At 73.6% G+C, this 56893-nt stretch carries 48 protein-coding genes (2 of these 48 running past the window's edge); 23 read left to right on the forward strand and 25 right to left on the reverse strand.

What is annotated here, in order from left to right; translation table 11 throughout:
- The 3 genes from ACZ37P_RS33020 to ACZ37P_RS33030 form a co-directional block, all read right to left on the reverse strand.
- Positions 1-1008, reverse strand: the 5' portion of a protein-coding gene (locus ACZ37P_RS33020; protein WP_467350061.1) for a thiolase domain-containing protein. 36 nt of this gene lie to the left of the window's left edge; only the first 1008 of its 1044 coding nucleotides appear in the window; it begins with the start codon at positions 1006-1008; its stop codon lies beyond the left edge, outside the window.
- A complete protein-coding gene (locus tag ACZ37P_RS33025) occupies positions 1009-1980 on the reverse strand; it encodes an OB-fold nucleic acid binding domain-containing protein (protein ID WP_391050122.1) in 972 nt (323 codons plus the stop codon).
- A gap of 171 nt (positions 1981-2151) precedes the next feature.
- Positions 2152-2955: a crotonase/enoyl-CoA hydratase family protein gene (locus ACZ37P_RS33030; protein WP_355343985.1), complete on the reverse strand. Its 804-nt coding sequence runs from the start codon at positions 2953-2955 to the stop codon at positions 2152-2154.
- A 198-nt stretch (positions 2956-3153) separates the two neighbouring features.
- Between ACZ37P_RS33030 and ACZ37P_RS33035 the strand changes: the two genes are divergently transcribed.
- The 6 genes from ACZ37P_RS33035 to ACZ37P_RS33060 all read left to right on the forward strand — a co-directional run bounded on the left by ACZ37P_RS33035 (position 3154) and on the right by ACZ37P_RS33060 (position 8347).
- Positions 3154-4791 (forward strand): acyl-CoA synthetase, encoded by a 1638-nt coding sequence (locus ACZ37P_RS33035; RefSeq protein ID WP_401313937.1) that lies wholly within the window; start codon positions 3154-3156, stop codon positions 4789-4791.
- Positions 4792-4800: 9 nt separating this feature from the next.
- A complete protein-coding gene (locus ACZ37P_RS33040; RefSeq protein ID WP_401313939.1) occupies positions 4801-5409 on the forward strand; it encodes an isochorismatase family protein in 609 nt (202 codons plus the stop codon).
- A gap of 99 nt (positions 5410-5508) precedes the next feature.
- Positions 5509-6078, forward strand: coding sequence for a TetR/AcrR family transcriptional regulator (locus ACZ37P_RS33045; RefSeq protein ID WP_355343976.1), 570 nt, complete (start codon positions 5509-5511; stop codon positions 6076-6078).
- 117 nt (positions 6079-6195) lie between these two features.
- Positions 6196-6783, forward strand: a complete 588-nt coding sequence (locus ACZ37P_RS33050; RefSeq protein WP_467350064.1) for a DUF4865 family protein — start codon at positions 6196-6198, stop codon at positions 6781-6783.
- A 77-nt stretch (positions 6784-6860) separates the two neighbouring features.
- Positions 6861-7361, forward strand: a complete 501-nt coding sequence (locus tag ACZ37P_RS33055) for a carboxymuconolactone decarboxylase family protein (protein ID WP_467350066.1) — start codon at positions 6861-6863, stop codon at positions 7359-7361.
- Positions 7358-8347, forward strand: coding sequence for a phosphotriesterase family protein (locus ACZ37P_RS33060; RefSeq protein ID WP_467350068.1), 990 nt, complete (start codon positions 7358-7360; stop codon positions 8345-8347). The genes ACZ37P_RS33055 and ACZ37P_RS33060 overlap by 4 nt, the downstream gene beginning before the upstream one ends.
- Here ACZ37P_RS33060 and ACZ37P_RS33065 read toward each other — a convergent pair.
- Positions 8344-9186 (reverse strand): endonuclease/exonuclease/phosphatase family protein, encoded by an 843-nt coding sequence (locus ACZ37P_RS33065; protein WP_467350144.1) that lies wholly within the window; start codon positions 9184-9186, stop codon positions 8344-8346. The genes ACZ37P_RS33060 and ACZ37P_RS33065 overlap by 4 nt on opposite strands.
- Positions 9187-9314: 128 nt before the next feature.
- On the opposite strand from ACZ37P_RS33065, the gene cpt reads away from it, so the two are divergent.
- A complete protein-coding gene (gene cpt / locus ACZ37P_RS33070) occupies positions 9315-9860 on the forward strand; it encodes a chloramphenicol phosphotransferase CPT (protein ID WP_391164157.1) in 546 nt (181 codons plus the stop codon).
- Between the two features lie 112 nt (positions 9861-9972).
- Here cpt and ACZ37P_RS33075 read toward each other — a convergent pair whose 3' ends face one another.
- The 4 genes from ACZ37P_RS33075 to ACZ37P_RS33090 form a co-directional block, all read right to left on the reverse strand.
- Entirely contained in the window at positions 9973-10704 is a 732-nt protein-coding gene (locus ACZ37P_RS33075) for an alpha/beta fold hydrolase (protein WP_467350070.1), read from the reverse strand.
- A 28-nt stretch (positions 10705-10732) separates the two neighbouring features.
- Positions 10733-12286: an acyl-CoA synthetase gene (locus ACZ37P_RS33080; protein ID WP_467350072.1), complete on the reverse strand. Its 1554-nt coding sequence runs from the start codon at positions 12284-12286 to the stop codon at positions 10733-10735.
- 58 nt (positions 12287-12344) lie between these two features.
- A complete protein-coding gene (locus ACZ37P_RS33085) occupies positions 12345-13490 on the reverse strand; it encodes an NAD(P)H-dependent flavin oxidoreductase (protein WP_467350073.1) in 1146 nt (381 codons plus the stop codon).
- Between the two features lie 213 nt (positions 13491-13703).
- A complete protein-coding gene (locus ACZ37P_RS33090; protein WP_355343953.1) occupies positions 13704-15209 on the reverse strand; it encodes an MFS transporter in 1506 nt (501 codons plus the stop codon).
- Between the two features lie 163 nt (positions 15210-15372).
- On the opposite strand from ACZ37P_RS33090, the gene ACZ37P_RS33095 reads away from it, so the two are divergent.
- Positions 15373-16356, forward strand: coding sequence for an Lrp/AsnC family transcriptional regulator (locus tag ACZ37P_RS33095; RefSeq protein ID WP_467350076.1), 984 nt, complete (start codon positions 15373-15375; stop codon positions 16354-16356).
- A 40-nt stretch (positions 16357-16396) separates the two neighbouring features.
- Here ACZ37P_RS33095 and ACZ37P_RS33100 read toward each other — a convergent pair whose 3' ends face one another.
- Positions 16397-18688, reverse strand: coding sequence for a serine/threonine-protein kinase (locus tag ACZ37P_RS33100; RefSeq protein ID WP_391164146.1), 2292 nt, complete (start codon positions 18686-18688; stop codon positions 16397-16399).
- Positions 18689-18944: 256 nt separating this feature from the next.
- Positions 18945-20123, reverse strand: a complete 1179-nt coding sequence (locus tag ACZ37P_RS33105; RefSeq protein ID WP_401724719.1) for an acyl-CoA dehydrogenase family protein — start codon at positions 20121-20123, stop codon at positions 18945-18947.
- A gap of 424 nt (positions 20124-20547) precedes the next feature.
- Here ACZ37P_RS33105 and ACZ37P_RS33110 point away from each other — a divergent pair, with 424 nt between their 5' ends.
- The 4 genes from ACZ37P_RS33110 (at position 20548) to ACZ37P_RS33125 (ending at position 24242) form a co-directional block, all read left to right on the forward strand.
- Complete coding sequence (locus tag ACZ37P_RS33110; RefSeq protein ID WP_467350078.1) at positions 20548-21903, forward strand: LCP family protein; 1356 nt, start codon at positions 20548-20550, stop codon at positions 21901-21903.
- A gap of 197 nt (positions 21904-22100) precedes the next feature.
- Complete coding sequence (dhaK, locus tag ACZ37P_RS33115) at positions 22101-23093, forward strand: dihydroxyacetone kinase subunit DhaK (protein ID WP_467350080.1); 993 nt, start codon at positions 22101-22103, stop codon at positions 23091-23093.
- Between the two features lie 73 nt (positions 23094-23166).
- Positions 23167-23841: a dihydroxyacetone kinase subunit DhaL gene (dhaL, locus tag ACZ37P_RS33120; RefSeq protein ID WP_355343936.1), complete on the forward strand. Its 675-nt coding sequence runs from the start codon at positions 23167-23169 to the stop codon at positions 23839-23841.
- The gene (locus ACZ37P_RS33125; protein WP_355343933.1) at positions 23838-24242 is read left to right on the forward strand and encodes a PTS-dependent dihydroxyacetone kinase phosphotransferase subunit DhaM; all 405 of its coding nucleotides are present in this window, start codon (positions 23838-23840) and stop codon (positions 24240-24242) included. Before dhaL ends, ACZ37P_RS33125 begins: the two co-directional genes overlap by 4 nt.
- Positions 24243-24318: 76 nt before the next feature.
- Here the strand turns inward: ACZ37P_RS33125 and ACZ37P_RS33130 are convergent, their stop codons facing one another.
- From ACZ37P_RS33130 to ACZ37P_RS33150, 5 genes are all read right to left on the reverse strand, one after another.
- Positions 24319-24576 (reverse strand): hypothetical protein, encoded by a 258-nt coding sequence (locus ACZ37P_RS33130; RefSeq protein WP_355343930.1) that lies wholly within the window; start codon positions 24574-24576, stop codon positions 24319-24321.
- 192 nt (positions 24577-24768) lie between these two features.
- A complete protein-coding gene (locus ACZ37P_RS33135) occupies positions 24769-25842 on the reverse strand; it encodes a hypothetical protein (RefSeq protein WP_467350082.1) in 1074 nt (357 codons plus the stop codon).
- Positions 25843-26022: 180 nt separating this feature from the next.
- The gene (locus ACZ37P_RS33140) at positions 26023-27678 is read right to left on the reverse strand and encodes an MFS transporter (RefSeq protein WP_467350084.1); all 1656 of its coding nucleotides are present in this window, start codon (positions 27676-27678) and stop codon (positions 26023-26025) included.
- Between the two features lie 343 nt (positions 27679-28021).
- Complete coding sequence (locus ACZ37P_RS33145) at positions 28022-30799, reverse strand: AfsR/SARP family transcriptional regulator (protein ID WP_467350086.1); 2778 nt, start codon at positions 30797-30799, stop codon at positions 28022-28024.
- Between the two features lie 385 nt (positions 30800-31184).
- Positions 31185-31694 carry an NUDIX hydrolase gene (locus ACZ37P_RS33150; RefSeq protein ID WP_391050159.1) on the reverse strand — a complete coding sequence of 170 codons (510 nt, stop codon included), beginning with the start codon at positions 31692-31694 and terminating at the stop codon, positions 31185-31187.
- A 188-nt stretch (positions 31695-31882) separates the two neighbouring features.
- Here ACZ37P_RS33150 and ACZ37P_RS33155 point away from each other — a divergent pair, with 188 nt between their 5' ends.
- A complete protein-coding gene (locus ACZ37P_RS33155) occupies positions 31883-33025 on the forward strand; it encodes an O-antigen ligase family protein (RefSeq protein ID WP_467350088.1) in 1143 nt (380 codons plus the stop codon).
- 76 nt (positions 33026-33101) lie between these two features.
- On the opposite strand, the gene ACZ37P_RS33160 is transcribed toward ACZ37P_RS33155, so the two are convergent.
- A complete protein-coding gene (locus ACZ37P_RS33160) occupies positions 33102-33653 on the reverse strand; it encodes a hypothetical protein (protein ID WP_391050163.1) in 552 nt (183 codons plus the stop codon).
- A 46-nt stretch (positions 33654-33699) separates the two neighbouring features.
- Positions 33700-34461, reverse strand: a complete 762-nt coding sequence (locus tag ACZ37P_RS33165; RefSeq protein ID WP_401313971.1) for a glutamate racemase — start codon at positions 34459-34461, stop codon at positions 33700-33702.
- A 351-nt stretch (positions 34462-34812) separates the two neighbouring features.
- On the opposite strand from ACZ37P_RS33165, the gene ACZ37P_RS33170 reads away from it, so the two are divergent.
- On the forward strand, positions 34813-35970 hold the full coding sequence (locus ACZ37P_RS33170; protein ID WP_355344119.1) for a glycosyltransferase: 1158 nt from the start codon (positions 34813-34815) through the stop codon (positions 35968-35970).
- Between the two features lie 69 nt (positions 35971-36039).
- Here ACZ37P_RS33170 and ACZ37P_RS33175 read toward each other — a convergent pair whose 3' ends face one another.
- The gene (locus tag ACZ37P_RS33175; RefSeq protein WP_467350091.1) at positions 36040-37380 is read right to left on the reverse strand and encodes a TerD family protein; all 1341 of its coding nucleotides are present in this window, start codon (positions 37378-37380) and stop codon (positions 36040-36042) included.
- 195 nt (positions 37381-37575) lie between these two features.
- Here ACZ37P_RS33175 and ACZ37P_RS33180 point away from each other — a divergent pair, with 195 nt between their 5' ends.
- From ACZ37P_RS33180 to ACZ37P_RS33195, 4 genes are all read left to right on the forward strand, one after another.
- Positions 37576-38208 carry a DUF6643 family protein gene (locus tag ACZ37P_RS33180; RefSeq protein WP_355343905.1) on the forward strand — a complete coding sequence of 211 codons (633 nt, stop codon included), beginning with the start codon at positions 37576-37578 and terminating at the stop codon, positions 38206-38208.
- 53 nt (positions 38209-38261) lie between these two features.
- Entirely contained in the window at positions 38262-39089 is an 828-nt protein-coding gene (locus ACZ37P_RS33185; RefSeq protein WP_355343902.1) for an MOSC domain-containing protein, read from the forward strand.
- Between the two features lie 93 nt (positions 39090-39182).
- Entirely contained in the window at positions 39183-39812 is a 630-nt protein-coding gene (locus ACZ37P_RS33190) for an Rv1733c family protein (RefSeq protein WP_467350093.1), read from the forward strand.
- Between the two features lie 118 nt (positions 39813-39930).
- Complete coding sequence (locus ACZ37P_RS33195) at positions 39931-42342, forward strand: right-handed parallel beta-helix repeat-containing protein (protein WP_355343896.1); 2412 nt, start codon at positions 39931-39933, stop codon at positions 42340-42342.
- On the opposite strand, the gene ACZ37P_RS33200 is transcribed toward ACZ37P_RS33195, so the two are convergent.
- On the reverse strand, positions 42312-44873 hold the full coding sequence (locus ACZ37P_RS33200) for a hypothetical protein (protein WP_467350095.1): 2562 nt from the start codon (positions 44871-44873) through the stop codon (positions 42312-42314). The two genes, ACZ37P_RS33195 and ACZ37P_RS33200, sit on opposite strands and share 31 nt — an antisense overlap.
- A 219-nt stretch (positions 44874-45092) precedes the next feature.
- Here ACZ37P_RS33200 and ACZ37P_RS33205 point away from each other — a divergent pair, with 219 nt between their 5' ends.
- Positions 45093-45938 (forward strand): DeoR/GlpR family DNA-binding transcription regulator, encoded by an 846-nt coding sequence (locus ACZ37P_RS33205; RefSeq protein ID WP_467350097.1) that lies wholly within the window; start codon positions 45093-45095, stop codon positions 45936-45938.
- A gap of 114 nt (positions 45939-46052) precedes the next feature.
- On the opposite strand, the gene ACZ37P_RS33210 is transcribed toward ACZ37P_RS33205, so the two are convergent.
- The 3 genes from ACZ37P_RS33210 to ACZ37P_RS33220 form a co-directional block, all read right to left on the reverse strand.
- Positions 46053-47456 (reverse strand): hypothetical protein, encoded by a 1404-nt coding sequence (locus tag ACZ37P_RS33210; RefSeq protein WP_467350099.1) that lies wholly within the window; start codon positions 47454-47456, stop codon positions 46053-46055.
- Positions 47457-47582: 126 nt separating this feature from the next.
- Entirely contained in the window at positions 47583-48296 is a 714-nt protein-coding gene (locus ACZ37P_RS33215) for a cytochrome b/b6 domain-containing protein (RefSeq protein ID WP_355343891.1), read from the reverse strand.
- A complete protein-coding gene (locus ACZ37P_RS33220) occupies positions 48280-48969 on the reverse strand; it encodes a molybdopterin-dependent oxidoreductase (RefSeq protein WP_391164131.1) in 690 nt (229 codons plus the stop codon). Before ACZ37P_RS33220 ends, ACZ37P_RS33215 begins: the two co-directional genes overlap by 17 nt.
- A gap of 349 nt (positions 48970-49318) precedes the next feature.
- Here ACZ37P_RS33220 and ACZ37P_RS33225 point away from each other — a divergent pair, with 349 nt between their 5' ends.
- On the forward strand, positions 49319-49726 hold the full coding sequence (locus tag ACZ37P_RS33225; RefSeq protein WP_401724679.1) for a RidA family protein: 408 nt from the start codon (positions 49319-49321) through the stop codon (positions 49724-49726).
- A gap of 54 nt (positions 49727-49780) precedes the next feature.
- On the opposite strand, the gene ACZ37P_RS33230 is transcribed toward ACZ37P_RS33225, so the two are convergent.
- Positions 49781-51010 (reverse strand): PLP-dependent cysteine synthase family protein, encoded by a 1230-nt coding sequence (locus tag ACZ37P_RS33230; protein ID WP_467350102.1) that lies wholly within the window; start codon positions 51008-51010, stop codon positions 49781-49783.
- Between the two features lie 250 nt (positions 51011-51260).
- On the opposite strand from ACZ37P_RS33230, the gene ACZ37P_RS33235 reads away from it, so the two are divergent.
- Complete coding sequence (locus ACZ37P_RS33235; RefSeq protein ID WP_467350147.1) at positions 51261-51770, forward strand: ATP-binding protein; 510 nt, start codon at positions 51261-51263, stop codon at positions 51768-51770.
- Between the two features lie 260 nt (positions 51771-52030).
- On the opposite strand, the gene ACZ37P_RS33240 is transcribed toward ACZ37P_RS33235, so the two are convergent.
- The gene (locus ACZ37P_RS33240; protein WP_467350104.1) at positions 52031-52336 is read right to left on the reverse strand and encodes an SHOCT domain-containing protein; all 306 of its coding nucleotides are present in this window, start codon (positions 52334-52336) and stop codon (positions 52031-52033) included.
- Between the two features lie 217 nt (positions 52337-52553).
- Here ACZ37P_RS33240 and ACZ37P_RS33245 point away from each other — a divergent pair, with 217 nt between their 5' ends.
- Positions 52554-53465, forward strand: coding sequence for a DUF2797 domain-containing protein (locus tag ACZ37P_RS33245; protein ID WP_467350106.1), 912 nt, complete (start codon positions 52554-52556; stop codon positions 53463-53465).
- Between the two features lie 996 nt (positions 53466-54461).
- Here the strand turns inward: ACZ37P_RS33245 and ACZ37P_RS33250 are convergent.
- Positions 54462-55694 carry an ROK family protein gene (locus tag ACZ37P_RS33250; RefSeq protein ID WP_355343876.1) on the reverse strand — a complete coding sequence of 411 codons (1233 nt, stop codon included), beginning with the start codon at positions 55692-55694 and terminating at the stop codon, positions 54462-54464.
- 17 nt (positions 55695-55711) lie between these two features.
- On the opposite strand from ACZ37P_RS33250, the gene ACZ37P_RS33255 reads away from it, so the two are divergent.
- Positions 55712-56893, forward strand: partial view of an MFS transporter gene (locus ACZ37P_RS33255; protein ID WP_467350108.1) — the 5' portion only. The gene runs 165 nt beyond the window's last position; the window shows 1182 of its 1347 coding nt (coding positions 1-1182); it begins with the start codon at positions 55712-55714; its stop codon lies beyond the right edge, outside the window.

Consider the following 56893-nt stretch of genomic DNA (forward strand, 5'->3'; position numbering starts at 1 on the left):
GAGGCAGGGGCCCGAGGTGGCGTGGGCCAGTGCGCGGTCCGAGTCGCCGCGGTGGATACGGGCCGCCGCCTCGCCGAGCCTGATCAGCCCGGCGGCCATCATCGGATTGGCGGCGAGCGGCCCGCCGGAGGGGTTGACGGCCACGTCGGGGCCGAGCCGCAGCGCCCTGCGCAGGACGACCTCCTGCGAGGTGAAGGGCGCGTGCAGCTCCGCGGTGTCCACGGGTGCGTCGAAGGCCCCGGCCCGCTCGGCCGCGCGCCGCGTCGAGGGCGAGTCGGTGAGGTCGCGGACGCCGAGCGAGGGGGCCTCGATGCGGTGGTCCATGCCCCGGATCCAGGCGGGCCGCGCGCACAGCCGCCGGGCGGTGTCCCCCGCCGCGAGCACCACGGCCGCGGCCCCGTCGCCGACCGGCGGGCAGTCGGCGCGGCGCAACGGGCGTACGACATAGGGGTCGTCGGCTGCGGGCGCGGTGGTGAGCTGCGCGTTCGGGTTGGTGCGGGCGGCGGCGCGGCTGCGGGCGGCGATCCCGGCCAGCTCGCGCTCGTCGGTGGCTCCCGCGTCGATCAGCGCCCGGGCCTGGAGGGCGGCGAGCGCGACGGAGTCGGGCCACAGCGGCGCCATGTAGTACGGGTCGAGCTGCCGGGTGAGGACCGAACGCAGGTCGCCGGGCGAGGACTTGCCGTAGGAGTAGACGAGCGCGGTCTCGGCCTCGCCGGTGAGAATCCGCACCCACGCCTCGTACAGCGCCCAGGCGCCGTCGGTCTCGACGTGGGACTCGGAGATCGGCGGCCAGGCGCCGACGCCGTCCAGCGCCATGGTGAAGGAGAAGGCGCGTCCCGCGAGGTAGTCGGCGGAGCCCGAGCAGGTGAAGTCGATCTCGCTGGTGGCCAGTCCGGTCTGCCCGAGCGCGTCGTGCAGGACGGGCATCAGCAGTTCGACCTCGGAGACCTCGTCGGTGCGCGCGCGGTGGCGGGACTGCGCGAAGGCGACGATGGCGACGTCGGGCATCTAGACCAGCTCCCGGTAGGTGTCGTATTCGGCGTCCGGTTCCCCGGTGGGGCGGTAGTGGTCGGGGTAGCGTCCGCCCTCGGTCCAGACCGCCTCCACCCGCAGGCCCATCCGCACCTGGTCGTACGGCATTCCGGCGATCCGTCCGTGCAGCGGGAGGTCGGCGCCGTCGAGCGCGATGTGCGCGTAGACGTACGGGACTTCTATGTCCATGGCCTTCAGGTGGGCGCTCTTGATGTTGACGATGCAGAAGGTGGTGACCGTGCCGCGCGGACCGACCTCGACCTCTTCCGCGGTGGCGACGCCGCAGGTGGGGCAGGCGCCGCGCGGCGGGACGTAGACCTTGCGGCAGGACGGGCAGCGCTCGCCGACGATCCGCCGGTCCTCGGCGGCGCGCAGGTAGCCGGTCTGGGCGCGGCCGGGCGAGTAGGTGTAGTCGAGGCGGGCGGGGGCGACGATGCCGGTGACGGGGTCGGTGAAGACGCCGTCGTGGGCGGTGGCCGCGCCGCGCGTACGGCCGTCGTCGTACGGCTCGAAGCAGGCGATGTCGGTGATGGCGCCCTGGCGTTGCCCGGCCCAGCGGATCGCGACGCGCATGCCGGTGCTGACGTCCTCGGGCGCGGCGGCGTCGAGCGCGTGCAGCAGGGCGGTGTCGGCGCCGTCGAGGCGGACCAGGACCCAGGCGAAGGGCGTGGCCAGCGGCTGGTTGGGGCGCGGGTCGGGATTCCAGGCCCAGGTGGTGACGGTGCCGGTGGCGCCGACCTCGACCAGGTCGCGCACCTCGGCCGCGGTGACCGGGTCGTACTCGACGGGGGGTACGAGGACGCGGCCTTCGGCGGTCCGCACGCCGAGCACGGTGCGCTCGCGCAGCCCAGTGAGGAAGGCGCTCTGCACGGGGCCGAGCGAGCGGGTGAAGGGGAATTCCACGACGAGCGGGGCGCTGAGCACGTCCGGTGCGTGGCCTGGTGTCATGGGCTGGCCTCCTGGGGTGGGGCGGCTCGTCGGGGGTGGTGCGCGGTGGCTGTCCGAGCGCGCTGGGCGTCCGGTGCCGGGGGGGGTCAGGTGCCCGGGTTCAGGCGCCGGGGGTTCAGGTGCCCGGCTTCAGGGGCCGGGCTTCAGGGACCGGGCTTCAGGGACCGGGGCTCAGGCGCGGCGGAAGACCGGCTGCCGCTTCTCGGCGAAGGCGCGCGGTCCTTCCTTCGCGTCGGCGGTGGCGAACAGCGGCCAGCCGCGCTCGAGTTCGAGTTTCAGCCCCTCGGTCTCGGGCAACTCCGCGGTGTCGTAGACGCTGGCCTTGACGGCCTCGACGGCGAGCGGGCCGTTGGCGTTGATCAGCTCCGCGGTCTCCATGGCCCGGTCCAACGCGGTCCCGTCGGGCACGACATGGCCGATCAGGCCGATGTCGCGGGCCTCGTCGGCGCTGTACGGGCGGCCGGTGAGCAGCATCTCCAGCGCGTGGGTGCGGGCGATCTGCCGGGTGAGCCGTACGGTCGAGCCGCCGATCGGGAAGAGGCCGCGACGGACCTCGAACAGGCCGAAGACCGCGCTCCGTCCCGCGATCCGGATGTCGGTGCCCTGGAGGATCTCGGTGCCGCCCGCCACGCACGGTCCTTCGACAGCGGCGATCACGGGTTTGCGCGGCCGGTGGTGCCGGAGCATCGCCTTCCAGTGCAGATCGGGGTCGTCCTTCAGCCGGGCCCGCGCCCGCGTGGCGGTCTCGTCGGCGCCCTCCGACAGCGCTTTGAGGTCCATCCCGGCACAGAAGGCGCCGCCCGCTCCGGTCAGCACGATCGAGCGGATCGCGTCGTCCTCGTCGGCCTCGACCCAGCCGTCGTACAGCCCGACGAGCATCGGCAGCGAGAACGCGTTGCGCGCCCGCGGCCGGTTCAGGGTGAGGACGAGGGTGGCGCCCGCACGCTCCACGGTGAGGTGTTCCGTACCGCCCATCACGGTGCTCCTTCCGTCCGGTACTGGAACAGGTTGCAGTAGCCGCAGGCCGGGGACAAGGGTTTTCTGACTACTCGTCAGATTTGTTGGACGGGAGCCCTTCCCACCGCACGCCCGGACCGCTCTAATGACCGCGAGCCCACCGCCACTTCACCTTCACCGACGACCGACGCGGGACCGCGCGGGACGGGAGACGCCGTGGAGTACAACCTTGCCGACCTCTTCGAGTCGGTCGTCGACGCCGTACCGGACCGGGAGGCGCTGGTGTACGTCGACCACCCCGGCACCGGATCCGAGCGGCGGCTGACGTACGCGCAACTCGACGCGGCGGCCAACCGGCTCGCCCACCACCTCCTCGCGGCCGGGCTGCGCCCCGGCGAACACGTCGGACTGCACCTCTACAACGGGGTCGAATACCTCCAGACCGCCTACGCCTGCCTCAAGGCCCGCCTGGTGCCGGTCAACGTCAACTACCGCTATGTGGCCGAGGAGTTGGTCTACCTCTACCGGGACGCCGACCTCGCGGCGCTGGTCTTCGACGCCGAGTTCACCGACCGCGTGGCCGCGGCCCTGCCGCAAGCCGACCGGCTGCGGCATCTGATCCGGGTGGGCGGCCCGCCCGCCGCCGAGGACGCGGAATCCGCCCTGGAGACGGTGGAGTTCGCCGACGCGGTGGCCGCGGAATCGTCCTTACGCGACTTCGGCCCGCGGTCGGCCGACGACCAGTTCGTCATCTACACCGGCGGCACGACCGGCATGCCCAAGGGCGTGATGTGGCGTCAGGAGGACCTGTTCTTCTCGGGGATGGGCGGCGGCGCCCCGACCGGCGAGCCGGTCAAACGGCCGGAGGAACTGGCGGAGCGGGTCGCGGCCGGCGGCGAGGGCCTGGTCTTCTTCCCCACCCCGCCGCTGATGCACGGCACGTCCACGCTCACCGCCTTCATCGGCTTCCACTTCGGCCAGAAGGTGGTGATCCACCGGAAATTCGTGCCGGAGGAGGTGCTGCGCACCATCGCGAAGGAACGGGTCACCAGTGTCTCGCTGGTCGGCGACGCGATGCTCAGGCCGCTCGCCGACGCGCTGGCCGGACCGCTCCAAGGCACCGACTGCTCCTCGCTGTTCACCCTGTCCAGCTCGGGCGCGGTGATGTCGCAAACGGTCAGGGACCAGTTCCAGTCGCTGGTGCCCGGGGTGCTGATCCTCAACAACTTCGGCTCGTCGGAGTCCGGTTTCAACGGCACCGCGACGGCCGACGCGGGCCCCGACCGCGGCTTCCGCATCTCGGTCGACTCGCACATCGCGGTGGTCGACCCGGCCACGCTCGAACCGGTGACCGGCGCGGCGCCCGGCCGTATCGCGCTGCGCGGCCACGTACCGCTCGGCTATTACAACGACCCCGCCGCGTCCGCGGCGACCTTCTTCCGGCGGGACGGCGAGCGCTGGGTACTGCTCGGCGACATGGCCACCGTGGACGAGGACGGCGTGGTGACGGTGCTCGGGCGGGGCTCGCAGTGCATCAACACCGGTGGTGAGAAGGTCTATCCGGAGGAGGTCGAGGAGGCGCTCAAGGCGCATCCCGACGTCTACGACGCGCTGGTGGCGGGGGTGCCGGACGAGCGCTGGGGCCACCGCGTGGCGGCTGTGGTGCAGCCGCGCGACGGGGCGGACCCGCTCACCCTCGAGGACGTGCAGGCGCACTGCCGTGCGCGGCTGGCCGGGTACAAGATTCCGCGCAGTCTGGTGGTGACCGACCGCATCCAGCGCTCCCCCAGCGGCAAGGCCGACTACCGGTGGGCCCGTTCGATCGTCGTACAGGGGGCCGGATCCGGCGGGTAGGGTCCGATCATGACCGTACATGATCACCAACGCGGCGCCGGGCGGAACTCCGGCCGCGAGTCGCCGCATGCGCCGCACTCCGCCCTGTCCCCGCTCTCTCCCGGCCTCGATCCGGCCCGCACCGCGCTGGTGCTGGTCGACCTCATGGACCGGATCGTCGCGTTACCCCTGGCTCCGCACAGCGGGCCCGACGTGCTCACCGCCGCGTGCGGCCTCGCCGCGTCCTTCCGGGACGCGGGCGCGACGGTCGTCGCCGTCCGCGCGCAGCGCACCGGCCCCGCGGAACAGCCGCCGGGCAGCGGCCTGGTGGAGGGCGTGGCGCGGGACGGCGACCTGCTCGTCGTGAAGCGGACCGTCGGCGCCTTCCACGACACCGGCCTCCACGACCGGCTCCAAGAGCGCGGCATCGACACCCTCGTCCTGGCCGGGATAGCCACCAACATGGGCGTGGAGTCCACCGCGCGGGCCGCCGCCGACCACGGCTACCGGCTGGTCTTCGCCGAGGACGCGATGTCCGGCCTCACCGCCGCCGAGCACCGGGCGACGGTCTCCCTCGACTTCCCCCGGTTCGGCACCGTCGTCTCCGCCGCGGAGGTGGAATTCGCCGGTCCCGGCTGAACCCGCCGGTCTTCGGGAACCTAGGAGCGGCGGCGGGGTGGCCCGCCGCCTTCTTTTTCACCCTGGTTTCTGTACCTACTAGTATGTACACTCGGTTCCATGGACACGGCGGAGCGGTTGATCGAGAGCGCCCAGGAGCTGCTCTGGGAGCGGGGCTATGTCGGGACCAGCCCGAAGGCCATACAGGACCGGGCGGGTGCCGGGCAGGGCAGCATGTACCACCACTTCCGGGGCAAGCCGGACCTGGCGGTGACCGCGATGCGGCGCAGCGCCGCGCAGCTCAGGGCGCAGGCCGAGGAGCAACTGGCGGGCGGCGAGACGGCCGTGGAGAAGGCGCTGGCGTATCTGCTGCGCGAGCGCGACGCCCTGCGCGGCTGCCGGGTCGGCCGGATGGCCATGGACCCGGACGTCATCGACAGCGCGGAGCTGCGACAGCCGGTGGCGGAGACGTTCGGCTGGCTGTGCGACCGGCTCGCCGGAATCATCGCCGACGGCATGGACAGCGGCGAGCTGCGGCCGGGCCTGGATCCGTACGACACGGCCGCCGCGATAGTCGCCGTCGTCCAGGGCGGTTACGTCCTGGCCCGCGCCGCCGACTCGCAGGAGCCGTTCGACCGGGCGGTACGGGGTGCCACGGCGCTGCTGACGGCGGCGCGTACGGCGTCCTGACCACCGCCGCCCTGCGCCGCTTCTCGACCCGACACCTGACAGGGACCCGTCCCGCCGCACGACGGCGGCGCACCGCTCCGAGGCGGCGCCGCGGCACTCATGGGGGAGCCACCGACCATGCACGCGATGAACTACCGCATCACCCTGCCCGCCGACTACGACATGGGCATCATCCGGCACCGGGTGGCGACCCGCGGCCACCTCCTGGACGATTTCCCCGGCCTGGGCGTCAAGGCGTACCTCATACGTGAGCGCGGGGTCGAGGACTCGCCGGTCAACCAGTACGCCCCGTTCTATCTGTGGAACACCCCGCAGGGCATGAACGGCTTCCTGTGGGGTCCCGGATTCCAGGGGATCGTCAGCGACTTCGGACGGCCGGTGGTCGAGCACTGGACCGGGCTCGGCTTCGCGCGGGGACCGTCCTTCGGCGCCGTTCCGCGCGCGGCGGTCAGGCGGGCGTGGCCGCTGGACCCGGGCGCCGAGCCCGCCGCCGTGATCAGTGCCGCGCTCGCGGAACTGCCGGAGCTGGCCGCACGCCCCGGCGCGCACAGCGTCGCGCTCGCCGTCGACCCCCGGCGGTGGGAGCTGCTGCGCTTCACCCTGTGGGAACAGACGGCCCCGCCCGCCCCCGGCGAGGAGCGGTACGAGGTGCTGCGTCTGTCGGCACCGGAGTTGGACACGATCGAGACGGGACAGCAGTGGTGACCACCCCTACGGCTGATACGGCGCGTACATCCCCAACGGTCCCTACGGCCCGTACGGCCCCTACGGCCCTTACGGCGATGACGCCGAGCACGATCGACCGGGACGCGGGCTACCGGCTGCTGGCCGAAATGGCGGGCCCCTCCACGATCGAGTCCACCCTCACCGGCCTCGACTCGCTCGCCCCCGGCTTCCCCGACTGGATCGTCACCGCCCTCTTCGGCGGCACCTACCAGCGCGAGGGGCTGGCCCTGCGGGACCGGCAGATCGCCAATCTGGCGGCGCTGACCGCGATCGGCGGGGTCGAGCCGCAGCTCGACGACCATGTCCGCAACAGCCTGCGGATCGGCATGTCCCCACGCGAGATCGTGGAGGTGATGGTGCACCTCGCACCGTACGCGGGCGTGCCGAGGGCGTTGGCCGGGCTGCGGGTGGCGGCCGGCGTCTTCGCGGACGGGGCGGACGGGGCGGACGGCCCGGGCAGCGCGGGCAGCGCGGGCGGCGCGGGCGGCGCGGGCGGCGCGGACGATTCGGGCGGCGCGGACGACGTCGACGGCACGGCGCCGGGCGGTGCGCGATGAGCGGGCGGTCCGGGACGAGGGCGGTGCGTACGGTCCTCGGGGACATCGCGCCCGACCGGCTCGGGGTGTGCGACGCCCACGACCATCTCTTCCTGCGCATGCCCGCGCTCGCCGGACAGGAGCTGGACGATCCGGCGGCGGCGGGGGCCGAGTTGGCCGCCTTCCGGGCGCTCGGCGGGGCGGCGGTCGCCCAGTGGACGCCGTTCGGCCTCGGGCGGCGAGCGGCCGAGCTGCCCGCGCTGTCGCGGACCTCGGGCGTGCACGTCGTGGCGGCGACCGGACTGCACCAGGCCGCCCACTACGCGCCCGAGCTGGTGGAGCGGCTGCGCGCGGACGGCCTGGCCGCCTTCTTCACCGCCGAGCTGACCCGGGGGCTGCTCGACGGCGACGACCCGGACGGCCCGCGCGGCACCGCGAGGGCGGGCATGATCAAGGTCGCCGGGATGTTCCACGGCCTCGACGGCCACGCCCGGGGGGTCCTGGCGGCGGCGGCCGAGGCCCACCACGCCACGGGTGCGCCGATCGGCGTCCACCACGAGCTGGGGACCGCCGCGGTCGACGTCCTCGGCGTACTCCACGGCGAAGAGGGCGTACCCACCGCCAGCGTCCTGCTCGGCCACCTCAACCGCTTCCCCGATCCGGGCGTCCACCGCGAACTGGCCGCCTCCGGCGCGTTCCTCGCCTTCGACGGCCCCTCACGCGCCAACCACGCCACCGACTGGCGGCTGATCGACTGCATGGTCGCGCTCGCCGAGGCCGGCCACACCGCGCAACTCCTGCTCGGCGGCGACACCACGACGGCCGCCGCCCGCTCCTCGACCGGCGGCGGTCCGGGGCTGCCCTACCTCCTGCGTACGCTCCGGCCGCGCCTGGAAAGGGAGTTGGGCACAGCGGCGGCCGAGGCGGTCTTCGTGACAAACCCGGCGCGGGCGCTGTCCGCCGAATGGCTCGACGGGGGCGGGAGCACGGGCGCCGACAGGGCCTAGCGCGGGTCCGGTCGGCCGCCGGTCGCCGCGCCCTGGGCCAGGTCGGCGACCACGGCCGCGTGGTCGGAGGGCCAGACGCCGTCGACCGGGCGGTCACCGGCCCGGTGGGCGCGCTGGACGGCGCCGCGCGTGCCCCCGGCCGTCGGCATGCCGACGAAGATGTAGTCGAGGCAGGTGGGCCTGTTGCCGAAGTTGGCCGCGTCCTGCTGGGTGATGTCCCAGGTGCCGTTCGGCAGGGCGGGGTCGGCGAACCGCCAGGCGTCGACCAGCACGAGCCCCGGAACGGCGGGCGCCGTCCGGTAGCCGCCCATCAGCCGGATCTCATCGAAGTCCGGTTCCGCGTTGAAGTCCCCGGTGACGACGGGCGGATGCCCGCCGGTCGACCGCTCGGCCACGAAGGCGGCCAGCTCCCGCACCTGGAGGCAGCGGACCGCGGAGTCGGCGGCCCCGGAGTTGAGGTGGGTGGTGAAGAAGGGCAGCGGGCCGCCGGGCGCGTCGATCAGCGTGTGCAGCGCCGTCTTGCCGTCGTCGGCGGCGGCGCCCGCGGGCAGCCGACGCTCGGCGGTCTCCAGGATCGGGTGGCGGCTGAGCACCGCGACCCCGACGTCGACGGTGGTGTCACCGCCGTTGCGCCCGTGCCAGCGGTCCTGCACCGGGGCGCGCGACCAGGCCCACCCCATGCCCAGCTCGTCCGCCAGCCACCCGGCCAGATTCTCGTCCGCGCTCCCCCACACCTCCTGCAGGCCCACGACGTCCGGCCTGACCTCGGCCAGCGTCCGCACGATCGCGTCCCGCCGCTCGCGCCAGTTCCCGAACCGCCACCAGAGATTCCAGGTCATGACGCGGGTGGTGTCCGCCGCCCCGGAACCGCTGCCCGAGCCGCCGCCGGAGCCGCCGTCGAAGCCCGTGTCCGAGCCGCTGCCGATATCCACTCGCCGGTTCCCCTCGCCGCGCCTACCGTGTCGGGATGTCCACTGAGGTGATCATTCTCAACGGCGGATCGAGTTCCGGGAAGTCCAGGATCGCCCGCTGCCTGCAAGATGTGCTGCCGCGGCCCTGGCTGACCTTCGGCTGCGACACCCTGGTCGACGCGCTGCCCGCCGCGATGCGCACCTCGGAGGACCCCGAGGGCGGCATCGGCTTCGGACCCGACGGCTCGGTGTCGGTCGGCGACGACTTCCGGCTGCTGGACATCGCCTGGGCGCGGGGCATCGGGGCGATGGCCCGCGCGGGGGCCAGGATCGTCGTGGACGAGGTCTTCCTCGGCGGGCCCGACTCCCAGGAGCGCTGGCGCACCGCCCTGACCGGCCTCGACGTCCTGTGGGTCGGGGTGCGCTGCGACCCCGAGGTGGCGGCGGCCCGCGAGGCCGCCCGCGGCGACCGCGCCACCGGCATGGCCCGCTCCCAGGCCGACCTCGTTCACCGCGGTGTGCGCTACGACCTGGAGGTCGACACCAGCCGCACGCCGTCGCTGGCCTGCGCCCGTACGATCGCCGCCCGCGTCACCGGCTGACCGCCGCCGGACGACGGCACCGGGCGCCCACGACGGCCACGCCGCCCGTCGGTCACGGTGTCAGGCGGCGCGGCTCCCGTCGCCGGAAGGCGCCGACCGTACCCGTCGGGCCTCAGCCCCGCGCCCCGTCCGCCGGCCGACCGGCCGGGACCGGGGACAGGAAGGCCCGCACCTCGCGCAGGAATTCGGCCGGGCGGTCGTCGTGGATCATGTGACCGGCCTCGATGGTGACCAGGCGGCAGTCGGGGATGCGGCCCGCGACCCGGGCGAGCTGGTCCTGGCGCAGGTGGCTGCTCGGGCCGCCCGCGACGAGCAAGGTGGGCGCGGTGATCGCGGTGAGGTCGCGCCACCAGGCCGGGTCGGGGTCGTTGCGCTGCGCCGCGACGGCGGGCAGCAGACGCCAGTCGTACGGGGTCGGCTCCTCGGGGGCTTCGGTCGGGACGGGGCGCGGCGGGTCGGCGGGGAAGGGCAGCGGGCCCTCCTCCAGTACGAGCCGCCGTACGGCGTCCGGCCGCGCGATGGCCGCCAGCGACGCGGCGAACGTGCCCAGCGAGTGGCTGACCACCGTCACCCGCCGCAGTCCCAGCGCGTCGAGGAAGCCGAGCACGTCGTCCCGCAGCAGCTCGAAGGAGTACATGCCGGGGTGTTCGCTCGCGCCGTGGCCGCGCAGGTCGGGCGCGTACGCGCGCCAGCCGTCGGCGGCCAGCGCGTCCGACACCGCGCGCCAGGACGTACGGTCCTCGCCCAGCGCGTGCAGCAGCAGGAGCGGCGGCCCGTCCGCCGGACCGGCCACCTCGTAGGCGAGCCGCACACCGTTCGCCTCGACGTTCAGAATCTCACCCATACGCCGAGGCTACGGTGCCGCGGGCCGCTCACAGCGGGCGTTCGCGCTCGGCCCAATACGGCTCGCGGAGCCGTCGCTTGTAGAGCTTGCCGTTGGGGTCGCGGGGCATCTCGGCGACGAAGTCGACGGTCTTGGGCCGCTTGTACCCGGCCAGTCTCCGGCCGCAGTGTTCGAGGATGTCGTCGGCGAGCGCCGGTCCCGGCTCGTGTCCGGGGGCGGCCTCGACCACGGCCTTGACCTCCTCGCCCCACTCGTCGTGCGGGATGCCGAAGGCGGCGGCGTCGGCGACGGCGGGGTGGGTGAGGAGGGCGGCCTCGATCTCGGCGGGGTAGATGTTGACGCCGCCGGAGATGATCAGGTCGATCTTGCGGTCGCGCAGGAAGAGGTAGCCGTCCTCGTCGAGATAGCCGAGGTCGCCGACGGTGAAGAAGTCGCCGATCCGGTTGGACCGGGTCTTGGCCGCGTCCTTGTGGTAACTGAAGCCGCCGGTCTTCATGTTGATGTAGACGGTGCCGACCTCGCCGGGCGGCAGCAGGTTCCCGGCGTCGTCGTGGACGGCGATCTCGCTGATCGGCCAGGCCCGCCCCACGGTGCCGGGTTTCTTCAGCCACTCCCGCGCGGTGGCGAAGGTGCCGCCGCCCTCGCTGGCCGCGTAGTACTCCTCCACGCACGGGCCCCACCACTCCAGCATCGCCCGCTTGACGTGGTCGGGGCAGGGCGCGGCCCCGTGGATCGCGTGCCGCATGGACGTCACGTCGTAGCGCCCCCGTACGTCCTCCGGCAGGGCCAGCAGCCGGTGGAACTGTGTGGGGACCATGTGCGTGTGGGTGCAGTGGTAGCGGTCGATGACGCGCAGCATCTCCTCCGGCGTCCACTTGTCCATCAGCACCACCGGGTGCCCGATGTGCAGGGCGGCGCCCGCGAATTGGAGCACGGCGGTGTGGTAGAGCGGTGAGCAGACGAGGTGGACGTTGCCGTCGAAGGGCTTGATCCCGAAGATCCCGAGGAATCCGCCGAGATACGTCTCCTCGGGCGGCTTGCCCGACAGCGGGCGGCGGATGCCGCGCGGGCGGCCGGTGGTGCCCGAGGTGTAGTTCATGACCCAGCCGCTGGTCCTGGCGTCGGGCGCGGTGGCGGGCTGTCCCGCGAGCAGGTCGGCGAAGGGGCGGAAGCCGTCGATGTCGCCGACCGCGTACCGCCGGTCCGAGGCGAACCCCGCCTCGTCGGCCGCCTCGCGGGCGGCCTCGGCGAAGCGCTCGTGCGCGATGAGCACCTTGGCGCCGGAGTCGGCGAGTATCCAGCCGATCTCGGGGGCCACGAAGTGGTGGTTGACGGGCACCAGGTAGAAACCGGCCTGGAAGGCGGCGAGATAGGCGGTGAAGAACTCGACGCCGTTGGGCAGGACGACGGCGAAGGCGTCGCCGGGCTCCAATCCGGCCGCGCGCAGCCCGTGCACGAGCCGGTTGGACGCCGCGTGCAGCTGCTCGGCGCTCCACTGCTCGCCGTCGGGCGCGGTGAGAACGGTACGGCCGGGGTCCTGTTCGGCCTGTGCCCAGAAGCCGTTGGGCGTGGACGTGCTCATCCGGTCCTCCTCAGCGGTCGGGTCTGCCGGAGCAGATCTGTTCTGCGCGTGCGGGCGGTCAGCGCCGGTCACGCCCTGGGCCGGGGGCGGCGCCGTCCTGCGCGCCGCGTCCGGCGATACGGTTCAGCCGGTCCATCGCGCGCTCGAAGCCGCGCGTGAGGTCGTCGAAGACGGCCTGGACGGGGCGCTCCTGGTTCATCGCGCCGACGATCTGGCCGACCGGTGTGCCGAGCAGCGGGCCGACCTCGTAGCGCTGGATGCGGGAGACGGCGTCGGCGACCAGCAGGCCCTGGAGCGGCATCGGCAGGGTGCCGGGGCCTGCCGGGTCCTCCCAGGCGTCGGTCCACTCGGTGCGGAGCTGGCGGGCGGGTTTGCCGGTGAGGGCGCGGGAGCGGACGGTGTCGCCCGAGCCCGCGGCGAGCAGTTTGCGGGTGAGGGCGGGCGAGTGCAGATCGGCCTCGGCGACGGTGAGCCAGACCGAGCCGAGCCAGACGCCCTGCGCGCCCAACGCCAGCCCGGCGGCGACCTGTTCGCCGGTGCCGATGCCGCCTGCCGCGAGCACCGGCAACGGGGCGACGGCGCGCACCACTTCGGGGACGAGCACCATGCTCGCGATCTCCCCGGTGTGGCCGCCCGCCTCGTAGCCCTGGGCGACCACGATGTCGATGCCCGCCTCCTGGTGGTGCCGCGCGTGCCGGGCGCTGCCGGCGAGCGCGGCGACCAGCACACCGTGGTCGTGGGCCCGGCGCACGACGTCGGCGGGCGGTGAGCCCAGCGCGTTGGCGAGCAGCTTGATCGGGTAGTCGAAGGCGACGTCGAGCTGGTCGCGGGCGACCTTCTCCATCCAGCCGGTGATCCGCCAGCCCGCGCGCTCGTCGGCGGCGAGTGCGGGGACGCCGTGTTTGGTCAGCAACGCCTCGACGTAGGCGCGGTGTTCCGGCGGGATCATCGCCTCGATGTCCGCCTCGGTGACTCCCTCGACCTTCTTCGCGGGCATCACGACGTCGAGGCCGTACGGCAGTTTGTCGGTGTGCCCGTCCAACCAGTCGAGGTCGCGGGCGAGTTCGTCGGGGGCGGAGTAGCGGACCGCGCCCAGGACGCCCATGCCGCCCGCGCGGCTGATCGCGGCGGCGACCGCGGGGAACGGCGTGAAGCCGAAGACGGGGTACTCGATGCCCAGCCGTGTGCTCAGCTCGGTCTCCATGGGGGGCAGGATGCCGCAGCCGGTCTGGAGAGGGAAGAGATTTTCTGACGCGGTGTCAGATTTCTGCGACCCCGCGCCCGTCACGCGGGGCCGCGACGCCCGAGCGCGCCACACGTCGGCGACACTCCCGGCCGCCGCCCCGTCACGTCGGCGGCGCTCCCGGCCGCCCCCCGTCACATCAGCGGCGGTCCCGGCCGCCGCCCCCCCGTCACATCAGCGGCTGTCGCCGCCCTCGTCGCCCCGCCGCACCGTCATCACCGCCGCGGCGACCGCGGTCGCCGCCAGGATCGCGGCGGCGGTACCGAGGGCTGCCTGCGCGGCGGCGCGCGGTGTGCCGTCCCCCGCGAGGTAGACGCCGCCGATCACGGCGACGCCGATGGTGCCGCCGAGTTGCTGGACGGCGTTGAGCAACCCGGCGGCCGAGCCGGTCTCCTGCCGGCCGACGCCGCTCAGCGCGGTGGTGAAGAACGGCGGGGTGAACAGCCCGGTGCCCAGGCCCGCGACGGCGAGCGCGAACAGCAGCGCCGTCGGGTACGCGTCGGGCGCGGCGGACCGGTAGGCGAGGACCGCGCCGCCGATCCCGACGCCGAGGAAGGCGATCCCGGCGTGCATGACGCGGGTCCCGTAGCGCGGGACCAGACGGCCGCCCGCGGCCACCGACCCCGCGGACAGCCCGAGCGACCAGGGCAGCATGGTCAGTCCCGCGGTGAGCGGGCCGCGGCGCAGGCCCAGTTCGAGATGGAGGACCACGGTGATCATGACGCCGTTCATGACGGCGAAGAACAGCGTGGAGGTGGCGAGCGCGGCGGGGAAGGCACGGCCGCGCAGCAGGGCCGGTTCGATCAGCGGCGCCCCGCCGCCGCGCGCGGTGCGCCGCTGGTGGACGACGAACAGCGCCAGTACGGCGGCGCCGACGGCCGCCACCGCCCATCCGGCCGCTCCGGGCGAGCCGGTGGCCAGCGGGCACACCACCAGCGCGGTGCCCGCCATGGCCAGCGCCGTCCCCGCCGGGTCGAGGCGCGGCCGGACCGGGGCACGGTCCTCGCGCAGCCGTCGCGCGACGGCCAGCACGACGACCGCGAGCGGGACGTTGACCATGAAGCAGGCGCGCCAGGACGAGCCGAACAGGTCGGCGTGCGTCAGGACCCCGCCGAGCACCGGGCCGAGGACCGCGGACAGGCCCATCACCGGGCCGATCGTGCCCAGCGCCTTGGCCAGTTCGTCGCCGTCGAACATCGCGCGGATCAGGCCGAAGGTCTGCGGGATGATCAGCGCCGCCGCCGCGCCTTGCAGCGCCCGCAGTCCGATCAGCGTCTCGGGGGTCGGCGCGAGCGCGCACGCCAGCGACGTGACGGCGAAGGCCGTCACCCCGATCCGGAAGACCCGGCGGCGCCCCGCGATGTCGCCGAGCCGGGCGCCGGTCAGCAGCCCGAGCGCGAACGCGAGGGTGTAGGCGGCGCTGAACCACGGGATGGCCGCTGCCGCGCCGCCGAGGTCGGTGTGGATGACCGGGCCCGCGACCTGCACGATCGTGGCGTCCAGCAGATTCATCGCCTCCGCGACCAGCACGGCGGCCAGCGCGATCCACCGCCAGGGGTACGCGGACGGCGGTACGGAACCGGCCGCCGGTCCCTCACCCGCGCCGGGACCCCCGGTCACGGCGGGCGCGCCGTGCGGGTCGTACGTGTCGTGCGTCTCGTGTCCTGTGCTGCGGGACATGCCTCTCCCCTGCGTACGGGTGCGCGGTCCGTCGTCCGTGCGCGTGGTCCGTCTCGCGACGCCCCGGCCCCGTGACCGACGACCACCACCGTCCCGCCCGTACGGCACCCGCTTCCATTTCCGTGGCAGAATTCGATGATTACTTCCATCGAGGTCGGCTGATATGGCGAAGGCGCTCGCACTCGACGATCTGGACCGCGGCCTGATCCACGCCCTGCAAGTGGACGGCCGGGCGCCGTTCACGCTCGTCGCGGACGTCCTCGGCTGCTCCACCCAGACCGTCGTACGCCGCTACCGCCGCCTGTACGCGCACGCGGGCCTCCGGGTGGTCGCGCTGCCCGCGCCGCGCAGCGCCGGTATCCACCAGTGGTTCGTACGGCTGACCGCCGCCACGCGCGCCGCGCACGACATCGCGGTCGCCCTCGCGCGGCGCCCCGACACCTCGTGGGTACGGCTGACCTCGGGCGGCACCGAGATCGTCGCGATCATCCACACCCAGCCCGCGGGCCCCGACGCGCACGCGCTGCTGCTGCGCGACATCCCCCGTACCGCCGGGATCACGGCGGTGTCCGCGCACTACCTCCTGCACACCTACGTCGGCGGACCGACCGCCTGGCACGGACGGGTCGGTGTCCTGGACGCCGCACAGCGGGCGCGGCTGCGCGCCGAGAGCGCCGCCGAGGAGCCGGAAGGCTCCCCGTATCTCCTCACCGGCTCCGACCGCCTCCTGCTGGACGCGCTGCGCGACGACGCCCGGATCAGCTACGCGGAACTCGCCGCCGCGACCGGCTCCACGGCCCCCACCGTCGCCCGCACACTCGCCGAACTGCGCACGCGCGGCGCGCTCTTCCTCGACGTGGACATCGAACCGGCGGTGCTGGGCGTGACCGTGTCTGCGCTGCTGTGGATGCAGGTGAAGCCCGCGCATCTGGACGCGGTCGCCACGGAGTTGGCGGGGCACCAGGAACTGGCGATGGTCGCGGCGACGACCGGGCCGACGAATCTGGTCGCGCAGGCGCTGTGCGCGGACGCGGAGGAACTGCACCGCTATCTGACCCGCGAGGTCGCGCTCGACCCGATCGCGCGGATCGAGACGGCGCCGGTCCTGCGCACCTACAAGGCCGCCGCGACCCTCCGGATCGGCTGAGGACGGGGCCGAGGGGCCGGGCCCGGATCGGACCCGCCGCTCACAACCGCTCGGGCGCGCCCTGCTGTTGGGCGGAGACACGGCGGTACAGGGCCTGCGCCTCGGCGGTCCTGCCGAGCTGTTCCAGGCAGTGCGCCTCGTCGTTGCGACTGGTGAGGGTGTCGGAGTGGTCGGCGCCCAGCACGCGCTCGCGCGCCTCGGCGACCTCGTGGTAGACCGCGAGCGCGGTCGACCAGCGGCCCAGCCAGCCCAGACCCACCGCTATCTCCCGCTTGCTGACGAGGGTGTCGGGGTGCTCCGCGCCCAGCACCCGCTCGCGCACCGCCGCCACGTCGCGCGCCTCGGCCAGCGCCCGGTCCCAGTGGCCGAGCCGTCCCAGATTGACCCCGAGCGCGTGCCGGGCCCGCAGCGTCTCGGCGTCGGTGGAGCCCCCGGTCCTGGTCCTGGCCTCGACCAACTCCTCGTACAGCGCGAGGGCGTCGCCGCTGCGGCCGAGCCGTCCGAGGCAGATGCCGGTCTCGTAGCGCGCGGCCAGCGTGTCGGAGTGGTCGGCGCCCAGCACCCGGGCGCGCGCGGCGGCCACGTCGCGGTAGGTGGCCAGCGCCTCGGCCCAGCGGCCCGCGCGGCCCTGCGCGTAGCCGACCTCGAAGCGGGTCACCAGCGTCTCGGGGTGATCGGCGCCCAGCACCCGCGCCCGGGCGTCGGCGACCTCGACGGCCATCGCGTACGACTCGTCCGTCCGGCCGAGACGGCCCAGGTTGAAGGCCAGATTGTGCTTGCAGTGCAGGGTGTCGGGGTGGTCCGCGCCGACCGTGCGCTCGCGCGCCGCCAGCACGGCCGAGTAGATCTGGTGGGCCTCCAGGTAACGGCCGAGGCTGCCCAGCGCGTACGCGGCCTCGTGCCGGGCCACCAGCGTGTCCGGGTGGTCGGGGCCGAGGACCCGGCGGCGTACGTCCGAGATGTACTCGTACAGCCGCAGCGACTCCTCGGTGCGGCCGAGCCTGCCCAGGCAGAAGGCGGCCTCGTGGCGGCTGGCCAGGGTGTCGGGGTGCTCGGTGCCGAGCGCGCGGTCGCGGGCGGCGGCGACGGAGGTGTGCAGGTCGTACGCCTGCCGCCAGTTGCCGACCCGGCCGAGGTCGATGCCCTCGGTGTGCCGGGCGGCGAGCGCGGCCAGGGTGTCGGGGCCCGCGGCGGCGACGACCACGCGGGTGGACCAGGCGCCGGTGAGTTCGTGGTGCGGCGCGTCGGGGATGCGGTGCGCGCGGGTGGAGCGCGCGGCGGAGCCGGTGGTCAGGCCGCTGGCCCAGGACGGCAGCGCCGAGGGACGCTCGGCGGCGGCCGCGCCCGCCGCCGCCCGCATGGCCTTGAGCCGGCCGCCGACGTCAGCGGCGTCCTGCGGGCGGTCCTCCGGGTCCTTGGCGAGCAGGTCGAGGATCAACCGGTCCAGTTCGGCGGGGAGTTCCGGCCGCGTCATCCGTGGCGGGTCGGGCGCGGTGTCGCGGTGGCCGACCAGGATCGACCAGGCGTCCTCCAGGTCGAACGGCGGCCGTCCGGTGGCCAGTTCGTACAGCACGCAGCCCAACGAGTAGAGGTCGCTGCGCTGGTCGACCTCGGAGACCGCGCCGATCTGCTCGGGCGACATGTAGTGCGGGGTGCCCATCGCCATGCCGGTGCCGGTGAGCCGGGAGGTGAAGCCGATGTCGTGGCCGAGCCGGGCGATGCCGAAGTCGCAGATCTTCACCGCGCCGTCGCTGAGCCGCATGATGTTGGCCGGTTTCAGGTCGCGGTGCACAATGCCCTGGGTGTGCGTGTACGCGAGGGCGTCCGCGACCTGTTCCGCGATGTCGGTGATGTCGGGGACCGGCAGCGGATGGCGCCGCGCGTCGTCCAGCACCTGGAGCAGATTGCGGCCGTCGAGCAGTTCCATCACCAGGTAGAGGACGCCGTCGTGTTCGCCGAAGTCGTGCACGACGGTGACCCCGCGGTGCTGGAGGGACGCCGCGACGCGCGCCTCGCGGCGGAAGCGCTCCTGGAGGACGCGGGTGAATCCCGCGTCGCCCGCGTGGCCGACCGGTTTCAGGCACTTCACCGCGACCCGGCGGCCCAGCGACTCGTCCAGCGCACGCCAGACCTCGCCCATGCCGCCGCGGCCGATCAGTTCGTGCAGCCGGTACCGCCCCTGGATGAGGGTCCCCAGTCCCTCGGGGCCGTTCCCCTGCCCGCGTCCCGGTCCGTGTCCCTGCTCGCGCCCCTGCTGGTAGGTCTGTTCGCGTCCCTGGCCGTGTCCCTGTGGATGTCCCTGGTCGTGTCCGTCGTGATGTCCAGCCGCCATCGCGTGCCGCCGCCCCCGTGGTCCTCGGTGCTTCCCCGGTCCCAGTATGGCCGCGACCGCCGACAAGCGGCACAGCGCATCAGGGCAAAACGGCCGCGGACTCGCGAAGCCGCGGGCCCGCCGCGCGGGTGACGGGTGACGGGCGCCGGGCCCCACCCGTAGGACCGACGGCCGGGTGACGGCTCCGACCCGCCGGACCGCCACGGGGGACGCGCCCCGACGGGGGGCGAACAGCCGGGCACCCGCCGGTCAGGCCCTAGCGGCGGACGCGCGGCATCCCCAGGCCGATCCAGGAGATGATCTCGCGCTGGATCTCGTTGTTGCCGCCGCCGAAGGTGAAGATGACGGCGCTGCGGTAGCCGCGTTCCAGCTCGCCGTGGAGCACGGCGCCCGCCGAGCCCTCCTTCAGCGGTCCGGCCGCCGCGGTCACCTCCATCAGCCAGGCGTACGCGTCCCGCCGGGCCTCGCTGCCGTAGACCTTGACCGCGGAGGCGTCCTGCGGGGTGAGGGTGCCGCGCTGGAGGGCGTCCACCATCTGCCAGTTGAGCAGCTTCATGGCGTCGAGCCGGGTGTGCGCGCGGGCCAGCCGGCCGCGGACCCAGCCGAGGTCGATGACGCGGCGGCCGTCGTCGAGCTTGGTGTCGGCGGCCCAGCGCTGGACGTCGTGCAGGGCGCGGATCGCCATGGTGCCGTGCGCGGCCAGCGTGACCCGCTCGTGGTTGAGCTGGGTGGTGATCAGCCGCCAGCCCTTGTTCTCCTCGCCGACCCTGCGGGCGACGGGCACGCGGACGTCGTCGTAGTAGCTGGCGGTCGTGTCGTGCGAGGCCAGGGTGTTGATCACCGTGCAGGAGTAGCCGGGGTCGGTGGTCGGCACCAGCAGCATGCTGATGCCCTTGTGCGGCGGCGCGTCCGGATCGGTGCGCACCGCGAGCCACACCCAGTCGGCGGTGTCGCCGTTGGTGGTCCAGATCTTCTGGCCGTTGACCACGTACGTGTCGCCGTCGCGCACCGCGCGGGTCTTGAGCGCGGCGAGGTCGGTGCCCGCGTCGGGCTCCGAGTAGCCGATGGCGAAGTCGATCTCGCCCGCGACGATCTTCGGCAGGAAGTACGCCTTCTGCTCGTCGGTGCCGAACTGCATGATCGTCGGACCGACGGTGTTGAGTGCCATCAGCGGAAGTGGCACCCCGGCCTGCGCGGCCTCGTCGAAGAAGATGAACTGCGCCATCGGCGTCATCCCGCGCCCGCCGAATTCGGTGGGCCAGCCGATCCCGAGCCAGCGGTCGGCGCCGAGCTCGCGGATCGTCCGCCGGTAGAAGTCCTTGCGTGCGGCGGGGTCGTCGTGCCGGGCGTAGGCGTTGTCCGGTACGAGACCGGCGAAGTAGTCGCGCAACTCGGCGCGCAGCCGCCGCTGTTCGGGCGTGTATTCCAGGTCCACGGCCCCTCCTGAACTCTTCGGGACTCCCGTCGGGACGCGTCGGCGGTGCCGGCCGCTGCCCCGATACCGGCGCACACAGTAGAACGCGTTCCAGAAATTCGGAAGGGCCGTGCGAGGGGCGGCGACGGCCGATAGCCCGGCGCGGGAACGGGGGCGGCCGGGTGCCGCGACGGTCCACGACACCCCGCCCGCGGGCAGCCGGGATTCGCCGCCGCCGTGGGTGATACTGCAATTTCGCTGGTGGGCGCCGTGTCCACCGGTCCGTGGACGGACGCGAGGGACGCACACACGTATGGCCGACGGGCAGGACGACCCCCACGAGGACGACCGGACCGGGCCGCCGGGGGCCGGCGGGGAACCGGGGGCTGAAGACGGTGAACCGGGAGCCGAAGACGGGAAAGCCCCCGAGGAGGACACGCCGTCCGTGCCGGGCGCCACAGCCCTCGGCGTCCGGCGGTACCGAGGGCGGCGGACGATGCGGGTGACCGCGCTCGCCGTCTCCGTCCTGGTCCTGCTGACCGCCGCGACCGGCGCCTTCCTCTACCTCCGCCTGGACGGCAACATCCGCGATCTGCCCCTGTTCGGCGGGGTCGGCGGCGACGCGGGCACCGAGCGGGCCGACGCCTTCGGCAGGACCCCGATCAATGTGCTGGTGATCGGCTCCGACACCCGCGCGGACCCGGAGGACTGCCGGCTCGGCGGCGACTGCGGCCCGGGGCAGAACGCGGACGTGGGCATGGTGATGCACATCTCCGCCGACCGCTCGCACGCCTCGGTGCTCAGCATCCCCCGCGACACGGTCACCGACCTGCCCGCCTGCCGCGACCCGCACGGCGGTGTCACCGAGCCCCGGCACGCCCAGATCAACTCCACGCTGCGCTACGGCCCCGGCTGTACGGTCGCGGCCGTGCACGCGCTCACGCGGATCCCCATCGACCACTTCGTGATGGCCGACTTCGCGGGCGTGGTCCGGATGTCCGACGCGGTCGGCGGCGTCCCGGTCTGCGTGGACCGCAATGTGTACGACTCCTACTCGCACCTGAAGCTGGCCAAGGGCAGGCACGAACTCCAGGGCACGGCCGCGCTCCAGTTCCTGCGCTCGCGCCACGCGTTCGGGGACGGCAGCGACCTCGGCCGTACGGACGCGCAGCATCTCTTCCTCGGCGCGCTCGCCCACCGGCTGCGCGAGAACAGCACGTTCACCGACCCGGCCTCGCTGCTGGACCTCGCGGACGCGGCCACCCGGGCGCTGACCGTGGACACCCGGCTCGGGAGCGTCTCCCGGCTGGTCGGCCTGATCGACGACCTGCGCAAGGTGCCGTCGGCGCGGATCGCGTTCGTCACCATGCCCAACATGCCCGATCCGGAGGATCCCGACCGCGTGGTCGTCTCGCACTCCGGCCGCCGCCTGTTCGCCGCCATCGCGGCCGACCTCCCGCTGACCGTCACGGACTCCCGGGCGATCGACGGCAAGCCCGACGATCCGACGGACGCCACGGGCCCCACGGACTCCGCGGATTCCACGGCGGGGGTCACGGGTGGTGACGACGGCGACCCGTCAGGGGACGCGACGCGGGACCCCTACGGCGGCGAGGCGGCCACCGCCACCCCGCGCCCGACTCCGACCCCGCCCCTGACCCACGCCTTCGGCCGTACCGCCGGCGGAAAGGCCGCCTGCGCGCGGGTCGCCACCGGGCCCGCGGTCACCGTGCGTGGCGAGACCCTGACCCCGAGCGCCGCCTTCCGCGCCACCCCCTGGATCCCGGTCTCCGCGCCCTGACGGCCCCGCTCACCTGAGCACGCGGGTGCGGAACGCGCTGTGCGGCGCGTATGCGGCGATACTGGGGGGAGACGCGACAGCCCGGCCGGAGCATGCCGTGGGCCGACCGGGCAAGGCGGTCCCCGAACCGCGTCCGGCCCCTTGACCTGGACGAGGGCCCCCGGGCGCCGCACTGCCGACCTTCTCAGGAGGTACTGATGAAGATGCTGATCAACGTCGCCGAGACCGTGGTCGCCGACGCGCTGCGCGGGATGGCGGCGGCGCATCCGGAGCTGACCGTCGACGTCGAGCGGCGGGTGATCGTGCGGCGGGGGGCGCCGTACGAGGGGAAGGTCGGTCTGGTGTCCGGCGGTGGTTCCGGGCACGAGCCGCTGCACGGCGGATTCGTCGGGCGCGGGATGCTGGACGCCGCCTGTCCCGGCGAGGTCTTCACCTCGCCCGTGCCTGACCAGATGGTACGGGCCGCCGCCGCGGTCGACAGCGGGGCCGGGGTGCTGTTCATCGTGAAGAACTACACCGGTGACGTGCTCAACTTCGACATGGCCGCCGAGCTGGCGGAGGACGAGGGCGTGCAGGTCGCCAAGGTCCTGGTCAACGACGACGTGGCGGTGGTCGACAGCCTCTTCACCGCGGGACGGCGCGGTACCGGTGCGACGCTCTTCGTGGAGAAGCTGGCGGGCGCCGCGGCCGACGCGGGAGCGCCGCTCGACCGGGTGGCGGCCGTGGCCCGCCGGGTCAACGAGTCCTCGCGCAGCTTCGGCGTGGCGCTCAGCGCCGTGACCACGCCCGCCAAGGGCGCCCCGACCTTCGACCTGCCCAGCGGCGAGCTGGAGCTGGGCATCGGCATCCACGGCGAGCCGGGGCGCGAGCGCCGGGCCATGATGACGTCCGGCGAGATCGCCGATGTGACGGTCGACGCGGTCGTGGAGGACCTTCAGCCGGACGGACCGGTGATCGTGCTGGTCAACGGGATGGGCGCGACGCCGCTGCTGGAGCTGTACGGCTTCAACGCCGAGGTGCACCGGGCCCTGACCGAACGCAAGGTCCCGGTCGCGCGCACACTGGTCGGTAACTATGTGACCTCGCTCGACATGGCGGGCTGCTCGGTGTCGATCTGCCAGGTCGACGAGGAGCTGCTGGGGCTGTGGGACGCGCCGGTCTCGACGCCCGCGCTGCGCTGGGGCTGCTGAGCGCCCGCTCTCCCGCGCCGTACCGACCGCTCCCGGCCACCGGCCGCCACCGCCGAAAGGACCGTACAACCGTATGAATGCCCTCCCCTCCCCCGGATCCGCCGGCTCCACCGTCGACGCGGACTTCGTGCGGCGCTGGCTGGACACGGCCACCGCCTCCGTCGACCGCGAGTCCGAGCGGCTGACCGAACTCGACTCGCCCATCGGCGACGCCGACCACGGCAGCAACATGCGGCGCGGTTTCATCGCGGCGCGCGACGCCGTCGAGCAGGAACCGCCCGGCACGCCCGGCGGCGTGCTGGTGCTGGTGGGCCGGACGCTGATCAGCACGGTCGGCGGGGCGTCGGGGCCGCTGTACGGCACGCTGCTGCGCAAGGCGGGCAAGGAGCTGGGCGACGAGGAGGCCGTCGGCGCGGACCGACTGCGGGACGCGCTGCGCGCGGGGGTGGACGGGGTCGCCCAGCTGGGCGGCGCGTCGGCCGGGGACAAGACGATGCTGGACGCGCTGCTCCCGGCGGTGGACGCGCTGACCGGCGCGCTCGACGCGGGCGGCTCGCTGGCCGAGGGCCTGGCCGCCGCGGCCTCCGCGGCCGACGAGGGCGCGAAGGCCACCACGCCGCTGCGCGCCCGCAAGGGCCGGGCCAGCTACCTCGGCGAGCGCAGCGTCGGCCACCAGGACCCGGGCGCGACCTCGGCGGCCCTCCTGGTCGACGCGCTGGCCGCCACGGCGCGGGACGGTGCCGCGTGACCACCCCGATAGTCGGCATAGTGCTCGTGTCGCACAGCGCCTCCGTCGCGGCCTCCGTCGTCGCGCTCGCCACCGGACTGACCGGCGGCGCGACCGATGTGCCGGTCGTCGCGGCCGGCGGCGGCCCGGACGGCGGGCTCGGCACCAGCTCCGATCTGATCGTCTCGGCCGCCCGTACGGTCGACCAGGGCGCGGGGGTGGCCGTCATCGCGGACCTGGGCAGCGCCGTACTCACCGTCAAGGCGCTGCTCGCGGACGACGAACTGCCCTCCGGCAGCCGGTTGTTGAACGCCCCCTTCCTCGAAGGCGCGGTCGCCGCGGTCGTCACGGCCTCGACCGGCGCGGATCTGGACGCGGTGGCCGCGGCGGCCGAAGACGCGTACACCTACCGCAAGTTGTGATCTGAGGCGCCGGAGAAGACCGCGGGCCCCCGCCGTCCCACAAGGGTGACGGCGGGGGCCCGCGGGCTGCTGCGGGTCAGCGTCCGTAGCTGATCAGGGCGCGGACCATGCGGCAGGTGATGTCGGACGGCGGGTGGACGCCGATGCGCTCGGCGGTGTCGTGGATCCGGCGGTTGCTCGCCTGCGCCGGATCGTAGACGCCCGAGTCGAGCAGGGCGATGACCAGGCGCATCGTCTTGAGCCGGCGGTTGTGCGCGATGTACCACTCGCGCGGCCGTCCGGCGGGAAGCGGCTTCTTCGGCAAGGACAGTAGGGGCAGTGCGGCAACGGCCATCGGCATCCTCCTGAGGCGTCGGCCAACCCTCTCGAACACTGTCGATTTTACCGCCAAGCACTGACAAAGGCCGCTGCTCAGACGGGGGTTGGGGGAGGTTCTTCCGACCCGCGCGAGGGCCCTCCGCACGGCGCTTCGCGGGCACTTCGCAGGACATTTCGCCGAGGGCCTTCGCGGTCCGCCGGACAGGCCCTAGCCGCCGAGCAGCCGTATGGCGTGGTGGGCGGCGGCGAAGCAGCGCGGGTCCTCGTAGGTCGCGTACTCGCGCCGCGCCACCTCGGCGATCTTGATGGCGTGTTCGTCGCGCAGTTCGACCGCGGCCTCGACGATCCGGCGGCGCTCCGCGGGGTCGTGGGCGTCCACGGCCGGTGCGGCGGGGTCGGGCTCGCCGCGTCCGGTGAAGATGTTGAGCAGCGTTCCCGACACGTCGCGGACCGCTTCGTAGGAGGGCAGCGCGAGTTGCGGCGGCAGGTGCGGCAGCGTCATCCGGACCGCGGCGGGCGCGGTGACGGCGTGGATGGCGGGCACCGGATTGCCGCCCGGCCGCATCAGGGTGTAGCGCCCGGCGCCGATCGCGGTCAGCTCGGCGAGCGCGGCGTCCACCGACTGTTCGAGCCGCGCGTCGGCGGCGGCGAACAGCTTGGACTTCGGTCGACGGCCGAGTGTCCTGACCGCGCCCACGGCCTTCGCGCCGCGCGCGAGGGCGCCGTCCGGCGGCTGGTAGAGCGCGGCCCAGAAGGCGAGGCCGTTGGCCAGTTCATGGAGTTGTACGGTGCTGGGCGCGCCGACGGCGGTGATGCCGCGTACGGCGTGCGCGGTACGGATCACGCCGTGGGTCAGACCGGCGAACATGCCGGGAGTCAGCCGGGGCCACCACTTGACCAGGGTCTCCCGCCAGCCCGCGCCGTCGATCTCGCGCCGGAACAGCGTCGCCCAGTCGGCGAGCCGCCGGGCCTCGCCGAGCGCGGCGCGCCAGGAGTCGGGGTCCGCCGCGTCGATGGGGGCGAAGAGGTCGGGCGGCGCGCCGAGGCCGCGGTGGCCCGCGTACCACTCAACCCAGTCCGGCACCTGATCGCCGTGGCCGAGGGCGGCCAGCGCCTCGGCTCCCATCGGGGCGTGGAGCGCGAATCCGCGCAGCTGATTGCCGGACCCGAGGAAGAACCCGGCGTGACCGAGCCGTTCCAGGGCCTCGTTGACGGCGGTGTCGTACGTGTCGTCGTGCGTGCTGTCGTACGCGTCGTCATGGCTGGGGGTGGCGTCGGGCATGGCGGGCACGGTCCCCTCGGGGTTGCGCGGAAGCGGCGGGTCGGGCGCGGGCGATGCGGTGCGGTGAGTCGCAGTACGGTGCGGTGCGGCGAGTCGCGGGCGGCGCGGTGCGGGAAACGGGCCCCGCTCCCCCTCGAACCGGGGAACGGAGCCCGCGCACCGCTGTCGCCCTGTACCGGTTCAGCCCCTGGCGGGGGCCGGGTCGGCGGGCGAGGCGGCGGCCTCCGCGGCGGCGATCTCGTCCGCGCTGAGCGGCAGCCCGTGCGGGTTGGCCGAGGCGCCGTCGATCTTCTTGACGAGCAGGCAGGACAGCGCGCCCAGCGCCATCACCACGACGGACACCAGCAGCGTCGGGTGCATGGCGTCGATGAAGCCGTGCCCGAAGACCGCGGTGCCCGCGTCCTGGATGCGGTGCGCCGCGTCGGCGGGGACGTCCGAGGGGAGCTTCAACCCCGAGGTGTTGCCCGCCACTTCGAGGTGCTTGCCCGCGTTGTCGAAGCTCTTCACGAACCCCTCGCGGTAGTCCGCGGGTACGCTCCCGGCCCGCTGCGCCGCCTGGTCCTTGAGGGAGGAGGCGAGCTGCCCCTGGAGCACCGCGCCGACCACGGCGCCCGCGAGCACGGAACCGACCTGCCGCAGCGCGTTGTTGACGCCGGACGCGGCGCCGGTGAGCTTGGGCGGCACATTGCGCATGACCTCGGTGGCCATCGGGGTGAAGGTGCAGCCCGCGCCCATGCCCATGATGAACAGCGGTGCCACGATGCCGGTCCAGCTCTGGCCGACGTCGGCCACGGACATCACCCACAGCAGGCCGCCGCCGTACAGCACGAGGCCGGTCATCAGGATGTACTTGCCGCCCAGCTTCTCGGAGAGCACACCCGCGGGCCCGGCCATCACGAAGGTGCCGACGGACAGCGGCAGCAGCACGATGCCGGACTTCATGGCGCTGTAGCCGAGGATGGACTGGAGGTAGACGGTGATCGGGAGGAAGAGGCCCACGATGCCGAACGAGATCGCGATGCCGACGAAGTTCATGATCGTGAAGTTGCGGTCCTTGAACAGCGAGAACGGCACGAGGGGTTCGTTGTCCTGCTGGCCGCGCTGGTAGACCAGGAAGACCGCGAAGACCACGGCGGAGGCGGCGAGCGACGTCCAGATCCAGCCGTTCCAGTTGTACTTCTGCCCCTCGATCAGCGCGAAAGAGAGCAGGAAGAGGGTCAGCGACAGCAGGACGACGCCTGGAACGTCGAAGCGGTGCTTGACCGTTCGTTCCGCGTTGGGGATGAACAGCAGGGCGCCGGCCACCGCCAGGACGCCGAGGGGGATGTTGACGAAGAAGATCCAGCGCCAGTCGATCTTGGTGACGAGCACACCGCCGACGGCCGGGCCCGCGGCGCCGGACACACCGGCCACGATGCCCCAGATGCCGAGCGCGACACCGCGCTTCTCGTGCGGGAAGACGTCGATGATCAGGGAGAGGGTCTGCGGCAGCAGCATCGCGGCGCCGATGCCCTGGATCGCGCGGAAGGTGATGAGCTGCGACGGGTTCTGCGACAGACCGCAGGCCAGGCTCGCCAGGGTGAACAGCGCGACGCCGTAGACGAAGAGGTTCTTCTTGCCGGTCAGATCGCCCATCCGGCCCGCGGTGATCAGGAGTACGGCGAGCGCCAGGGTGTACGCGTTGGTGATCCACAGGATCTGGTCGAGTGACGCGTTCAGGTGCTCCACCATGTCCGGAATGGCGATGTTGACGATCGTCAGGTCGAGCAGTGTCATGAAGAACCCGATGGACAGCACCGTCAGGATCGCCCACGGGTTGCCCCGCAACTTGTTCACAATTCCTCCTTGCCGTGGGCGTGGCAGGCGCTCACGGTCGCGTGTGTCGTTCGAGGCGGCGACGATCAGCTCTACGGCCCCAAGAGGAGCCCTCCGCGAGCGGATGTGACATCGCCGTCGGGCGGTGAGGCAGGGATCACAGGCGTGACACCGGCGCGGCCACCGGCGGGAATCGCCGAGGTGAACGCGCGGGTGCGGGGGTGTGCTCGCCCGGCGCCCGCGGCGCGGTCAGGGCGGCGAAAAGCCCCCGTGTGAAGGGGAGTTCCCCCACGGAGGCTGTTGTGGGGCAGGACAAGCCCCTGGGAAAACCGTGACAGACGCCTTCTGGTCCGTCAATCGGCGGCTACAGGTGGGTCACCTCGCGCAGCACGGCGACCTCGCGGGGTTCGAGCCCTTCGAGAATGGTCAGGGCGGTGCGGCGGACCTCGGCCGCGGCGGCCGTGTCACCGGCGGCGTGATGGGTGTCACCCAGATAACTGAGCGTCACGACCTCCTCGGCGAGGTCGCCCAACGCCCGGGTGATCTCCAGCGACCGTTCGAAGGCATCGACGGCCTCCGCGTACTGCCCGAGCCCGTGGTGCGCGTAGCCCAGATTGTCCCAGGCGACCGCCTGCATCGGCCGGTCGCCGAGCACGCTGTAGAGCGCCAGCCCCTGCTGACACTGCGTCAGGGAGGCGGCGAAGTCGCCGAGCCTGCCCAGCAGCCAGCCCGCCGCGTTACGGGCCCGCGCCTCGCCGTGCTGGTGCGCGACGACGTTGAACAACTCCGCGGCCTGCTGGGCGTATTCGAGCGCTTCCTGGTAGCGGCCCCGGTGTTCGAGCACCGAGCTGAGGCCGAAGTAGGTGTGCGCGAGACCGGTGCTGTCGTCGAGGTCGCGGTAGACCCCTGCGCAGTGTTCGAGGTGGGTGAGGGCGGCCGGGTAGGCGACCAGCCACGAGTAGCTGGTGCCGAGACCCCGGTGCACGCCGGAGCGCCGGGGGCCCCAGGGGTCGGGCGGCGAGGCCGGGTTGGGGCCGCGCCGGTCGGAGACGCCCATCAGGATCCAGCCGAGCCGGTCGGAGTGCACGTCGAAGCCGTTGACATCGGCCTGCGTGACGGTGGCCATCAGGACCTGCTCCTCGGCCTCCATCCACTCCGCAGCCCGCCGCGCGTCGGCGAGCGTCTCGGGCACCGCGCCCGGCTCCGGGTCCCCCAGCGTCAGCGGGATCGGCACCGGGCTCAGCAGCCTGGCCGCCGCGTGGGCGGTGTGCAGGTAGTGGTCGAGCACCCGCAGCAGGACCGTACGGCGCTCCGCCTCGCTGTCGTGCGTGGCGGTCAGCTCACCGGCGTACGCGCGGAGCAGGTCGTGGAAGGTGAAGCGGCCCGGCACATGCTCCATCACCAGGTGGGCGCGGGTCAGGTCGTACAGCGCGCGGCGTGCCTCGGCGACGGTCACCCCGGTCAGGCTCGCCGCGGCCGGGACGGTGATGTCGGGTCCCGGGTGGACCGACAGCAGCCGGAACATCCGCCGGGCGGACTCCGACAGGTGCCCGTACGACCAGGAGAAGACCGCACGCAGGTCGGTGGAGGCGTCGCCGATGTCGAGGGTGTCGAGCCGGTGCCGTACGTCGCGCAGCGCGGCGACCAGGTCGGCGAGCGACAGCCGGGGCGAGACGAGGGCGCGGGCGGCGGCGATGCTCAGGGCGAGCGGCAGCCGGGCGCACAGCTCGACCAGTTCGGCGGCTGCCTCGGGTTCCGCGGCGGTGCGCTCGGGGCCGAGGCGGCGGGCCAGCAGGTCCAGCGACTCCACCGCGCTGAGCAGGTCGAGGGTGACGGGGGTGGCGCCCTCGGCGGCGATCAGGCCGGTCAGTTGATTGCGGCTGGTGATCACCACGGCGCAGGAGGTGCTGCCGGGCAGCAGCGGCCGGACCTGGTCGGTGTCGCGCGCGTTGTCCAGGACGATCAGGACCCGGCGGCCCGCCAGCAGGGTGCGGTAGAGCGCGGCACGGGCGTCCAGTTCCTCGGGGACGCTCTCGGCGGGCACCCCGAGCGCGTCGAGGAAGCCGCGGATCGCCTCGACCGGCGCCAACGGGCGGGAGCCGGGAGCGAATCCGCGCAGATTGACGTGGAGCTGGCCGTCGGGGAAGCGCTCGGCGTTGCGCTGCGCCCAGTGGATGGCCAGCGTCGTCTTGCCGATGCCCGCGGTGCCGTCGATGGCCGAGATGACGGCGGTGCCGCCGAACTGCACGGCGTGGTCGAGGAGTTCGTCGAGCAGCTTGAGCTGTCTGCGGCGGCCGGTGAAGTGCCTTGAGGCGGCGGGGAGTTGGCGGGGCACGCGGGCCGGGGCGGCGACCGGTCCGCCCTCCGTGGCGCGCGGCTTCTCGGGGGCGGCGACCGAGGGATCATTGGCGAGAATCCGCTGGTGCAGCAGGTCGAGCGCGGGCGGTACGTCCAGCCCCATCTCGTCGGCCAGGCGGGTGCGCAGCCCGTGGAAGGCGGCGAGCGCCTCGCTCTGTCTGCCGCCGCGGTGCAGTGCGAGCATGAGCTGGCTGACCGGCTTCTCGCGCAGCGGGTACTCGGCGACGATCGCGGACAGCGAGGCGACCACTTCCGTATGCCGCCCGAGGGCCAACTGGTGGTCGGTACAGGTCTCCTGGACCGCGAGCCGTCGTTCGTTCCAGGCCGCCGCCCTGGCCTCGATCACCCGCCCCGAGAGCCCGGCGAGCGCGGGTCCGTGCCACAACTCCAGCGCCGCGCCCAGCAGTTCCACGCACTCGGCGAGGTCGCCCGCGACGCGCGCCGACTCCGCGGCGGCCACCTGACGGTCGAATTCGGCACTGTCCAGCGCGCCTTCGCTCACCGCCATCCGGTATCCCGCGTCTCCGACGGCCGTGATGTCCCCGGTCCCGCCGGGAGCGGCGACCAGCGCCGAGCGCAGTCGCGACACCGCGTTGCGGATCTGCTTTCCGGCCGTGGCGGGCGGAGTCTCGTCCCAGAGGGCGTCGACGAGGTGGCTGAGCGATACGGTCCTGTTGGCTTCGAGGAGCAGCAGCGCGAGGACTCGCTGTTCCCTGGGCCCGCCGAGGGATATTCGGGTCCGACCGGACCAGGCCTCCAAGGCGCCGAGGACCCGAAACCTCACGCCGTCCCCCTTACCGGGCTCGCCCGGCGTTGTGATCGGAAACTGCATCATAGACCGCGGGCTCCAATGAGGACCAGTTGAGGACGAGTTGAGGCCGCCGTGCCCAATGCTTGAGCCAGGCCCTTCAGCTGAGTAGTCGATGTAGTCGATTGATTAGTCGATCAGTGCGGTGAAGGCAAACAAGCTTGGCGGTCTTCCGCCACCCAACGGGGGTGTGGCGTGAAGATCGGCTCGATGGCATACGCCTCGGGTCCCGGCGGCCGATGGCCGGGACACGCGCGGTGCCTCCCCTGGGCGAGGCCCGGGTTCGGAACCGGCACGGGGCGGCTCCGCACCTGGGCCTCGTTCGTACCCCCCGCGCGGGCCGGTGTCCTCGGTGCGGCTGTTACGGGGCCGGGTATCCGGGGTGCGCCGCTCCCGGAGCGGTGGCGGGCGCGAACCACGTGGGGTCGTCGCGCAGCGCCATGTCGATCCGGCCGCGGGCGATCGGGCCGAGCGGCGGCAGTTCGTCCAGCGCGAACCAGCGCACGTCGAGCGATTCGTCGTCGTTCACCCGCGCCTCGCCGCCGACGGCCCGACAGCGCAGCACGATGTCGATGTACTGGGCGCGGTCGCCGTTGTCGTACCTCACCGGCTCGTTGGTGAAGACGCTCAGCACCTTCTCGACGACGGCGTGCACCCCGGTCTCCTCCTCGATCTCCCGGACGGCCGCCTCGGCGGGCTGCTCGCCCGGGTCGGGGATGCCACTGATGAGCGCCCACTTTCCGGTGTCCGTACGGCGGTTGAGCAGGATCCGGCCGCGGTCGTCGAAGACGACGGTCACCACACCCGGCAGGAGCAGCAGGGTGTCCCCCGCCTTCGCGCGGATGTCTCGGATGAATTCGGGAATCGCCATGCCCAGAGCGTACGAGAACGACAGTGAACGCCACACCAGCACCAGGTTTCCCACGTGGTGCCGGGTTCCCGTACGACGTATCCACAGGTCGGGGTGTCACCCGTTACGGTGGCGACAGACAGCGCCCACGCGGGGAACGCGGGTGTGACGGTACCCCGTCGCGCCCGGGTGGCAGGGGGTACCGGGGGATGGACACGACGGCCGGCGGGACGCCGGGCGCCACGCGTACGAAGCCGGCCGGAGCGCCGCGCCCGCCGCGGCGCGAACCGCGTCCGTACAGCGGCACCACCGACGCCGTCGGCATCGCCCTCCTCGTCTGCTGCGGCGTCTGGACGCTGATCGCCGCCGCGGGCCGCGCCGCCCGCCCCGAGGGCACCCTGCTCGCCATCCTCGCGGTCAGCGCCGGATACGCGGCCGGCCGCATCCTCGGCGCGCTGCTGCCGGTGCTCGCGCCCGCCGTCGCGGCCGTGGCCGTACTCGCCCTGGTCCTCGTCCCGCCGAGCCGGCTGTCCGCGCACCCCGACGCGCCGCCGCTCGGCTATCCGAACGCCGACGCCGCGCTGCTGGTCCTCGCGGTCGGCGCCGCCTGCTGCGCCGCGTGGGCGGTCCGGGGCAAGGGGTGGCGGCTCGGGCTGCGGCTCGTGGCGGCGGGCGCCGCCGTCACCGCGCTCGCGCTGGGCTCGGCGGCGGGCTTCGCGGCGGGGATCGCCGTCGTCCTGTACTCGCTGGCCGCCGCCCGGATGCGGCGGCGGCTGCTCGGCCTGTGCGGGCTGGCGCTGGCCGCCGCGCTCGCCGTCGGCGGCAGCTACGCCGTCGCGGTCGACGCCCTGCCGTCGGGTCTGTCCGAATCGCTGACCGGCCAGCTCACCCAGCCGCGGGTCGAGCTGTGGCACGAGGCGATCGACCTGGCCGAGCGGCACCCGCTGCGCGGGGTCGGGCCCGAGCGGTTCACCGAGGAGAACGCCGGTCCGCCCGCGGACGCCACCACCGCCGTCGCAGCCTCACCGCCGTCCGCGCCGCTCCAGCTCGCCGCCGAGCAGGGCATTCCGGGCGCGGCGCTGCTCGCCGTCGCCTTCGGCTGGCTGCTGTACGCCCTGTGGCGCTCGCCGCGCCCCACCCCCGTCGTCCTCACCGCGGGCGCCGCCCTCACCGGGCTCGCCCTGCTCGCCACCGTCGACCACGTGCTCAGCTACGCCGTGGTCACAGCGGGAGCCGGGTTCCTCGCGGGCATGGCCACGGCCCGCCCTCTGCCGGACGACGGCTGCCCGCCGGTGGCCGGGTCGGCGCCCGGACCCTTGCTGCCGGACGACGGATTCGGTCCACTGCGCTGACCGGGTGGCCCGGCCTCGGGGCCCGCCCCGGATACGGGTGTGCGGGCCTGGGCGTCTCCGGCCCGCGGGACGCGGGTCAGGCGCCGGAGGTGTGGCGGGCGGTGCGCAGCGTCAGCAGGTCGCGGATGGTGTCCACGGCGCCCTGCGCGTCGTCGACGGTGACCGTGAAGCGGCGACCGCTGCCGAGGTCGATGACCAGGCCCTGGCCACGGCGGACGACGACCGCGGTGCCCTCCTCGGGGCGCCAGCGGTAACCCCAGCCGCCCCAGTTGCGCGGGCTGACCAGGGGCGCGAGCTGGGCGCCGCTGACCTGCTCCAGCGGGATACGGCGGCGCGGCACTCCAATGTGGCCGCAGCGCACGTCGACCGCGTCGTGGTCGACCCGGACCCTGACGTGCGTGAAGGCGACCGTGCCGAACAGCACCAGGAGCCCGACGGCCACGCAGCCCACCACGGACATCACCAGCGGGGCCAGGCCCGAGGCGGCGTCGGGGCCTTCCACGGCCAGCTCGATGCCCAGCGCCATGCAGGCGGCGCCACAGGCGGCGAGCACCCATTGCATGCGGTTACGGGCCCGCCCCGTCCAGACGTGGGGCGCGCCGCTCTCCGGCCGAGGAGGGTGCGTCATGCTGTGAAGGGTACTGGGATACCCACCAGAAGGCAGCCCTATGCACTCAGGCGGTGGCGGGTGTCACCAATGAGGCGCCTTCGGCGTACGCCAGCGCCGCCGCGGGGAGCGGGGCCGACCGGCCGTTGAGGACGACCTCGATCCGGCCGCCGCCGGTCGCCCGGGCGGCGGACCCCGCACGGCGCAGCGCCTGCGCGGCGACGGCGTCCGCCGAGCCGTAGAGCACGGCGCCGGGGACGGCCGCGGCGATCCGGTCGGCGACGAGTTCGTAGTGCGTGCAGCCGAGCACGATGGCCCGCGCTCCGGCGGGGGTCAGCGCCGCGGCGGCGGCGACGGCGGCGGCCACGGCCGCGGTGTCGCCGTGCTGCACGGCGTCCGCGAGACCGGGGCAGGGCACCTCGGTGATGTGCGCGCCGTTGCCGAATTCCGCGATCAGTCCGCGCTGGTACGCGCTGCCCGTCGTCGCGGGTGTCGCCCAGATGGCGAGGGAGCCGCCGGCCGCCGCCGCGGGCTTGATCGCGGGCACGGTGCCGACGACCGGCACCGCCGGTTCGAAGGCGGCCCGCAGCGCGGGCAGCGCGTGCACGGTCGCGGTGTTGCAGGCGACGATCAGCGCGTCGGGCCGGTGCGCGACCGCGGCCCGCGCGCACTCCAGCGCCCGCCCGGTCACGTCGTCCGCGCCGCGCGGACCCCACGGCATTCCCTCGGGGTCGGACGACAGCACCAGATCCGCGTCCACCCGCAGCCGCCGTACGGCCGCCGCCGCCGCGAGCAGCCCGATCCCGGAGTCCACCAGTGCGATCTTCACCCCGCCACTCTAGCGACGCCCCCCGCCCCGCCGCCGCGTCACCACCCCCGACCCGCCCACGCCCCGATGCCGATCCCCGCACCGCCGAAGCCGCCGCCGCGCGGCGGTCGGAGGTTCGGCCCGATCCGCGTCGAGGAGGGCGGGGGCGCCGGGTGGCAGGGGGCCGCGCCCGGGCGGATGAGGCCATGGCCGCGGCCCGGACCGAAGTCGTCGCCGCCGCAGGCGGTGGGTACCGCAGCCGTCGGGCGGCCTTGGGCGGGCAGGGAGGCGGTCCGATCGGGCTTCGGGGAGGGCGGGGCGCGGCGGGTGGTGGGGGGTGGGTGCGGCAGACTGCGGGGCGTGACGGTGTTGATGGTGATCGCAGGGGTGTCGTTGCTGGCCTGGGTGTGGCTGGTGGTCGGGCAGGGGGGATTCTGGCGGACCGATGTGCGGCTGCCGCGGCGGGGCGCGCTGGACGAGTGGCCGTCGATCGCGATCGTCGTGCCCGCGCGGGACGAGGCCGAGGTGATCGGGGTGAGCCTGCCGTCGCTGCTGGCCCAGGAGTATCCGGGCCACGCCGAGGTCTTCCTGATCGACGACGGCAGCACCGACGGCACCGGGGACCTGGCCCGCGCGCTGCACGACCGGCACGGAGGTCTGCCGCTGACGGTCTCCTCGCCCGGCGAGCCGCCGCCCGGCTGGACGGGCAAGCTGTGGGCGGTCCGGCACGGCATCACGCTGGCCGCCGAGCGCAGCGGCCCCGACTACCTGCTGCTGACGGACGCCGACATCGCCCACCGGCCGGACAGTCTGCGCGAGTTGACGGCCGCCGCGGTCTCCCGCGACCTCGACATGGTCTCGCTCATGGCACGCCTGCGCGTGGAAACGGGCTGGGAGAAGCTCATCGTCCCGGCCTTCGTGTACTTCTTCGCGCAGCTCTACCCCTTCCGCTGGATCAACAAGGCCCGCTCCCGTACGGCCGCCGCCGCGGGCGGCTGCGTGCTGATCCGCGCGTCGGCCGTGGCCGCCGCCCGCGTGCCCGACTCCATCCGGCAGTCGGTGATCGACGACGTGGCGCTCGCCCGCGCGGTGAAGCGTTCGGGCGGCAGGATCTGGCTCGGGCTCGCCGAACGCGTGGACAGCGTGCGGCCCTACCCGGACCTGGGCGAGCTGTGGCGGATGGTCTCGCGCAGCGCGTACGCGCAACTCCGGCACAATCCGGCGGTGTTGCTCGGCACGGTGCTCGGGCTCGCGCTGATCTATCTGGTGCCGCCGCTCGCGGCGGTCGGCGGCGCGATCGCCGGGGCCTGGCCGCTGTGCGCGCTGGGGCTCGCGGCGTGGGCGGCGATGGCGGCCAGTTACGTACCGATGCTGCGGTACTACGGTCAGCCGTGGTGGCTGGCGCCGACCCTGCCGTACACGGCGGCGCTGTATCTGCTGATGACCGTCGACTCCGCGGTCGAGCACTACCGCGGCCGGGGCGCGGCCTGGAAGGGCCGCACCTACGCGCGGCCCGACGCCTCCGTCTAGGGCGCGTCGGCGCCCAGCCCGTCGGCACGGAGTCCGTCGAGGCCCGCACCAAGTCCCTTCAGCCACGCCTCACTTGCGGCCCGGCGTCCAGTTCAGGCCCCAGCCGTACGCGTAGTCCGTCGTGCGCTGCGGGCTCACGCCGAGCCTGGGCACCAGATAGCGCGCCTCGCGCCGTACGACGAGGTCGTCGCCCTCGCGGACCAGCAGCGCGAGGGCGCAGACGTTGGACTGCACGGTGCACTCGTCGAGGACGAAGTCGACCGGGGCGCCGTACTGCGGCTGGAGCGTGACGGTGGCGTGCAGTCCCGCGAAGCTGCGAGCGCCTTCGTAGATCGTGACGAAGACGAGGATCCGCCGGAAGTGGGCGGTGTGGTCGAGGTTGACGGTCAGATTCTCGCCGGACGCGCTGCCGCCGGTGCGGTCGTCGCCGTCGAGCAGGATGAACGGCGGCTGGTAGAGCGAGCCGAAGGCGTTGCCGAGGGCCTGCACCACACCCTTGCTGCCGTCGGAGAGTTCGAAGAGCGCGCACAGGTCGAGGTCGACGCCGCCGCCCTTGCGGAACCGCCCGCCGCCGCGGGCCGGGTCGACCCGCCAGCTCAGATTGACCCGCAACGCGCCCGTGGCGCCGCCCTGTTTGGTGAGCGAGACCGCCGGCGCGTCCTTGGTGAGCGTGACCTTGGACAGCCGTACCGGCGCGGGTGCCGAAGCCGGAACGGGCGGTGCCGTCGGGGCGGGCGGTGCGACGGGTACGACCACGGTCGGCTCCGGAGCGACGGCACGCGTCGCCTCGGGCAGAGGGTCGGACATGGGCTCGGACATGGGCTCAGGTACGGGATCGGGTACCGGCTCTGGCACCACGTCCGGCAGCCGCTCCGGCAGTTGATCCGCCCGCAGCCCGTACGCGGCGCCCAGCCCCGCGAGCCCGGAGCCGTACCCCTGCCCGACCGCCCGGAATTTCCAGCCGCCGCCGCGCCGGTAACACTCGCCGAGGACGTACGCCGTCTCCGCCGTGGCCCCCTCGCAGTCGAAGCGCGCGACCTCCGCTCCCCCGTCGGTGACGCGCAGCCGCAGTCCGGGGATCCGGCCGAAGGTGCCGCCGTCGGAGCGGGCGACGATCAGCACGGAGGTGACGGCCGTTTCGACGGACGCGAGGTCAACCGAAAGAGTGTCAGTGACCGTGCCTGCGGCCGGGTCCGGATCCGGCGTTCCACCAGCCGCGTAGCGCACCGCGCCGGAGGGGTGCACGGGTGCGGCGGCGTGCACCAGATCGTCCGCATCGCGGGCCCCGGTGTCCGCCACGAGCAGCGCGCAGACGTCGGCGCGCGGGATGCCCGTACCCGCCCGCCTGGTGAACTCCACCTGGAGGACCGCCGTGGGCAGCGGCATGTTCTCGCCCTTGCGCAGCGTCATCGGATGCCCCCTCGCACGTGCGCCGAGACGCCCGGTAACACCAAGGACGCACGGCTTTTACCTGATCACATCATGAGACGCTGACCGTTTTCCCCGGATTCGCTCATATTGGGGACAGGACCGCGCAACACGCAGCACAAACAACCCGCTAATCGGTCTCCCCAACGACCACATCGTGGGCTTAACTTATGGCTCATGAGCTCCCCCCGCGGTTCTTATGGTGGCGGCTACAGCGGCTACTACCCCTCGTCCTCGTCCTTCCCGGACACCCCGATCTACGACAGCCTCGTGGCCGAGCGAGGCACACCGCAGATCGCCCCCATCCGCGTGCCGTCCTACACCCCGTACGAGACAGGCACCGGATACAGCGGCTACCCCGGCAGCAACCTTCCCGCGCTGCCCGCGCTCCCGGCTCTGCCGTCGGGGCCGTCGGCCCCCTCGCCGCAGTACACCCAGCCGCAGCCCGCCGCGCAGAACGGCTACCCGACGCCCGCGTACCAGCCGCCGCCCGCGCCTTACATCCCGCAGCAGACCGCCGCTCCGCGCGGCGGCTTCAACGGGAACGCCTTCAACGGCGGCAACGGCGGCGCATTCAACGGCGGCGGCTCCAACGGGACGGGCACCGGCAACGGTTACAGCAACGGCGGCGGGTACCCGGCGCAGCCGCCGCAGCCCTCCCCCTCCGGCTACGAGGCCGCGCGGCCGGTGCCGCCTCGTCCCGTACCGCCGCGGCAGGCGCCCGGCGGCCACCCGGAGGAGCAGTATCCGCGGCGCAATCTCGGCCAGGGTGTTCCCCCGGCCGCCGGAGGCGGTTACTACCAGGGCTGATCAGGTACCTCCCGGGCCGATCGGCCCGGCGCGTGTGCTGGCAGGATGGCGGTATGACCTCGACCGTCCTCAGCGCGCTGCACATCTACCCGGTCAAGTCGCTGCGTGGAATCAGCATGCGGACGGCGGTCGTGGAGCCGTGGGGGCTCACCGCTGACCGCCGTTGGATGCTGGTCGACCGCGAGCGGGGCAAGGCCGTGACACAGCGGGAACAGCCGCGTATGGCGCTGCTGGCCGCCGAACCCGTGGGGGGTGGCGGTCTGCGGCTGACCGGTCCCGGGCTGCCGCCGCTCGATGTCGCCGTGCCTGAGCCGGGTCCGCTGGAGACGGTGACGCTCTTCGCCCACAAGATCGAGGTCGTGCCCGCGGGGCAGGCGGCCGACGACTGGTTCAGCGGGTATCTCGGCCGCCCGGTGCGGCTGATGCACATGGACGACCCCGCGGTCCGGCGGCCGGTCGACCCCGATTTCTCCGCGCCGGGCGACATGGTCAGCCTCGCCGACGGCTTTCCGCTGCTGGTGACCACGACCGCCTCGCTCGCCGCCCTCAACTCGCTGATCGCGCAGGGCGAGCGGGCCGAGGAGGGCCCGCTGCCGATGAACCGCTTCAGGCCGAACGCGGTCGTGGACGGCACCGAGGCGTGGGCCGAGGACGACTGGCGGCGGGTACGGATCGGCGAGGTCACCTTCCGCGTCCCCAAACCCTGCGGGCGGTGCGTGATCACCACCACCGACCAGGGCAGCGCCGGGCGCGGCAAGGAGCCGCTGCACACCCTCGGCAAGTACCGCAGGATCGGTTCGAGTCTTGTTTTCGGCCAGAATCTGATCCCCGAGAACCCCGGAACCCTACGGGTCGGCGACCCGTTGACCATCGTGGAGTAACGCGTCGCCGCGGCGCTCCCGCGACCCCCGCGGATCCACACGCATGAGTCGCGCCGTTTGCGGTAGTTGAACGGGTGTGAAGGGGGTCCGTCCATGAATCGCCACAGTCGGCAGCGTCACCGCACACGGCTCAGGAAGTTCGGCTGGCGGTGGCGGCGCAATCCGCTGCGGCGCCGCTCCGATGTCGTCGAGGCATGGCTCGGCGTGGCCACCGTGGTGCTGCTCTGCGCGACCCCCGCGCTCGGCTGGTGGGCGGGCAGTTCGGTGGACCGGGCCCTCCAGCGGGTGGTGCGCACCGAGAACGCGCAGCGGCGGCTGGTCCCCGCCACCGTGCTGGATCCGCCGGACACGACGACGCCCGTGGTCGCCGACAAGGTCGGCACCGCCGATCCGCGCCGCGGCGATCTGCTGCGCTGGAAGTCCCCGGACGGCGAATCCGTCTACAGCGCGACGGTGCCCGGCGACATCGAGGTCTGGCGCAAGGGCGGTATCTGGCTGTGGACGGACCGCTCGGGCGAACTGGTCGCGCCACCGCTGGATTCGGCCACCGCCGCCACGCACTCCGTGCTGGCGGGCACCGCGGCCGCGACGTCCGCCGCCGGATTCCTGATGATCGTACGGCAGTTGGTGATGTGGCGGCTGATGAGCCGCCGGCTGACGAGCTGGGAGCGGGACTGGGCCCGCGTCGGCCAGGACTGGGGCCGCGCGGGAGCGGGCGGCTGAGCGGCGCGACGACCGGGCGGGACCGCGGGCGGACCGGTGTTCGTCAACAGCCGCCTTCCGCGCACGCTACGGTGGGTCCCCGGTCAGCAGATGCAAGAGGTGGGGGCACAGCAGCCCGATGGCACATGGCGTGGTCCAGGTGACCAATCCGAACAGCTCGCGGTGGCGCCGCCGCACGGGCGAGTACGAGTCCCTGGCCGCCGCGGTCGAAGCGGCGGCGGACGGTGACATCCTCTCGGTGAGTTCAGGCACCTACCGGGAGAATCTGGTGCTGGACCGCGCGGTGACGCTGCGCTGCGCCGACGGCGCCGGGACGGTACGGATCGCCCCGGCCTCGGGCGTGGCGCTGACCGTACGGGCCGCCGCGACCGTCCAGGACCTCGTGGTCGAGGGCCAGGACATCTCGGCCGCCGCGCTGCTCGTCGAGGCGTGCGCGCCCGAGCTGACGGGCCTGCGGATCAACACCCGTTCCGCGGTGGGCCTTGAGGTGCGCGACGGCGCCCGGCCCACGGTGCGGCAGTGCACGGTGGACAATCCGGGCGGCCTCGGGATCAGCGTGCTGGACGCCGCGGGCGGGCTGTTCGAGGAGTGCGAGGTGGTCGCCGCGGGCCAGAGCGGGATCGCCGTACGCGGCGGGGCCGCGCCGCGCCTCGAGCGCTGCCGGGTGCACAACACCTCGGGCTCCGGCCTGTCGGTGACCGGCGAGGGCAGCGCCCTGGAGGCGGTGGGCTGCGAGGTGTACGAGATCCGCGGCAGCGGTGTGCAGGTCTCCGCGCGCGCCTCCGCGCACTTCACCGACTGCCAGGTGCACCGCACGACCGGCGACGGCATCTCGCTGGACACCGACGGGGTGCTGGCGATGGCGGACTGCGACATCCACGACATCCCGGAGAACGCGGTCGACCTGCGGGCGCGTTCGGTGCTGACGCTGACCCGCTGCCAGGTCCGCCGCTTCGGCCGCAACGGCCTGTCGGTGTGGGACCCGGGCACCCGCGTGGACGCCAACCAGTGCGAGATCCACGACAGTACGGGCGACTATCCGGCGGTCTGGGTGAGCGACGGCGCCGTGGCCATACTGGATTCCTGCCGGGTCCACGACGTGCCGGACGCGCTCTTCGTCCTGGACCGGGGCTCGCGCGCCGATGTCGTGGACACCGACTTCTCGCAGATCCGCAACACCGCGGTGTCGGTGAGCGACGGTGCGAACGTCCAGCTCGACGACTGCCGGATCCGGGAGGCCGCCACCGGCGCCTGGTTCCGTGACCACGGCAGCGGCGGCACGCTCGCGCAGGTCACCATCGACGACACCGCGACCGGGGTGATCGTCACCAAGGGCGCCGACCCGGCGCTCGACCGGTGCACGGTCACCAACGCGGCCGAGTCCGGCATCTACGTCTCGGCCGAGGGCCGCGGCACCTTCACCGCCGTCCGGGTCACCGGCAGCCGCGGCTACGGCTTCCACATCATCGACGGCTGCCGGTCCACGCTGACCCGCTGCCGTACCGAGCGGTGCGCGCGCGGCGGTTACGAATTCGCCGAGCCGGGCCCGGTCACCGAGGACTGCACCAGCGACCGGGCGGCGACGGAGGCCGATCCGGTGCCGGTGCCCTCGGGCGCCGCGACCGTGCAGCAGGCCGCGGCGACACAGTCGTACGGGCTGCTCGGCGGTGTTCCCGAGCAGCGTCCGGTGGCCGAGACCGCGCCGCCCGAGCAGGTCGCGCGGGACAGCGACGACGTGCTCGGCGACCTGGACGCGCTGGTCGGCCTGGACAGCGTCAAGCGCGAGGTGCGCACGCTGATCGACCTGATCGCGGTCGGCCGCCGCCGCCAGGAGGCCGGGCTGAAGGCGCCCTCGCTCCGCCGCCACCTGGTCTTCACCGGCTCCCCCGGCACCGGCAAGACCACGGTGGCCCGGCTGTACGGGGAGATCCTGGCGTCGCTCGGCGTGCTCCAGCGCGGCCATCTCGTCGAGGTGGCGCGGGTGGACCTGGTGGGCGAGCACATCGGGTCGACGGCGATCCGTACCCAGGAGGCGTTCGAACGGGCCCGCGGCGGTGTGCTGTTCATCGACGAGGCGTACGCGCTGGCCCCCGAGGACTCCGGGCGGGACTTCGGACGCGAGGCGATCGACACGCTGGTGAAGCTGATGGAGGACCACCGGGACGCGGTGGTGGTGATCGTCGCCGGGTACACCGCGGAGATGGAGCGCTTCCTCGCCTCCAACCCCGGTGTGGCGTCGCGTTTCTCACGGACCATCACCTTCGGCGACTACACCGCGGAGGAGCTGCTGCGGATCGTGGAGTCGCAGGTCCTGGAGCAGGAGTACCAACTCGCGGACGACGCGGGCGAGGCGCTGCTCAAGTACTTCACCGCGATCCCGAAGGGTCCGGGGTTCGGCAACGGCCGCGCGGCCCGGCAGACGTTCGAGGCGATGGTCGAGCGGCACGCGGGACGGCTGGCGCAGGTCGAGGAACCCACGCACGAGGAACTCCAGTTGCTCTACCCGGAAGATCTGCCGGAGCTGCCCTGAGCGGGCAGCGCGGTCGGCGCCGGGGCGGACCGTACGGCCCGCTCCGGCCCTGACCGCGCCAACTCGGCGAGCAGCGCCGTGCGTTCCTCGGCGAAGGCCGGGTCGGCCTGGAAGTCCGAGTGCCCGAGCACCGGTTCCGGCAGCGGGTGGTACAGACTGCGGCCGTACGCGACGGGGTCGAGCAGCGGACCCCGGTCGACGTACGGCGCGGCCGAACTGCCGTGCTCGCCCTGTGCGTTGGAGCGGGCGCCGAGGTGGACGGGGCCGCCGATCGGGTCGGTGCGGCGCCACAGATTGCGCCAGGCGTGCATGTCATCGTGCAGCGCGCGCAGCCGGTCGGGCCCGAAGTGGGCGGGGAACCAGCGGCCGTAGAGCCGGGCCAGCGGACAGCCGTAGGTGAGCAGGGCGACGCGGGCGCGGGTGGCCGGGTCGAGCTGCCAGACCGCGGCGGCGGCCAGGACGCTGCCCTGCGAGTGGCCGGACAGGATGATCCGGCCGCCGGTGCGCCGCGTCCAGGTCTGGATCCGCCAGCTCAGGTCGGGCACCGCGCGCTCGGCGTAGCAGGGCGGCGCGAAGGGGTGCGCGGCGCGCGGCCAGAAGGTGCCGACGTCCCACAGGATGCCGACCGTGCGGCGCGCGGAGGCGTCGCGGTACGCCCGCCGTCCCAGCGCGATCAGCGCCACCACTCCGGCGCCGACCATCCAGGAGCCGAGCGCCTGCGCGGTGCCGGCGACCGCGTCGAGGACGCCCGGCGCCCCGGCGGCGGTCTCCCCCGGTGTGCGGCCCGAGCGCAGGGCGCCCACGAGAGCCCCGGCGCCCAGGGCGAACGACGCCGCGCACACCACGGCGATCAGCATCGGCGCGCTGTCGGTCAGCCCGGCGCGGGCGAGGGTCCCGGCGATCTGCCGGGTCCTGGTCCTGTGGTGCGGCTCGTCCGGGTACATCCGCTCGACCTCCGCGCGCAGCTCCCGCTCCCGGCGCCGCAGCCGCCACATCACCGCGGCGGCGCACAGCAGGAGCACCGCGAGGACGGCGGGGATCACGGACGCCTCCCAGGTCAGCACGGCGGGCGGCCCGGCCAGCGAGCTGCCCTTCTCGCCGGGCGTCGGACCCCGGTCCAGCCAGTCCGCGCACCGCTGCGCCACCCCGCCGGTCAGCACTCCGCCCATCGCGCAGGCCAGCAGCGCGACGGCGGGCCCGGCGAGCCCGCGCAGCGCGACCCCGCGGTCGGCGGGCCGGCCGTCGGGGGCGTCGTCAGGTGAATCGTCGGGCGCGTCGGCGGACCCGGGAGGGGCCGCGGACGTCGGCGCGTACTCCGGCGGAGGCGAGCGGTGCAGGAGCAGCGCCGTCACCGCGAGCGCGGCGATCAGCGCGCCCTGGAGCACGGTGAGCACGGTGAACGTCTGGGCGGCGGGCAGTCGTCCGGCGGAGGTCCAGCCGGGCCGGTGCCAGGCGCCGTAGACGACGGCCGCGGTCAGTGCCGCCGCCGTGCCGTTGAGCAGGACCCGCGTGGTGAGCCGGTCGGTGGTGTCGTCCACGTCGTTCTCGGTACGGCGGGCCCGGCACGCGGCGACGACGGCCGCCGTGCCGAGGACAGCGAGCAGCCCGGCGAGCGTCCAGCCGACCGCCGGGAGCGCCCGCCCGCCGTGCCCGTGGTCGTAGCGCAGGGCCGGGACGCACAGGGCGGCGGCGACGGTGAGCAGGCCGGCGGCGGTGTGGGCGGTGCGCAGCCGGGCGACGGACCGGCGGCCGTACCAGAATCCGGGCAGCGCGAGGGCGGGGGTGCCGGAGCCGGGCGGCGGGGCCTGCCGGTCGTTCGGGCGCTGCGACTCGTACGCGTACCAGGTGCGATGGGACAGCCACCACAGCAGGCAGGTCAGGGCGAGCGGTGCGGTGGCGGCCAGGGCGAGACGGCGGCCGGGCTCGCTCCACCAGCCGCCGCGCTCGACGGCCGCGAAGCCGAGCCACGCCTTGTCGCGGGCGCAGGCGGCCCGGCCCGCGCACTGCCACGCGACGATGTCGAGGGCGACTTCGCAGGCGGCGGCGACCAGCAGCACGGTGAGGGTCAGCGCGATCAGCCGGACGAGGACGTCGTAGCCGCGGCGCAGCCGGTGCCGGGTGGACGGCGGGCGCATCCAGTGCGCCAGGTTGGCGATCATGAACGGCAGGAGCAGCAGCCACAGCGCGCGGCTGCCGTTGCCCGAGGTGAGGTTGGACCAGCAGTACGCCTCGGCCACCGGGCCGTCGCGGTGTTCCTCGGGGTGCTCCTCGGCGTCGGCGTCGCGGACGCGGCGGTGTATCCCGGCGATGTCGTCGCCCGCGACGCAGACGATGCGGGAGTCGTCGAGCATGAGGGCGGGGGTGGTGCCGCCGACTCCGTGGACGAGGAGTTCCAGCGCGAGCGTCTCGCACGTACCGGCTTCGGGTCCGGTGTTCGCCTCGGGTTCCGCTTCGGCTCTCGCCTCCGCTTCCGCCGCCCGCGCGTCCGTTCCGCCTTCCGCTCCCGCTCCCGCTCCCGTTCGTGGTGACACTGCGTCCCCCGTCCCTCGCTGTTCCCTCCGGTGGTGCCCGCCCGGCCCGCGGGCAGCCGTCAGGCCCGGCAGCCGTGCCGTAATCGTGATGTCGATGGTCGGAAGTCGTACCGGTCCGGTCACCTGACGTACACGCGATGTCGCCGCTCATGGAAAGATGACCGCAGCACGTCGGTGGACGGCATCGCGGACAACGAGACGGACGGGACGGGGTTACGGGTGAGCGACAACCAGAACCTGCTCGCGGAGCAGCGGCGGGCCCTGATCCTCGACGAGGTGCGGCGGCGCGGCGGTGTCCGGGTCAACGAGCTGACGCGGCGGCTGAACGTCTCCGACATGACGGTGCGGCGCGATCTCGACGCGCTGGCCCGGCAGGGTGTCGTGGAGAAGGTGCACGGCGGCGCGGTGCCGGTCGTCGAGGCCAGCAGCCACGAGCCGGGCTTCGAGGCGAAGTCGGCGCTTGAGCTGGGCGCGAAGGAGGCCATCGCGCGGGCGGCGGCGACCCTGGTCACGCCGGGCAGCGCCATCGCGCTCGCGGGCGGCACGACCACCTTCGCGCTGGCCCACCATTTGCTGGACGTGCCGGATCTGACCGTGGTCACCAACTCGGTGCGGGTCGCGGACGTCTTCCAGTCGGGGCAGCGGCGGACCGGCGCCCACAGCGGCGAGGCGAGCGCGACCGTGGTGATCACCGGTGGTGTGCGCACCCCGTCGGAGACGCTGGTCGGCCCTGTCGCGGACCGGGCGATCCAGTCCCTCCACTTCGACCTGCTCTTCCTCGGCGTGCACGGCATCTCCGTGGAGGCGGGCCTGTCGACGCCGAACCTCGCGGAGGCCGAGACCAACCGGCAGTTCGTACGGTCCGCCCGCCGCGTCGTGGTGATCGCCGACCACACCAAGTGGGGCACGGTGGGCCTGAGTTCCTTCGCCTCGCTGGAGGACGTGGACACTCTCGTGACGGACGCGGGCATTCCCGAGGTGCTGCGCGCGGAGATCGCCGAGCACCTGTCGGAGCTGATGGTCGCCGAGGAGCCGGAGGGCTCGACGGGCGCGACCGACAACTGACCGCCCGGCTAAGGGTGTTCAGGGCTTCGGCTCAGTTCGTACAGGGCTTCGGCTCCGGTCGTCCAGGGCCTCGGCTCAGGCCGTCCAGGTCCTCGGCTCAGTTCGTCCAGCGGCTCAGCGGTATTCGGCGAAGCGTGCGCGCACGGCGAGGAGCACCAGCAGACCGGCCGCACCGAGCGCGCCCGCCGGGATCTGGGGCCAGCCCGCCAGGTCGTCGTGGGCGGCTTTCGCGTGCGTGTCGAAGTCGTCGAGCTGACGGCCCGCGAGGGCGTCCAGGGTGGTGGCGAAGTCCCAGAAGTCGAAGGCCACGTCACCGCGTCCGACATTGGTCAGGACAACCGCGGCCTCGTCCGTCCTGCCCCGCGACTTCAGTGACCGCAGCCGCTTGTCGTCGGCGAGGAAGTGGCCGTAGCGGGTGAGAACGTCCTCGTACGCGGCGCGTTCGGCCGCGGTGGCGTATCCGTCGGGGCTGAGCAGTGCGTCGAGTCGCTTGACCAGACCGTCGAACTGCCGCTGGTCGGCGACCCCGTAGGCGGCGTCGTGGACGAACCAGCGGCTCTCGCTCGCGGCGGCCTGCGCGGCGGTGGCGCGGGCCTCGGCCAGCCGGGACCAGGGGCGCAGCCCTTCGCGGCCGGCCGCGGTCACGGCGTCGGCGGACGAGGTGAGGGCGAGAGTGCCCACGAGGGTGACGAGCAGCGCGGCGACGGTGGCCGCGACCAGCGCCGGGTTGAACAACCGCCGGTAGTCGGTGGCCAGTTCCCACTGCCACCACAGGAGGAAGCCGAGCGCCAGCAGGCCGACGGCACCGATGACCAGGGCCCAGCGCAGCGCGGCCGAGCGGGCCGCGGACTCCAACTGCGTCGCCTTCGCCTCGTACCCGGCGGACAGCTCCGTGGCCTCGGGCAGGAGCTGGTCGTGCATGATCTGCCCGGCCTGGACGTTCATCGCCACGGCGCGCGGCGGCGGGTGGCCCGCGGTGCGGTCGGGCTGCTGCTCGTCCACGTAGGCGGCCCGGCCGCTGAGGTCGTCGTAACGGCCGAGCCCGTCGAGCAGGTCCCGCACCCGGACGCTCTGCGAGCGGTCGGCGGCGAGCTGCCGCAGCAGGTCGCTGATCTCGGCGCGCCGCTGCTGCGCGGTGATCAGCGCGATGAGCTGGTTGCCGACCTCGACCTGTGCGTCGGTGGCGGATCTGCCCGGTGCGAGGGTGTCGGCCCGCTGGGCGTCCAGGTCGGCCAGGGCGAAGCGCAACTGACCCGCCACGGCGGCCCGTTGGGTCACCGCGTCCCGCAGCCCCGCGGTGTCGGACCGTACGCCGATCGCCCCGGCGACCGCGACGGCGCACAGCGCGGCCAGCAGCGCCAGCGCCGTCAGGGCCCTGGTACCGAGCCGCCGCGGCCCGGCCTTCCCCCGTCGAAGGCCGCGCCGCGGCGCGCGTATCGTCTCCGGTTGCCTGACCGTTACGGCCACCACCGCCGGCGGGTCGCCCGCCGGGGGCCGCGTCACCTGAGACGTCGTCATGCGGCGACGCTAGGCGCGTCCCGCGAAACCCCGGTGGCCCCGGAGCGACCGCCCGGTGTCCGGCCCGTAACAGAACTGCCGCGAAAGGTACGTGCGACCGCGAACCGGCCGCGGGCGCACCGGAGTTCAGCGCGGCCCGCGCGCCGTGGTCTTCCCCGACTTCCCCGTCCTCCCCGGAGCACGGCCGCCGCCGCTCCCCTCCCCGTCACCCTCGGTCGGGGATTCCGGCTGCCACAGCGGGTGTTCCTCCTTGATCCACCAGCGCGGTACGTAGCCGGTGCGCAGGCCGCGCCGCGCCTCGGGGTCCTTGCTGGCGAACCACACGTGTCCGGTGATCCCGGCGGCCAGCAGGAGCGCCAGCCAGTCGTGCACGAAGGTGGCGCCGGTGCGGTAGAGCAGCGGGGACATCCGGGGGAACCACATGATCAGCCCGCTGCCGATCATCACCAGCACCGCGCCGACGCTGAAGGCGGCGAAGAGCTTCTGGCCCGCGTTGAACTTGCCCGCCAGGCTCGGCTCGCGCCTGCGGGTGCGCAGCGCGGCGCGCAGCCAGCGCCAGTCGTGCGGGAAGAACCGGCCGAGCCCGCTCGCGTCCCGGCGGAAGGCGCGCGAGGCCAGTCCCAGGATCACCGGTACCGGGAGCAGGATGCCGGACCACTCGTGGACGGTGACGACCAGCCGTCTGCGGCCGACGATCTCCGACAGCGGCGGGAAGTACAGACAGGCGGCGGTGAACACGCACACGCCCATCAGCCAGGCCAGTGAGCGGTGCACCCAGGTCTCGGCGCGGGTGAAGCGGCGCAGCCCGGTGACGGCCCGTGCCTCACGTAGTCGGGTCATCATGGCGGCCGTTCGACGTGCCGACCCATCCGTCCACGTCATAGCCGTAATGCTCCCAGTAGCCGGGTTGGACGTCCTTGGTGACCGTGATTCCGGACAGCCACTTGGCAGACTTGTAGAAGTACATGGGCGCGGCGTAGAGCCGTACGGGTCCGCCGTGCGCGTCGGTGACGGGCTTGTCGTTCATGGTGAGCGCCACCAGCATGTCGGGCCGCCTGGCCTGCTCCATGGTGAGGCTCTCGGTGTAGACGCCGTCGAAGCAGTTGAAGCGGATCGCCCCGCCCTTGGCCTGGACGCCCGCCGCGTCGAGCAGGGTGGACAGCCGCACCCCGGAGAACGCGGTGCTCGGCACCCGCCAGCCGGTGACGCACTGCACGTCGTGCACCATCCGCACCTGCGGCAGCGCCCGCAGATCGGCGAGGCGGTACGAGGCGGGCTTGTCGACGAGGCCGCCGACGGTCAGCCGGTAGTCGTTCTCGCCCCGGTGCGGGATGGAGTTGGACACCGAGTAGAAGCGGAAACCGCCGCCGCCGGGCAGCAGTCCGGTCACCCCGGTGGGGTCCTTGGCGCTGACCGACGCCAGGATCGTGTCGAGCTTGCCCTGGACGGCGCTGCCCACGCCGACGCCGACGGCGCCGAGTCCCAGCATGCCGAGGATGACTCGGCGACCCACGGGGGTGCCGCGCCCTTCCGATTCCGCGCCTTCCGGGGAGTCCTGAGCGTCCTGCGAGTCCGGGGTGTCCCGCGGTTGGGGGGTGTCCGGCGTTCTGGGGGTGTCCGGCGATTTCGGTGTGTGCGGGACTGCCGACGGCGGAAGCGGTTCCGGTGACCTCACCAGGTGGGACGTGCTGTCTTCCATTCCTCGATTCGAGCACGCCGGAGGCCCGCTGGCCAGGGTCGGCGGCACTCCGTCAGAGTTTCGTCACATCCGGGTCCGTTTATCCGCGTCCGCTGTGCGTTCCGCGAGGTCGCGGCGGGTGCGGGTGCGGGGACCGGCACACGGCTGTGCCACCATGCCGGTCATGGGTGACAAGGATCAGTCGGGCATCGCGCACTACGAGCGGCCGGAGGGGCTGCCGCCGGTCAACGGGTACAGCCACGCGGTGGCGTTCACCGGGCGCATGGTCGCGGTGTCGGGTCAGGTGCCGCTCGACGCGGACGGCACGCTGGTCGGCGAGGACGACGCCGAGGCCCAGATCCGGCAGGTGTTCGTCAATCTCGTGGCGGCGCTGGCCGCCGCGGGCGCGACGCCGGACCGGATCGTGAAGCTCACCGTCTTCCTCACCGATCTCGCCGACCTCGCCGCCTTCCGGCGGGTGCGGGACGAATTCCTGGCCCCGCAGAGGCTCCCCGCGTGTTCCCTGGTACGGGTCGCCGGGCTGGTCAACCCCGCGTTCCGGGTGGAGATCGACGCGCTGGCGGCGATCTGATCAGGCACTGGGTCCGGCGCCGGACCGCGCGCCGACCTCGTATCTGACGTGGCGTCAATCCGGCCGACTGCCGTCCGCCAGAAAGGCGTCGATCGCCGCCGCGTACGGCGCGATGTCCAGGCCCTGCGCCGCGAGCCAGGCGTCGGAGTAGTACTTGTCGAGGTAGCGGTCGCCCGGATCGCAGATCAGGGTGACGACGCTGCCGGTGCGCCCCTCCGCGACCATCTCGGCGATGATCTTGAAGGCGCTCCACAGCCCGGTGCCGGTGGAACCGCCCGCCTTGCGGCCGATGGCCGTGTCGAGGGCGCGTACGGCCGCGACCGAGGCGGCGTCCGGGACCTTCATCATGCGGTCGATCGCGCCGGGCACGAAGCTCGGCTCCATACGCGGCCGTCCGATCCCCTCGATCCGTGAACCCCGGTCGCAGGAAACGGACTTGTCACCGGTCAGCCAGCCGTCGAAGAAGCACGAGTTCTCCGGGTCGGCGACGCAGATCCGCGTGTCGTGCTGCATGTAGTGCACATAGCGGGCGATGGTCGCCGAGGTGCCGCCGGTCCCCGCGGTGGCGACGATCCAGGCCGGGTCCGGGTACCGCTCACGGCGGAGCTGCTGGAACATCGACTCGGCGATGTTGTTGTTGCCGCGCCAGTCGGTGGCGCGCTCGGCGTACGTGAACTGGTCCATGTAGTGCCCGCCGGTCTCGGCCGCGAGCCGCGCGGAGACCTCGTAGACCGTGCGCGGGTCGTCCACGAGATGACACCGGCCGCCGTGGAATTCGATCAGCCGCTGCTTCTCGTGCGCGGTGGTGCGCGGGAGGACCGCGACGAAGGGCACGCCGATGAGACCCGCGAAATAGGCCTCGGACACGGCGGTCGAGCCGCTGGACGCCTCGATGACCGGCTTGCCGGGGCGGATCCAGCCGTTGCACAGCCCGTAGAGGAAGAGCGAGCGGGCGAGGCGGTGCTTGAGCGAGCCGGTCGGGTGGGTGGACTCGTCCTTGAGGTAGAGGTCGATGCCCCACGACTCGGGCAGCGGGAAGCGCAGCAGGTGGGTGTCGGCGGACCGGTTGGCGTCGGCCTGGACCTTGCGGACGGCTTCCTTCAGCCAGGCGCGGTAGCCGGTGTCGGTGCGGTCGACGTCCACCGTGCCCGTACGGACGCCCGCCCGGTCACCCGCCCCGGCCGCTCCGGTCGCCCCCGCCGCTCCGGCCCCCTCGGCAGTTCTTCCCGCGCCGCTCGCCCCGTCCGATCGCTCGCCGGTCTCGTCCGAATCGTTCGCGTCCATGCCGTGGATCATAAGCGTCTAAACCACCGGAAAGCGGTCCAGCACTGGCCCGTCGGCCTTTGCGCAGGCGGGCGACGGTCCCGGAAGTTGCGGATTCGGCCACCTGGGGAGACTCTGAAATCGCATCACGGAGTGCTGTAGCAGTCACTCTACGCATTTTCGCTCAGGTGTTCCCATCGGAGCGGCGTACGTCCCGGACCCGCCCCGCGGTGTTCCGGCCCCCGCCGCGGAGGGAGTCGCAGCCGTGATCATGCAAGCCGACCAAACCGACAGAGAGTGTGCGCTCGAACTCGACGCGCATCCGTACCGGATCCAGCAGATCCGGCGCATCGTGTCCGCCCAGCTTCGCTACTGGCGTCTCGACCCGCTGATCGACGCGGCGTCGCTCGGCATCAGCGAACTGCTCGCGAACGTCCACCGCCACGCCAAGCCCGACAAGCACTGCTCGGTGCGTCTGTCGCACGCGACCGACCGCCTCACGGTGGCCGTCACCGACAACGACCCGAGGCTGCCGAAGCTGGCACCGGCCGCCGCGGAGCCGCTGGCGACCGCCGGTCGCGGGCTGGCCATGGTGGAGGCGGTGAGCGACAGCTGGGGCACCGATCTGCTGCCCGAGGACGGCGGCAAGGTCGTGTGGTTCGTGCTCCGCACACCGATGCCGCGGCCGTCGCTGGTCCCGCTGCGTGCCGCTGTGGCCTTCGAGCCCCCGCGTGAGCGCATCGCCGCCGTCGCCGCCAGTATCGCCGTACCGGTCGCCTGACCGACCCGGTGCGCAGGCCGCCCGTCACGGCGATCCCGTACGGTGCCTGCGCGGCGATCCGCGAGGCCACGGAACCGGCCGTCGTATCCCCCCGTGCGGATACGACGGCCGGTCCGTCTGTGCGCGCGCTCCTCCGCCGTGTCCCGCTATCGTGTCTCATTGTCGTGCCGGGCCGCCGTGTCCCGCTGGCTCACTCGGTGGTGACGGCCCGCAGGACGTCCAGCCGGGCCGCCCGTCGTTCGGGCCGCTGGGCAGCGCGCTCACGCCGTACCGCCCGTGCCCTCGCGCAGGTCACGGCCGAAGCGCTCGTCCAGGACCGACAGTCGGCGCCAGTACTCGTCCTCGTCGATCTCGCCCGCGGCGAAGCGGCGGCCGAGCAGGGTGACCGGCGAGTTCTCCGCGGCCTCGGCGGCCGCCTCCGACCGCCAGGGGCCGCCGCGCCCGCGTCCGCGCCAGACGGTGCGGCGCAGCACGGTGATCACGGTGACGACCACAGCCGCCCAGATCAGGGGCAGGAACATAATCCACGGGCCGGGCCCGCCGTCATGCCAAGCCAGGGTGTTCATCGCTCGTCAACTCCTCGGTGGATGCCGGGTCGGGAGGCTTCTTCCGACACCACCGAGCCTCGTCCTCCACAGGCCGCCCGTCGTCGTACGGCCAGCGGCACCCGCGCTACCACCCGCGCAGTACGCGGCGGCCCCGGCACTGCTCCCGGCCGGTACGGGCACCGCCGTCAGCGGTCGAGGGCGGGCGCTGTCGTACCCCTGCCCTAGGGTCGGGGACATGTGGCACTGCACGGGACTGGGCTGGGGTCAGGGCGGTCCCGAGTGGACGTGGTGGCATCCGGTGCACCGCGGCCGGTCGAGCCCGCTGCGGCTCGGCGGACCGCTGTCCCTGGCCGTCGGCGCGGACGCGGTACGCACCTGCGCGGGGGTGTGGCGCGGCGGCCGGTACGTGACGTGTCCTTACGGCGCGCGGCTGCCTCCCGACGTACGGCGCGACCAGTGCGAGCGGTGCGCCGCGCTGGACCGTTCGTATTCGGTGGCGGCCGACACCAAGGCGGACGATCCGCGGCCGTACGCCGTCTATCTGGCCTGGTTCGGCCCCGGACTGCTCAAGGTGGGCATCACGGCGGCCGAACGCGGCGCGGCCAGGCTGCGGGAGCAGGCCGCCGTCTGCTTCACCTTCCTCGGCGAGGGGCCCCTGATGACGGCCCGCCGTACCGAGGCGATCCTGGGCGCGGCCCTCGGCGTCCCCGACCGCGTCTCCGCTCCGGCCAAGCGCGCCGCCCGCCACGCGCTGCCCGACGCGGAGGCCCGCGCGGCCGAACTGCGCGGCCTGCACGCCTCGGTGGCCGGCCTGCTGCCCGACACCTTGCGGGCTCGGCCCTGCGAAGTCGTCGACCACGCCGTCCTGTTCGGCCTCTCCCCCGGTCAACTCCCGCCTCCGGCCGCCCGCATCACCGCGCTGCCGCCGGGCAGCACGGTGACCGGGACGGTCAGGGCGGCGGCCGGTTACGACGTCTACGTGCGGGTCTCGGAGCCGGAGGGGGCGGAAGGCCCGGGCCGCCTTCTGCTGCTCGACACCCGGCTCGCCCAGGGCTGGCCCCTGCTGCGACCGCCGCACGGCGCGCCAACGGATGTCCCGACGGCCGTCACCGCGCCGGCCAAGCAAGCCCCGCCGCCGCTCTTCTGAGGGCTCGCCGCTGCGCGGTCTGTCTTGCCCGCCCGCCCGCCCACCCGTGCGGGTGCTTTGTCGTCTGCGGGTGCCGCCTGTGCCTGGTCGGTGCCGGTCCGGGGCACCTCCTCGAAATCCGTACCACCTGGCCCTTACGAATCCGGCACCCGGCCGTCAACGTATTTCTGCGGGGGCACCCCGCCCCGTCCCCTCCCGGTATGTCGGCGTCCGACGGTCCGGTGGGGGTTGCCGGGGAGGGGGTGGGTGGGGGCTCGCCCCCTGCGCCCCCCGACCCGCCCGCGTAGGCGGGAGGGGGATGGATGGGCTCGGGCACGTCGGCGTCCGACGGTCCGCTGTGGCTGAGGAAGTCCCAAAGACCGGCGACGGCACCCGGCCGTTCCTCCACCGCGGGATCGACGGAGAGCGCCCCCTCAGGGCGGAAGACACCCGGGGCACCCTCACAATCTTGGACCCCCACCCCGGCCCCCCACCGGACAGGCGGACGCGACCGTACCCGAGCCCACCCACCCCCTTCGCCCACCCCGCCGGGAGGTCGGGGGCGCAGCGGCCGAGCCCCCACCCACCCCTTCCCGTCCGCCCCGGCTGGACGGTCGGTCGCGCAGGGGGCCGAGCTCCCACCCACCCCGTCCCATCCGCCCCAGGCGGACCGTTGGACGCCGACGTACCCGAGCCCACCCACCCCCTTTCGCCCACCCCGCCGGGAGGTCGGGGAGCGCAGGGGCCGAGCTCCCACCCACCCCCCTCCGCCACCCCCACCGGACAGGCGGACGCCGACGTACCGGGAGGGGACGGGCCGGGGTGCCCCCGCAGGGGGACGAACGGACAAGGGCTGGACGTCATCGAAGTGCGGACACGTTCGTCGCCCGAGGAGGTGCCCCGGCCCGGCACCGACCAGGCACAAGCGGCACCCGCAGACGAAAAAGCACCCGCACGGGTGGGCGGGCGGGAACGACAAGGCACACAGCGGCGAACCGCCAAACGAACGGGCACCCCTCACCCGCCCAGCAGCGCCAGCGGATCATCCAGCACCGGCTGCCACGCCAACTCCGCCGCCCCGACAAGGCTGTTGTGGTCCAGAGCACAGGCGAGCAGCGGCACACTACCGCTGCGCCCCCAAAGGCTGTGATCGGCGACAACAGCCCGCAAACGCTCCGGATCAGCGTCCAGCAGATACCGGTGCAGGCCGCCGAGAAGGATGCGATCGGGGTTGAGGACGTTGACGAGTCCGGCCAGACCGCGCCCGAGGCGGTCGATGAGGGTGTGCGCGGCGTCGCGGACGGAAGGGTCGGACGGGTCGTCGTACTCCCTGCGGAGCAGGTCGATGGACTGCTGGAGCAGCGAGCCCTCGGGCCCCGGCGCGCGACCGGCCGCTTCGAGGAAGGCCAGCGGGTCGGCCTCGACGTCGAGACAGCCGCGGCTGCCGCAGTGGCAGGGGCGTCCGTCGGGCAGCACGGTGAGGTGGCCGACCTCCAGGGCGAGCCCTGAACTGCCGGTGTGCAGACGGCCGTCGAGGACCAGGGCGCCACCGACACCGCGGTGTCCGGAGGCGACGACGAGCAGGTGCTGGGCGTCGCGTCCCGCGCCGTGCCGGTGTTCGGCGAGCGCGGCGACGTTGACGTCGTTGCCGATGAAGGAGGGGACGGGGTCGCCGTCGGGTCCCGTGATGCCGACGCGGGCGATCTGGCTCGCGAACACCTGCCGTACGGGGGCGCCCGCGGGCCACGCGAGGTGCAGCGGGTTGAGTGCGGTGCCCTCGGGCTCCGCGACGGCGGACGGTACGGCGAGGCCCGCGCCGACGCAGACCCGGCCCGACGCGCTCAGCAGCTCCGCTCCGGCCTCGACGACCGCGGCGAGCACATGCGCGGGATCGGCGTGCACGGTCATGGAGCCGGGCGCGGTGGCGACGATCTCGCCGCCGAGTCCGACCAGCGCGGCCCGGAATCCGTCGGCGTGCACCTGGGCGGCGAGCGCGACCGGTCCGCCGGGGGCCACGTCGAGCCGGTGCGAGGGACGGCCCTGCGCGCCGGAGGGGCCGGTGGGCCGGGTGTCGACCCGGATCAGTCCCAGCGCCTCCAGCTCCGCGGCCACCGCCCCGGCGGTGGCGCGGGTCACTCCGAGCTCCGCGGTCAGCAGGGCGCGGGTCGCCGCGCGGCCGGTGTGCACGAGGGAGAGTGCCGGGCCGAGCGCGCCCCGACCCCTCTCAAGCCTTGTCCGAATCTGTGTCACCCCTCTATTCTGACTTTGTGCCGACGCTAAACAAAATAGGGACGGCCCTCGGCCGATCCCACCACACTCCGCCACCCTCTCCTGCCCTACGCCGCCTGCGCGTCGCCCTGACCGTCTTCTTCGCCGTCGACGGCTTCCTCTTCGCCGGGTGGGTCGTCCGCATTCCCGCGATCAAGGCCCAGACCGGCGCGACCGCCGGTCAGTTGGGCCTCGCGCTGCTCGGTGTCTCCGTCGGCGCCATCGCCACGATGGTGCTCACCGGACGGCTCTGCCGCCGCTTCGGCAGCCGCCGGGTGACGGTGCTGACCGGCATCCTCCTCTCCCTGAGCATCGCCCTGCCCCCGAGGACGCACTCGGCACTCGCCCTCGGCCTCGTCCTGCTGCTGTTCGGGGTGGCCTACGGCGGCATGAACGTGGCGATCAACAGCGTCGCCGTCGACCTGGTCGCGGCCATGCGCCGCCCGGTCATGTCCAGCTTCCACGCGGCGTACAGCATGGGCGGCCTGCTCGGCGCGGGGCTCGGCGGCCTGCTGGCACCGCACCTGTCGGCCGCCACGCACCTGCTGCTGCTCACCCCGATCGGCCTGCTGACGGTCTTCCTCGCCGGACGCGTCCTTCTGGCGCACCCGCTGCGCCAGCCGTCGGCGGTCGCGGCACGCCAGACGGCCGGACCCGTACAGGCCCGTACGGAACCGCCGCTCGTGGACGGCCCGGCCCGTACGGTCGCGGCACCTGCCGACGCGGTCACCGCGACGGCGAAGGACCCGGTGCACGCGCCCGCCGCGAAGACCGCGCCCGGCAAGCCTGCCAGGACGGGGCTGATCGTCCTCCTCTTCGGGCTGATCGCGGCGTGTTCCGCGTACGGCGAGGGCGCGCTCGCCGAGTGGGGGCCGCTGCACATCGAGCAGGATCTGCACGGGGGGTCGAGCATCGCGGCGGCCGGTTACGCGGCGGTCGCGGGCGCGATGATGCTCGGCCGCCTTTCCGGTACCGCGCTGATCGAACGCCTCGGACAGACACGGGCGTTGGTGCTGGGCGGCCTCACCGCCTCCGCGGGGATGCTGATCGGCGCGCTGGCGCCGTCGACCCCGGTCGTGGTGGCCGGTTTCGCCGTCACCGGGCTCGGCCTGGCCAACCTCTTCCCCACCGCCATGGCCAGGGCGGGCGAACTGACCGGCCCCGGCGGCGTCGCGGCGGCC

Source organism: Streptomyces sp. NPDC024632 (assembly GCF_055559175.1).

Coding starts and splice junctions, on each gene's coding strand:
- ACZ37P_RS33025 (WP_391050122.1), bottom strand. CDS start 1,980: ATGACACCAGGCCACGCACCGGACGTGCTCAGCGCCCCGCTCGTCGTG.
- ACZ37P_RS33030 (WP_355343985.1), bottom strand. CDS start 2,955: ATGGGCGGTACGGAACACCTCACCGTGGAGCGTGCGGGCGCCACCCTC.
- ACZ37P_RS33040 (WP_401313939.1), top strand. CDS start 4,801: ATGACCGTACATGATCACCAACGCGGCGCCGGGCGGAACTCCGGCCGC.
- ACZ37P_RS33045 (WP_355343976.1), top strand. CDS start 5,509: ATGGACACGGCGGAGCGGTTGATCGAGAGCGCCCAGGAGCTGCTCTGG.
- ACZ37P_RS33050 (WP_467350064.1), top strand. CDS start 6,196: ATGCACGCGATGAACTACCGCATCACCCTGCCCGCCGACTACGACATG.
- ACZ37P_RS33055 (WP_467350066.1), top strand. CDS start 6,861: ATGACGCCGAGCACGATCGACCGGGACGCGGGCTACCGGCTGCTGGCC.
- ACZ37P_RS33060 (WP_467350068.1), top strand. CDS start 7,358: ATGAGCGGGCGGTCCGGGACGAGGGCGGTGCGTACGGTCCTCGGGGAC.
- ACZ37P_RS33065 (WP_467350144.1), bottom strand. CDS start 9,186: ATGACCTGGAATCTCTGGTGGCGGTTCGGGAACTGGCGCGAGCGGCGG.
- cpt (WP_391164157.1), top strand. CDS start 9,315: ATGTCCACTGAGGTGATCATTCTCAACGGCGGATCGAGTTCCGGGAAG.
- ACZ37P_RS33075 (WP_467350070.1), bottom strand. CDS start 10,704: ATGGGTGAGATTCTGAACGTCGAGGCGAACGGTGTGCGGCTCGCCTAC.
- ACZ37P_RS33080 (WP_467350072.1), bottom strand. CDS start 12,286: ATGAGCACGTCCACGCCCAACGGCTTCTGGGCACAGGCCGAACAGGAC.
- ACZ37P_RS33085 (WP_467350073.1), bottom strand. CDS start 13,490: ATGGAGACCGAGCTGAGCACACGGCTGGGCATCGAGTACCCCGTCTTC.
- ACZ37P_RS33090 (WP_355343953.1), bottom strand. CDS start 15,209: ATGTCCCGCAGCACAGGACACGAGACGCACGACACGTACGACCCGCAC.
- ACZ37P_RS33095 (WP_467350076.1), top strand. CDS start 15,373: ATGGCGAAGGCGCTCGCACTCGACGATCTGGACCGCGGCCTGATCCAC.
- ACZ37P_RS33100 (WP_391164146.1), bottom strand. CDS start 18,688: ATGGCGGCTGGACATCACGACGGACACGACCAGGGACATCCACAGGGA.
- dhaK (WP_467350080.1), top strand. CDS start 22,101: ATGAAGATGCTGATCAACGTCGCCGAGACCGTGGTCGCCGACGCGCTG.
- dhaL (WP_355343936.1), top strand. CDS start 23,167: ATGAATGCCCTCCCCTCCCCCGGATCCGCCGGCTCCACCGTCGACGCG.
- ACZ37P_RS33130 (WP_355343930.1), bottom strand. CDS start 24,576: ATGGCCGTTGCCGCACTGCCCCTACTGTCCTTGCCGAAGAAGCCGCTT.
- ACZ37P_RS33135 (WP_467350082.1), bottom strand. CDS start 25,842: ATGCCCGACGCCACCCCCAGCCATGACGACGCGTACGACAGCACGCAC.
- ACZ37P_RS33150 (WP_391050159.1), bottom strand. CDS start 31,694: ATGGCGATTCCCGAATTCATCCGAGACATCCGCGCGAAGGCGGGGGAC.
- ACZ37P_RS33155 (WP_467350088.1), top strand. CDS start 31,883: ATGGACACGACGGCCGGCGGGACGCCGGGCGCCACGCGTACGAAGCCG.
- ACZ37P_RS33160 (WP_391050163.1), bottom strand. CDS start 33,653: ATGACGCACCCTCCTCGGCCGGAGAGCGGCGCGCCCCACGTCTGGACG.
- ACZ37P_RS33170 (WP_355344119.1), top strand. CDS start 34,813: ATGGTGATCGCAGGGGTGTCGTTGCTGGCCTGGGTGTGGCTGGTGGTC.
- ACZ37P_RS33175 (WP_467350091.1), bottom strand. CDS start 37,380: ATGACGCTGCGCAAGGGCGAGAACATGCCGCTGCCCACGGCGGTCCTC.
- ACZ37P_RS33180 (WP_355343905.1), top strand. CDS start 37,576: ATGAGCTCCCCCCGCGGTTCTTATGGTGGCGGCTACAGCGGCTACTAC.
- ACZ37P_RS33185 (WP_355343902.1), top strand. CDS start 38,262: ATGACCTCGACCGTCCTCAGCGCGCTGCACATCTACCCGGTCAAGTCG.
- ACZ37P_RS33190 (WP_467350093.1), top strand. CDS start 39,183: ATGAATCGCCACAGTCGGCAGCGTCACCGCACACGGCTCAGGAAGTTC.
- ACZ37P_RS33195 (WP_355343896.1), top strand. CDS start 39,931: ATGGCACATGGCGTGGTCCAGGTGACCAATCCGAACAGCTCGCGGTGG.
- ACZ37P_RS33210 (WP_467350099.1), bottom strand. CDS start 47,456: ATGACGACGTCTCAGGTGACGCGGCCCCCGGCGGGCGACCCGCCGGCG.
- ACZ37P_RS33215 (WP_355343891.1), bottom strand. CDS start 48,296: ATGACCCGACTACGTGAGGCACGGGCCGTCACCGGGCTGCGCCGCTTC.
- ACZ37P_RS33225 (WP_401724679.1), top strand. CDS start 49,319: ATGGGTGACAAGGATCAGTCGGGCATCGCGCACTACGAGCGGCCGGAG.
- ACZ37P_RS33230 (WP_467350102.1), bottom strand. CDS start 51,010: ATGGACGCGAACGATTCGGACGAGACCGGCGAGCGATCGGACGGGGCG.
- ACZ37P_RS33235 (WP_467350147.1), top strand. CDS start 51,261: ATGCAAGCCGACCAAACCGACAGAGAGTGTGCGCTCGAACTCGACGCG.
- ACZ37P_RS33240 (WP_467350104.1), bottom strand. CDS start 52,336: ATGAACACCCTGGCTTGGCATGACGGCGGGCCCGGCCCGTGGATTATG.
- ACZ37P_RS33245 (WP_467350106.1), top strand. CDS start 52,554: ATGTGGCACTGCACGGGACTGGGCTGGGGTCAGGGCGGTCCCGAGTGG.